The 56,990-nt window shown below is 66.2% G+C and carries 56 protein-coding genes (2 of these 56 cut by a window edge); 19 read left to right on the top strand and 37 right to left on the bottom strand.

Annotation, left to right across the window (positions count from 1 at the left end; all coding sequences use genetic code 11):
* Positions 1 to 444 carry the 5' end (the start) of a methyltransferase gene (locus HPY83_07700; GenBank protein NPV07828.1) on the bottom strand. It extends 756 nt beyond the left edge of the window, so 444 of the gene's 1,200 nt are visible here — the first part of the coding sequence; its start codon is at positions 442 to 444; its stop codon lies off the left edge, out of view.
* A gap of 266 nt (positions 445 to 710) precedes the next feature.
* Between HPY83_07700 and HPY83_07705 the strand changes: the two genes are divergently transcribed.
* The 4 genes from HPY83_07705 (at position 711) to HPY83_07720 (ending at position 4,742) form a co-directional block, all read left to right on the top strand.
* Positions 711 to 1,094 carry a hypothetical protein gene (locus HPY83_07705; GenBank protein NPV07829.1) on the top strand — a complete coding sequence of 128 codons (384 nt, stop codon included), beginning with the start codon at positions 711 to 713 and terminating at the stop codon, positions 1,092 to 1,094.
* A 174-nt stretch (positions 1,095 to 1,268) separates the two neighbouring features.
* Positions 1,269 to 1,895 (top strand): histidine phosphatase family protein, encoded by a 627-nt coding sequence (locus tag HPY83_07710; protein NPV07830.1) that lies wholly within the window; start codon positions 1,269 to 1,271, stop codon positions 1,893 to 1,895.
* A gap of 384 nt (positions 1,896 to 2,279) precedes the next feature.
* A complete protein-coding gene (dnaN, locus tag HPY83_07715; GenBank protein NPV07831.1) occupies positions 2,280 to 3,419 on the top strand; it encodes a DNA polymerase III subunit beta in 1,140 nt (379 codons plus the stop codon).
* 108 nt (positions 3,420 to 3,527) lie between these two features.
* Positions 3,528 to 4,742 (top strand): DNA replication/repair protein RecF, encoded by a 1,215-nt coding sequence (locus HPY83_07720; protein ID NPV07832.1) that lies wholly within the window; start codon positions 3,528 to 3,530, stop codon positions 4,740 to 4,742.
* Here HPY83_07720 and rsmG read toward each other — a convergent pair.
* A complete protein-coding gene (rsmG, locus tag HPY83_07725) occupies positions 4,678 to 5,415 on the bottom strand; it encodes a 16S rRNA (guanine(527)-N(7))-methyltransferase RsmG (GenBank protein ID NPV07833.1) in 738 nt (245 codons plus the stop codon). The two genes, HPY83_07720 and rsmG, sit on opposite strands and share 65 nt — an antisense overlap.
* A 45-nt stretch (positions 5,416 to 5,460) precedes the next feature.
* Complete coding sequence (locus HPY83_07730) at positions 5,461 to 6,348, bottom strand: DMT family transporter (protein NPV07834.1); 888 nt, start codon at positions 6,346 to 6,348, stop codon at positions 5,461 to 5,463.
* Positions 6,349 to 7,029: 681 nt separating this feature from the next.
* Here HPY83_07730 and HPY83_07735 point away from each other — a divergent pair.
* The 4 genes from HPY83_07735 to HPY83_07750 all read left to right on the top strand — a co-directional run bounded on the left by HPY83_07735 (position 7,030) and on the right by HPY83_07750 (position 11,314).
* A complete protein-coding gene (locus tag HPY83_07735) occupies positions 7,030 to 8,163 on the top strand; it encodes a DUF362 domain-containing protein (protein NPV07835.1) in 1,134 nt (377 codons plus the stop codon).
* Positions 8,160 to 8,867 (top strand): PHP domain-containing protein, encoded by a 708-nt coding sequence (locus HPY83_07740; GenBank protein ID NPV07836.1) that lies wholly within the window; start codon positions 8,160 to 8,162, stop codon positions 8,865 to 8,867. Before HPY83_07735 ends, HPY83_07740 begins: the two co-directional genes overlap by 4 nt.
* 109 nt (positions 8,868 to 8,976) lie before the next feature.
* Positions 8,977 to 10,056: a hypothetical protein gene (locus HPY83_07745; protein NPV07837.1), complete on the top strand. Its 1,080-nt coding sequence runs from the start codon at positions 8,977 to 8,979 to the stop codon at positions 10,054 to 10,056.
* A gap of 22 nt (positions 10,057 to 10,078) precedes the next feature.
* Positions 10,079 to 11,314, top strand: coding sequence for a hypothetical protein (locus HPY83_07750; protein ID NPV07838.1), 1,236 nt, complete (start codon positions 10,079 to 10,081; stop codon positions 11,312 to 11,314).
* An 11-nt stretch (positions 11,315 to 11,325) separates the two neighbouring features.
* On the opposite strand, the gene rsgA is transcribed toward HPY83_07750, so the two are convergent.
* From rsgA to HPY83_07765, 3 genes are all read right to left on the bottom strand, one after another.
* A complete protein-coding gene (rsgA, locus tag HPY83_07755; GenBank protein ID NPV07839.1) occupies positions 11,326 to 11,604 on the bottom strand; it encodes a GTPase RsgA in 279 nt (92 codons plus the stop codon).
* A 66-nt stretch (positions 11,605 to 11,670) separates the two neighbouring features.
* Entirely contained in the window at positions 11,671 to 12,501 is an 831-nt protein-coding gene (locus tag HPY83_07760; protein NPV07840.1) for an amidohydrolase, read from the bottom strand.
* Positions 12,498 to 13,373 carry a sugar phosphate isomerase/epimerase gene (locus HPY83_07765; GenBank protein ID NPV07841.1) on the bottom strand — a complete coding sequence of 292 codons (876 nt, stop codon included), beginning with the start codon at positions 13,371 to 13,373 and terminating at the stop codon, positions 12,498 to 12,500. Before HPY83_07765 ends, HPY83_07760 begins: the two co-directional genes overlap by 4 nt.
* Positions 13,374 to 13,627: 254 nt before the next feature.
* Between HPY83_07765 and HPY83_07770 the strand changes: the two genes are divergently transcribed.
* From HPY83_07770 to HPY83_07805, 8 genes are all read left to right on the top strand, one after another.
* Positions 13,628 to 14,467, top strand: a complete 840-nt coding sequence (locus tag HPY83_07770) for a sugar phosphate isomerase/epimerase (protein ID NPV07842.1) — start codon at positions 13,628 to 13,630, stop codon at positions 14,465 to 14,467.
* A gap of 34 nt (positions 14,468 to 14,501) precedes the next feature.
* Positions 14,502 to 15,182, top strand: a complete 681-nt coding sequence (locus tag HPY83_07775; GenBank protein NPV07843.1) for a DNA alkylation repair protein — start codon at positions 14,502 to 14,504, stop codon at positions 15,180 to 15,182.
* 65 nt (positions 15,183 to 15,247) lie between these two features.
* Entirely contained in the window at positions 15,248 to 15,700 is a 453-nt protein-coding gene (locus HPY83_07780) for a hypothetical protein (protein NPV07844.1), read from the top strand.
* 46 nt (positions 15,701 to 15,746) lie between these two features.
* On the top strand, positions 15,747 to 17,546 hold the full coding sequence (locus tag HPY83_07785; protein ID NPV07845.1) for a gamma-glutamyltransferase family protein: 1,800 nt from the start codon (positions 15,747 to 15,749) through the stop codon (positions 17,544 to 17,546).
* Between the two features lie 150 nt (positions 17,547 to 17,696).
* Positions 17,697 to 18,434, top strand: a complete 738-nt coding sequence (locus tag HPY83_07790; GenBank protein NPV07846.1) for a class I SAM-dependent methyltransferase — start codon at positions 17,697 to 17,699, stop codon at positions 18,432 to 18,434.
* Positions 18,435 to 18,535: 101 nt separating this feature from the next.
* Complete coding sequence (locus HPY83_07795; protein ID NPV07847.1) at positions 18,536 to 18,910, top strand: NUDIX domain-containing protein; 375 nt, start codon at positions 18,536 to 18,538, stop codon at positions 18,908 to 18,910.
* Positions 18,907 to 19,518 (top strand): GNAT family N-acetyltransferase, encoded by a 612-nt coding sequence (locus HPY83_07800; GenBank protein ID NPV07848.1) that lies wholly within the window; start codon positions 18,907 to 18,909, stop codon positions 19,516 to 19,518. Before HPY83_07795 ends, HPY83_07800 begins: the two co-directional genes overlap by 4 nt.
* Positions 19,515 to 20,276, top strand: coding sequence for a class I SAM-dependent methyltransferase (locus HPY83_07805; protein NPV07849.1), 762 nt, complete (start codon positions 19,515 to 19,517; stop codon positions 20,274 to 20,276). Before HPY83_07800 ends, HPY83_07805 begins: the two co-directional genes overlap by 4 nt.
* Positions 20,277 to 20,352: 76 nt before the next feature.
* On the opposite strand, the gene HPY83_07810 is transcribed toward HPY83_07805, so the two are convergent.
* Positions 20,353 to 21,555 (bottom strand): inositol-3-phosphate synthase, encoded by a 1,203-nt coding sequence (locus HPY83_07810; GenBank protein NPV07850.1) that lies wholly within the window; start codon positions 21,553 to 21,555, stop codon positions 20,353 to 20,355.
* 187 nt (positions 21,556 to 21,742) lie between these two features.
* On the opposite strand from HPY83_07810, the gene HPY83_07815 reads away from it, so the two are divergent.
* A complete protein-coding gene (locus HPY83_07815; protein NPV07851.1) occupies positions 21,743 to 22,162 on the top strand; it encodes a hypothetical protein in 420 nt (139 codons plus the stop codon).
* On the opposite strand, the gene HPY83_07820 is transcribed toward HPY83_07815, so the two are convergent.
* Genes HPY83_07820 through HPY83_07830 form a run of 3 tightly spaced genes read right to left on the bottom strand, consistent with a single transcriptional unit; the run spans position 22,159 to position 25,094 of the window.
* Complete coding sequence (locus HPY83_07820; protein NPV07852.1) at positions 22,159 to 22,806, bottom strand: helix-turn-helix transcriptional regulator; 648 nt, start codon at positions 22,804 to 22,806, stop codon at positions 22,159 to 22,161. The two genes, HPY83_07815 and HPY83_07820, sit on opposite strands and share 4 nt — an antisense overlap.
* A gap of 52 nt (positions 22,807 to 22,858) precedes the next feature.
* Positions 22,859 to 23,356 (bottom strand): metallophosphoesterase family protein, encoded by a 498-nt coding sequence (locus HPY83_07825; protein NPV07853.1) that lies wholly within the window; start codon positions 23,354 to 23,356, stop codon positions 22,859 to 22,861.
* A gap of 22 nt (positions 23,357 to 23,378) precedes the next feature.
* A complete protein-coding gene (locus HPY83_07830; GenBank protein ID NPV07854.1) occupies positions 23,379 to 25,094 on the bottom strand; it encodes a proline--tRNA ligase in 1,716 nt (571 codons plus the stop codon).
* A gap of 187 nt (positions 25,095 to 25,281) precedes the next feature.
* Between HPY83_07830 and HPY83_07835 the strand changes: the two genes are divergently transcribed.
* Positions 25,282 to 25,962 (top strand): MBL fold metallo-hydrolase, encoded by a 681-nt coding sequence (locus tag HPY83_07835; protein NPV07855.1) that lies wholly within the window; start codon positions 25,282 to 25,284, stop codon positions 25,960 to 25,962.
* Here HPY83_07835 and HPY83_07840 read toward each other — a convergent pair.
* The 19 genes from HPY83_07840 to HPY83_07930 all read right to left on the bottom strand — a co-directional run bounded on the left by HPY83_07840 (position 25,954) and on the right by HPY83_07930 (position 46,620).
* A complete protein-coding gene (locus HPY83_07840; GenBank protein NPV07856.1) occupies positions 25,954 to 26,760 on the bottom strand; it encodes a hypothetical protein in 807 nt (268 codons plus the stop codon). The genes HPY83_07835 and HPY83_07840 overlap by 9 nt on opposite strands.
* On the bottom strand, positions 26,760 to 27,569 hold the full coding sequence (locus HPY83_07845; GenBank protein ID NPV07857.1) for an undecaprenyl-diphosphate phosphatase: 810 nt from the start codon (positions 27,567 to 27,569) through the stop codon (positions 26,760 to 26,762). The genes HPY83_07840 and HPY83_07845 overlap by 1 nt, the downstream gene beginning before the upstream one ends.
* Positions 27,566 to 28,795 (bottom strand): tRNA guanosine(34) transglycosylase Tgt, encoded by a 1,230-nt coding sequence (gene tgt, locus HPY83_07850; protein NPV07858.1) that lies wholly within the window; start codon positions 28,793 to 28,795, stop codon positions 27,566 to 27,568. The genes HPY83_07845 and tgt overlap by 4 nt, the downstream gene beginning before the upstream one ends.
* Before the next feature lie 75 nt (positions 28,796 to 28,870).
* Positions 28,871 to 30,343, bottom strand: coding sequence for an NADH-quinone oxidoreductase subunit N (locus HPY83_07855; protein ID NPV07859.1), 1,473 nt, complete (start codon positions 30,341 to 30,343; stop codon positions 28,871 to 28,873).
* Positions 30,344 to 30,353: 10 nt separating this feature from the next.
* The gene (locus HPY83_07860; GenBank protein ID NPV07860.1) at positions 30,354 to 31,868 is read right to left on the bottom strand and encodes an NADH-quinone oxidoreductase subunit M; all 1,515 of its coding nucleotides are present in this window, start codon (positions 31,866 to 31,868) and stop codon (positions 30,354 to 30,356) included.
* Between the two features lie 51 nt (positions 31,869 to 31,919).
* Positions 31,920 to 33,959 (bottom strand): NADH-quinone oxidoreductase subunit L, encoded by a 2,040-nt coding sequence (nuoL, locus tag HPY83_07865; protein NPV07861.1) that lies wholly within the window; start codon positions 33,957 to 33,959, stop codon positions 31,920 to 31,922.
* Positions 33,960 to 33,991: 32 nt separating this feature from the next.
* Positions 33,992 to 34,318: an NADH-quinone oxidoreductase subunit NuoK gene (gene nuoK / locus HPY83_07870; GenBank protein ID NPV07862.1), complete on the bottom strand. Its 327-nt coding sequence runs from the start codon at positions 34,316 to 34,318 to the stop codon at positions 33,992 to 33,994.
* Between the two features lie 21 nt (positions 34,319 to 34,339).
* Positions 34,340 to 34,828 (bottom strand): NADH-quinone oxidoreductase subunit J, encoded by a 489-nt coding sequence (locus HPY83_07875; GenBank protein NPV07863.1) that lies wholly within the window; start codon positions 34,826 to 34,828, stop codon positions 34,340 to 34,342.
* A gap of 9 nt (positions 34,829 to 34,837) precedes the next feature.
* Positions 34,838 to 35,359 carry a 4Fe-4S binding protein gene (locus HPY83_07880; GenBank protein NPV07864.1) on the bottom strand — a complete coding sequence of 174 codons (522 nt, stop codon included), beginning with the start codon at positions 35,357 to 35,359 and terminating at the stop codon, positions 34,838 to 34,840.
* A gap of 1 nt (position 35,360) precedes the next feature.
* Positions 35,361 to 36,521, bottom strand: coding sequence for an NADH-quinone oxidoreductase subunit NuoH (gene nuoH, locus HPY83_07885; protein ID NPV07865.1), 1,161 nt, complete (start codon positions 36,519 to 36,521; stop codon positions 35,361 to 35,363).
* 12 nt (positions 36,522 to 36,533) lie between these two features.
* Positions 36,534 to 37,658, bottom strand: coding sequence for an NADH-quinone oxidoreductase subunit D (locus tag HPY83_07890; GenBank protein ID NPV07866.1), 1,125 nt, complete (start codon positions 37,656 to 37,658; stop codon positions 36,534 to 36,536).
* Between the two features lie 10 nt (positions 37,659 to 37,668).
* On the bottom strand, positions 37,669 to 38,136 hold the full coding sequence (locus HPY83_07895; protein ID NPV07867.1) for an NADH-quinone oxidoreductase subunit C: 468 nt from the start codon (positions 38,134 to 38,136) through the stop codon (positions 37,669 to 37,671).
* A 20-nt stretch (positions 38,137 to 38,156) separates the two neighbouring features.
* The gene (locus HPY83_07900) at positions 38,157 to 38,702 is read right to left on the bottom strand and encodes an NADH-quinone oxidoreductase subunit B (protein NPV07868.1); all 546 of its coding nucleotides are present in this window, start codon (positions 38,700 to 38,702) and stop codon (positions 38,157 to 38,159) included.
* Between the two features lie 17 nt (positions 38,703 to 38,719).
* A complete protein-coding gene (ndhC, locus tag HPY83_07905) occupies positions 38,720 to 39,079 on the bottom strand; it encodes an NAD(P)H-quinone oxidoreductase subunit 3 (GenBank protein NPV07869.1) in 360 nt (119 codons plus the stop codon).
* 583 nt (positions 39,080 to 39,662) lie between these two features.
* Positions 39,663 to 40,787 (bottom strand): hypothetical protein, encoded by a 1,125-nt coding sequence (locus HPY83_07910; GenBank protein NPV07870.1) that lies wholly within the window; start codon positions 40,785 to 40,787, stop codon positions 39,663 to 39,665.
* Positions 40,788 to 41,198: 411 nt separating this feature from the next.
* Positions 41,199 to 43,199 carry a hypothetical protein gene (locus HPY83_07915; GenBank protein ID NPV07871.1) on the bottom strand — a complete coding sequence of 667 codons (2,001 nt, stop codon included), beginning with the start codon at positions 43,197 to 43,199 and terminating at the stop codon, positions 41,199 to 41,201.
* 3 nt (positions 43,200 to 43,202) lie between these two features.
* Entirely contained in the window at positions 43,203 to 44,891 is a 1,689-nt protein-coding gene (locus tag HPY83_07920; protein NPV07872.1) for a signal peptidase I, read from the bottom strand.
* A gap of 111 nt (positions 44,892 to 45,002) precedes the next feature.
* Positions 45,003 to 45,467 carry a hypothetical protein gene (locus HPY83_07925; GenBank protein NPV07873.1) on the bottom strand — a complete coding sequence of 155 codons (465 nt, stop codon included), beginning with the start codon at positions 45,465 to 45,467 and terminating at the stop codon, positions 45,003 to 45,005.
* Positions 45,468 to 45,897: 430 nt separating this feature from the next.
* Positions 45,898 to 46,620 carry a response regulator transcription factor gene (locus HPY83_07930; GenBank protein ID NPV07874.1) on the bottom strand — a complete coding sequence of 241 codons (723 nt, stop codon included), beginning with the start codon at positions 46,618 to 46,620 and terminating at the stop codon, positions 45,898 to 45,900.
* 525 nt (positions 46,621 to 47,145) lie between these two features.
* Here HPY83_07930 and HPY83_07935 point away from each other — a divergent pair.
* Positions 47,146 to 48,231 (top strand): hypothetical protein, encoded by a 1,086-nt coding sequence (locus tag HPY83_07935; protein ID NPV07875.1) that lies wholly within the window; start codon positions 47,146 to 47,148, stop codon positions 48,229 to 48,231.
* A gap of 81 nt (positions 48,232 to 48,312) precedes the next feature.
* Here the strand turns inward: HPY83_07935 and HPY83_07940 are convergent, their stop codons facing one another.
* From HPY83_07940 to HPY83_07975, 8 genes are all read right to left on the bottom strand, one after another.
* A complete protein-coding gene (locus tag HPY83_07940) occupies positions 48,313 to 49,029 on the bottom strand; it encodes a hypothetical protein (protein NPV07876.1) in 717 nt (238 codons plus the stop codon).
* Positions 49,026 to 50,099 carry a Gfo/Idh/MocA family oxidoreductase gene (locus HPY83_07945; protein NPV07877.1) on the bottom strand — a complete coding sequence of 358 codons (1,074 nt, stop codon included), beginning with the start codon at positions 50,097 to 50,099 and terminating at the stop codon, positions 49,026 to 49,028. Before HPY83_07945 ends, HPY83_07940 begins: the two co-directional genes overlap by 4 nt.
* Positions 50,100 to 50,225: 126 nt before the next feature.
* Positions 50,226 to 51,089 (bottom strand): carbohydrate ABC transporter permease, encoded by an 864-nt coding sequence (locus tag HPY83_07950; protein NPV07878.1) that lies wholly within the window; start codon positions 51,087 to 51,089, stop codon positions 50,226 to 50,228.
* A 15-nt stretch (positions 51,090 to 51,104) separates the two neighbouring features.
* Positions 51,105 to 52,043 (bottom strand): sugar ABC transporter permease, encoded by a 939-nt coding sequence (locus HPY83_07955; GenBank protein ID NPV07879.1) that lies wholly within the window; start codon positions 52,041 to 52,043, stop codon positions 51,105 to 51,107.
* 95 nt (positions 52,044 to 52,138) lie between these two features.
* Positions 52,139 to 53,566 (bottom strand): extracellular solute-binding protein, encoded by a 1,428-nt coding sequence (locus tag HPY83_07960; protein ID NPV07880.1) that lies wholly within the window; start codon positions 53,564 to 53,566, stop codon positions 52,139 to 52,141.
* A gap of 695 nt (positions 53,567 to 54,261) precedes the next feature.
* The gene (locus tag HPY83_07965) at positions 54,262 to 54,984 is read right to left on the bottom strand and encodes an amidohydrolase (GenBank protein ID NPV07881.1); all 723 of its coding nucleotides are present in this window, start codon (positions 54,982 to 54,984) and stop codon (positions 54,262 to 54,264) included.
* Positions 54,974 to 55,759: an amidohydrolase family protein gene (locus tag HPY83_07970; protein ID NPV07882.1), complete on the bottom strand. Its 786-nt coding sequence runs from the start codon at positions 55,757 to 55,759 to the stop codon at positions 54,974 to 54,976. The genes HPY83_07965 and HPY83_07970 overlap by 11 nt, the downstream gene beginning before the upstream one ends.
* On the bottom strand, positions 55,756 to 56,990 hold the 3' portion of the coding sequence (locus HPY83_07975; protein NPV07883.1) for an aminotransferase class III-fold pyridoxal phosphate-dependent enzyme. Its footprint extends 13 nt past the window's final position; only the last 1,235 of its 1,248 coding nucleotides appear in the window; the start codon falls outside the window, past its right edge; the stop codon is at positions 55,756 to 55,758. The genes HPY83_07970 and HPY83_07975 overlap by 4 nt, the downstream gene beginning before the upstream one ends.

A 56,990-nucleotide genomic window follows, 5' to 3' on the forward strand; every position in this document is an offset into this window, starting at 1 on the left:
CTCGACGTCAGCTACGGACTGGGCCTCGGCTAGCGGGTGGTAGATGGTGTCGAAGTAGTAGCTGGCCGCTGGCTTGTGGGACACGCGACGCCCCCCGGAGACCTGATACCAGCCTCCCTCACCATCGGGCTCTAGGATGAAGTCGGCTACCAGCTGCGCCTGGGTGCCATCGGGCAACACCCACGGTTGCCACCCCTTCAGCGTACCTAGATCCAGAGGGACCACGTCAGCCCCATATCGCTCCAGAACAGGCTTCTCCACCAGGGCCAACTGCTGCCCCGGGTCATAGACATAGATGCCCCCCTCCGATATTCCTAGGTGTCTCTTCAGCGACGCATACGCCATGGCCATGATGCCCGTGGATCGCATACCCCCCAGGTCCACGGGCACACGATCGGCCTCGCGATGGTCAATTGCCGCCAGCACCCTCTCCCGCGAAGTCACCCGCGCCCTCCTCGAACCGACCAGCGCCGGCTCACCCAGTTGCATCCCGCCTTGAGATCGGAACCTTGATACGTTATGCCCGGTGTCCCTGTCAACGCGGCGGGGGACTGTCGAGTAGACCGCCGCCTTTCTAACCTCTTTCTAATATTTCGGTCACCGCGCTCTAATCTTTGGCTCCTATACTCGGGCCGTCGGCCGGCTGAGGCAATGGCTGACCGACACGGGCTAGACGGACAGTTCAGTGGAAGGGTGCAGGAAGATATGCCATGGAAGGGTACCGTATCTCCAGGGCTGCGAGCGCCGACTTCGCCCGGCGCTCTGCGCCCGATTACTCACAGGCCATGGTGGTCGCGCTGGGGTTCTACCTCTTCGGCCATCTGGCCGATCTACTGACGACCATAGGCTTCCTGCACGGAGGGATGCCTGAGTGTAACCCATTTCCTGCGCTGATCCTCGAAGCCGGCGGCATGCCGGGACTGATCGCCCTCAAGGTATTGGGGGCGCTGGCCACAGCCTGGGTGTTCTGGCGGTTGCGCGCTCGCCTCTTCACCGTGTTCTTCACCTCGGCTCTGGCGGTCCTCCTGATTTTCGTGGCTTCGGTCAACTCGCTGGACGTTATCGAGGCCCTGGCTATGGGGGCGATTCCCTAGACCATTCGCTTCGCCGCAGCCGTTCCATGCGTGAACCCAGGAGCGCTGCAATCCCCCAGAGCCGATGCTTACGCTTGGATAACGAGACTCCAGGGCGCGGAAGCCAGGCACCCTTGAGTTAGGCCGGGATCGGTACCAGCCGTTGGGGAGTTTCGTCAGTCACACGGGGGTGCAATGGCTACTACCATCCTCCTTGTTCGCCACGGTCAGACCGCCTGGAACACCGGCGAACGGTTTCGCGGCCGCGCCGATATCCCGCTTAACCCCACCGGCCGGGCGCAGGCCGAGGCACTGGCCCGCCGTCTGGCGAGCGAGCCGCCCGCAGCCGCCCTCTTCTCCAGCCCTCTGCAGCGGGCAGTAGACACGGGCAGGCCTGTCGCATCTGCGCTCGGGTTGGAGCTGCACACGTCCGAGGCTCTCGTTGACATTGACTACGGGCGCTTCTCCGGCCTCTCTCTCCCAGAGGCGCGGGAGCTGTACCCCGAGGTCTACCAGGCCTGGACCGATGCCCCCCACACTGTCAGGTTACCCGGAGGAGAGTCCCTGGCCCAGGTGCGCGCGCGTGCCGGGGAGTACGCCTGGTCGTTGGCCGATCGTTACGAAGGGGAGCGGATCATCCTGGTGACTCACCTGGCTGTCTGTCGGGCCCTCTTCTGCTACCTGCTGGGGCTGCCAGAGTCCTCCTTCTGGTGCTTCCACCTGGATACGGCCTCGATCAGCGAGTTTCGCCTCAGACGCGGGCAGGCAACCATGATCCGGGCGAACGACACGGCGCACCTGGCCGGGGGGCTCACGGGGTAACCACGCTGACAGGCAACGCCGACGGCGCCTGGGGTACAGCCGCCTGCCCGCTTGGCGGGCGAAGACGGCCTCCCCCTTGAGCGTCGGCCTGGCAGCAGTGACCGCGCTCCGTCGTGCGCCGCAGGAAGAGGTCGCTGGCGGAGCTCACCCGAGGCGATCTCGCGGTTGTCAAACGCCACTCTGGCTGCTAGTATGCAGCCCATTTAAGGCCTAGCGCCTGATGGACCCATACGGACCGTCAGGCGCGCTCTGTCCGAGCGGGGCTAGCGGGCCGGCAGCCAGTGAGTGGTGTCGGGCGCGAGCTGTAGCGCGTCGCCGGCCACCGCCCACCGTCCCGCTAGCCACAGCCCAATAACCCCACGCGAGCTGTCGCGGAGGATCACTATGAGAGTATCGTGCCTGCAAGAGAACCTGGCCCGTGGCCTTGGCATCGCCGGTCGAGCCGTGAGCTCACGCATGTCGCTGCCGATCCTCAGCAACGTGCTGGTGGCCACCGACGAGGGTCGCCTGCGCCTCAGCGCCACCAACCTCGAGATCGCCATCACCTGCTCCGTGGGCGCCAAGGTGGAAGCAGAGGGCGCCATCGCCGTCCCTGCGCGCACCTTCGCCGACTTCGTGGCCACCCTGCCCCCACTACCGCTTCTGCTAGAGGCCGACCCGGCCACCCAGACGTTGCACATCCAGTGCGGCCGCACCAAGGCCAACCTCAAAGGCAGCCCGGCAGAGGACTTCCCCGCCCGCGTCCAGGCCGGACCAGACGGGGTTATCGAGCTGGACTCGGACCTGCTGCGCAGCATGATCTCCCAGGTCACCTTCGCCGCCGCTCCCGACATGGAGCGGCCCATCCTGGCCGGCGTGCTGGCCGAGTTCGCGGGGCCCGTGCTTACTCTGGTGGCAGCCGACAGCTTCCGCCTCTCTCTCCGTCGGGCCGCCCTCAAGCATGAGGTACCAGAGTCCACACAGACCATCATCCCCGCTCGGGCGCTCAACGAAGTGGCCAGGATCGCGAGCGACACCGAGGGGCCAATCCGGATGCACCTTCTCAAGGAGAGATCGCAGGTGCTTTTCCGTATCGGCGACGTGGAACTGGTCTCCCAGTTGGTCGAGGGCTTGTTCCCCGACTACAAGCAGATCATCCCCAAGACCTATCTCACCCGCACCGTGGTGGACACCAAGGAACTGCAGGCAGCGGTCCGCCGCACCTCAATCATCGCCCGCGGTGCCAACAACATAATCCGGCTGCAGATCCACGCTGAGGAAGGCGACGAGCCCTCTCACCTCACCGTCTCCGCCGTAGCGGCCGAGCTGGGAGACAACGTGGTGGACCTCGACGCGCTGGTAGAGGGAGAGTCCACGCGGGTGGCCTTCAACGCCCGGTACCTCCTCGACCTGCTGGACGTAGTGACCACGGAGAACGTGGTGCTGGAGACCAGCAGCCCCTCTAGCCCGGGTGTCTTCCGTCCGGTGGGACCGGAGGCAGAGGACTTCACCCACATAGTCATGCCCATGTACGTGGCTGACTGAGCACTGAATGGTAGCGACTGGCTCATGGACAGCGAACCGCTGCCTCCTTCTGTAGGGTCTGCCATCCATCGCCCATCACCCAGCTAGGGCGGTGTGAGGCTCGCCCCGATGCGCGTAACCCGCCTCGTTCTGGCGCACTTTCGCAACTACGCCCGGGAAGAGGTACGACCCTCACCGGGCGCCAACCTCTTTCTGGGTGGCAACGCCCAGGGTAAGAGCAACCTGATCGAGGCAGTTGCCCTCCTGAGCACCACCCGTTCCTTCCGCACGGCCGTCGATCGACACCTCATCAATCGGGCCTTCCTGGATGAGCCGATCGTGCACGCCCGCCTCCTGGCAGAAGTCGAGGGGGGGCCGCACCGCACTATCGAGCTAGTGATCACTCAGGAGGCAGGGGACAGCATCGCCGGCCCTCCATCCACCCGCAAGCACCTCCGCCTAGACGGGGTCTCACACCGACTCCTGGACGCACTAGGAGTGCTGCCCACCGTGCTCTTCACCCCCGATGATGTCTCCCTGGTCGGTGGAGCCCCTTCGGGCCGACGGCGCTTCCTGGACGTGCTGCTGTGCCAGGCAAGCCGAGACTACTGCCGTGCCCTGTCCCTCTACAACCGTTGCCTCACCCAGCGCAACCACCTCCTCCGCCTCATCCGTCGCCGCCGTAGCGAACCCGATCAGCTCCTCTACTGGGACCGCCTGCTCGCGGAGAATGGAGTCCTCATCAGCCGGCAACGGGGCGATGCCATCGCCCGCATGTCGGTGGGGGCAGTCGATACCCACGAGGCCCTGGCCAGAGGCGAGCGCCTGACGCTCACCTACTTGCCCAGCACGCCCCTGGGCGAGACAACCGTCGATGGGCCCGATCCGGTGCAGCGGTGGGAGCAGGCATACCAGGCCATGCACGAGACGGACCTGGACCGGGGCGTCACCACGGCGGGGCCGCATCGCGATGACGTGGCAGTGGAGATAGACGGGATGGAGGCCGCCAGCTATGCCTCTCGGGGGCAGATGCGGACGGCAGCGCTCACTCTGCGGCTGGTGGAGGCGGACTATCTCCGTCAGGAACTGGGCCGTCGGCCCGTCCTGCTCTTTGATGACGTCATGTCAGAGCTGGATGCTGCCCGGCGCCGGGCTCTGGAGCAGGTCATGCTGGACTCAAGCCAGTCCCTCATCACCGGCCTGGATCAGGAGCCTTTCAGCTGTAGCTTCCTTCGCGCCGCCCGCGTATTCGCCATTTCGGCCGGACGAGTGGAGCTACTCAGACCGCCCGGAGAGGACGCCGGGACGGGACTCCCGGCCGACGGGGATACTCCGGAGGGGTAAGGCTCGTCTTGCGGAGCACTACCAGCGACCTAGGCAGAGCGGTCCCGGGCACCTCGACCCGCAGCACTCGCTCCACCCGTCCCCCGAGCACGGCCACGGCGTGCTCTGCTCGGACCACCTCTTCCTCCACCTCTTCTCCCTTCTGAGCCACTACCAGACCCTGGCGACGGGCCAAGGGCAGGCAGTACTCCGCCAGAACGGCCATCTCCGCCACCGCTCGTGCCAGCACCACGTCGTAGGACTCCCGGTGCAGGGGGTCCCGCCCCACCTCTTCGGCGCGGGCGTTCACCACCGTCACGTTCGTCAGCCCCAACTCGCGCGACACCTCCTCCAGGAAAGTGCACTTCTTGCCCACCGCCTCGATCAGGGTGAGGCGAGCCTGAGGCCACACAATCTTGACCGGTAACCCCGGGAAGCCCGCTCCAGTGCCTACGTCCGCCAGGCGGCAGGCAGCTCCGCGACGGACGGCCTCGAGGAGAGCAGGAGCCGCCAGCAGGCAGGTGAGCGAGTCGGCGAAGTGTCGTACTTGCACCTGCTCGTAGTCGGTGATGGCAGTGAGATTGAACCGCTGGTTCCACTCCACCAGCAGTTCGTAGTAACGCTGAAACACCGGGAGGTGCTCGGACCGTAGAGGCAGACCCAGGTCCCGAGCCGCCCTCAGCAGCTTGTCCATAGGCCAGATTCTAGCCGGCCGCCAACCCGGCTGCCAGGTGCCGGCTCAGTCCGCCCGGCGTTGCGTGGCGGAAGTGGTTGTCTTCCGCACGTTCACCAGCACCACCCCGACTAGGGCTAGCACCCCTCCTCCGAGGGACACCGGTGACGGCGCCTCCCCCAACCAGAGCCAGGCGATCAAGGTGGCTAACGGGGGAGATAGGAAGAGGAAGGCCGACGCCTGCGAGGCAGGCATCTGGGAGAGCACGTAGGTCCAGCTCACGTAGGCCACCGCCGCGGGGAAGACGCCCAGGTAGACGGCCGCCAGAGTGGCCGACATGGGAGCCTGGCGCACCGCTGCTGGAAGCGACAGGCCGAAGGGCAGCATCAGCACCGTTCCCACCCAGATAGCGTAAGTGGTGAGAGGCAAGGCGCGATAACGCTGCAGCAGTCTCTTCTGCAGGACGAAGTACAGACTGGTGGCGATGGCCGACACCAGGATAAGCAGAACTCCGGGTTCCAAGCGCATCTGCTCCCCCTCGCCCAGCGCGATGACGGTCACTCCCACGAAGCTTACTCCTATGCCGGCCCACCCCGGCGCCGACAACCGTTCTCCCAGCCAGAGCCACCCCAGAGCGGCGGTCACCACGGGAGCCGCATTGACGAGAAAGGCGGCCGGACCGGCGCCCACGGTAAGCTCGCCGTAGTTCAATGTCAGGTGGTAGACGGTGATTCCTAGGAGACCGGCCAAGGCTATCTGCGGAAGGTCTTCTGGCCGGGCCACACGCATGCGGGTGATGACCGCGTAAACAGCCAGTACGGTGGAAGCGATCACGAATCGAAACAGCGCCAGCTCCCCAGGGCCGTACCCGGCCAAGGCCGCCCGTATTCCCGCGAAGGCTGAGGCCCACAGCACTAGCGTCACCGAAGCCGCCGCCAGGGCCCCAAGGCTCAAGTTACGTCTGCTCATGGACTCCTTTCCCCCAAGCAACGCCGCCATATACTGCGGCAGTCCGGCGGGTACCGCAACAAAGCCGGCGGCATGAGCTCAGGGTCGGGGGAGGTGGCCCCGTCCACGCGCCCACCCCGTAGCGATGGGGAGCCACAGCAGGCCGAGCCTGCCTGAGCGAGCTGGCGGAGTCTCCCAGTCACCGGGAGCTGCTGAGCCAGGTGGATGGGCCGGCTGAGCCGCCTGTGCCGCCGCGGCCCGCTTACCCCCGAGCAGTTCGCGCGCCCACGCGCGAAAGGGTCCCAGCAGCACCCGTCCCAGTCCCAAGCGCCACCGCACCTGGGGTCCGATAGCCCCCGAGGAGTTCGCGCGCCCACGCGCGAAGGGGTCCCGGCGGCACCCGCGGCCGCCCTGGGCAGGCACGAAGCGTCACGGCGGAACCGTGGCTGGCGGTCCTGCGCCTGCGGCCGGTCGGCGTGGCATGCGTCGTGAGCAGCGCCAGCGAGGAGTCGCGCTGCACGCCGATGCTGGACACCGGGCGACGCGGTTCATATACTGAATAAAGGCGCTCTTAGCAGATACCCCCTGGAGGTTGCCTTGATAGACCCCGCCAGCTTCCCTGGCAGAGGCAAAGTGGCCGTGCTCCGCACCGCGCCGGAGACGGTTGTCGAGGACGTCGGCCGCCTCATGCACATGGCGGACTACCGGGCTGCCCTGCCTCAGGGCCGCCGCACCATTCTCAAGATCAACATCTCCTGGCAGCAGTGGTACCCAGCCTGCTCCACCACCCCCTGGCAGCTCGAAGGCGTGATAGTCCGGCTGCTAAAGGACGGCTACAGCGACCTCGTCGGCGCCCACAACCGCACCGTGGTGGTAGATGCCTACGTGGGCGAGGTTAACAACAAGCACAAGCTGGTCACCGACCGGCACGGGGTCCCCGTGGTGCACCTCTACGAGCCCGAGGTAGAGTGGATCACTTACGAGCCCAGGCAGCCGTTCCTGGTATTGGATCGTATCTTTCCTGACGGTGTCCGCATCCCCAAGATGTTTGTGGGGAGCAACATCATCCAGCTGCCCACGGTGAAGACACACGTCTTCACCACCATCACCGGCGCCATGAAAAACGCCTTTGGCGGCCTGCTCAGCGAACGGCGCCACTGGACCCACGCCTGCATCCATGAGACCTTGGTGGACCTACTCATGATCCAACAGGACATCCACAGCGGCCTCTTCGCCGTGATGGATGGCACCTTTGCCGGAGATGGACCCGGGCCCAGAGCCATGCGCGTACACGAGAAGGACATGATCCTGGCTTCTGCCGACCAGGTGGCCATCGACGCCATCTCGGCCAAGCTTCAGGGCTTCGACCCCCTGTCCATCCCCTTCATACGTCTGGCCCACGAGCGCGGCTTAGGCGTCGGCGATCCCAGACAGATCGAAGTCGTAGGCACCGACATCTCAGGGGTAGACTGGCACTTCCAGACGGCCGACACCTTCGCCTCATGGGGGCAGAAGCTCATCTACCACGGCCCCCTCAAGCCATTCGAGAAGCCGCTCCTGCAGTCTCCCATCGTGCCCTGGTCCTACTTGGCATCTCGCGCTTACTACGATGGCTTCTGGTATCCCTTCGTCGGCTATCCTCGCGTGAAAGAAGCCCTGCGCAGCAAGTGGGGTCGCCTGTTCGACGAGTACGGGGGAGTGCCAGCTCACATCGAGCCTCTCTATCGGCCCGAGGTGGGCCTGGGCGTGGCCACCGGAGCGGCAGCCGCCGGCCTGGGCGTGCTCGCTTCTCGACGGATGCGCTGCAGGCGCAGGAGGTGACCCGCCCTCTACCGGTGCCCGCCGACCGGCTGGCCGTGGATCTGCACGTGCACACGCTCTATTCCAAGGATTCGCTCAGCACCCTGGAAGATCTCATCGCCGCCGCTCAGGCCGTGCGCCTCAGCGGCCTGGCCATCACCGATCACAACCAGATCGAGGGAGCCTTGCGCCTGCGCGATGCCGCGCCCTTCGCCGTCATAGTGGGCGAAGAAGTCCAGACCGCGGAGGGCGAGATCATCGGGCTGTACCTAGAGCGCCGAATCCCGGCCGGCCTCTCGCCCGAGGAGACCGTCGCCGCCATCCGGGAGCAGGAGGGGCTCGTCTACCTGCCCCACCCGTGCGACCGCATCCGTCGCAGCACCCTGAGCCAGGCAGCCATCGAGCGTATCATCGGCCAGGTGGATGCCGTCGAGGTGATCAACGCCCGCGTCCTCTCCTCCCGGCAGAACGCCGAGGCCTGGGAGCTGGCCGAGCGGCACGGCATCGCCATGGGCGCGGGAAGCGATGCCCACACTCCGGGCGAGCTGGCGGGAGCTTACGTGCTTCTGCCCCTGTGTGACCTCACAGATGCTTCCTCGTTCGGTAATGCGCTGCGTCGGGCCCGGCCCATGGGAGGGCTGAACAGCCCTCTGGTTCACCTATCCAGCACTCTGGCCCGCCTGAGGAAGCGGCTCAAGGTGCCTTCGCGGTCGGTGCTGGGCTGAGCGCACGTGCCATGTGCCGGTAAGACGGGAAGGACCAACGCATCAGATACGGTCAAGCACATGGCCGGAGCCAGGGCAGCGCCTTCCGGCCGTCAGGGAGGGTAAGTGCATGCACTACAAGGAAGATTGGGCGGAGGCCCAAGCCCGGCTTCTCGCCTGGTGGGAAGGCGAAGTGCTCGACCGCCCCTGCCTGCAGGTGACCGCGCCCCAGTCCGGCCAGGCGGAGCAGTATCACACTGCCCTCTGTCGGCCCCCGTCGGTGGGGCTGGAGGAGTGGTGGACCGACGTGGAGCGGATCGTAGAGCGCACCGGGCGCCGAATCGCGGCCACCTTCTACGGCGGCGAGGCCTTTCCCCTCTTCAACCCCAACTTGGGTCCTGATCTCTTCGCCGCCTACCTGGGAGCCCCCCTCCGTTTCCTCGACACCCACACCAACTGGGTCGAGCACATCCTGGACGACTGGGCACTGGCGGACCTGGCCATCCGCGAGGATAACCGCTGGTGGCGCCTCCAGCTCCAGCTCCTGCAGGCGGCTCAGGAGGCTGGCCGCGATCGCTGGATCACCGGCATACCAGATACCCACGCCGGAGGCGACGCCCTCTCGGCCCTCCGGGGCAACGCCCGCCTGTGCACCGACCTCTACGACCAGCCCCATCAGGTGCGCCAGGCCCTCGCCAGCCTGGACCGGGCTGTGGCTCAGGCGTACGACCGGTATTTCGACGTCGTCGAGGTCGAGCGCTACGGCAGTAGCAGTGGCTGGCTCCCCTCCTGGTACCAGGGCCGCACGGACGCCGTGCAGTGCGACTTCATCGCCCTCATCTCGCCTGCCATGATGCAGGAGTTCATCCTTCCTTCCATTGCCTTCCAGGCCCGCCTCCTGGACCGGGCCATCTTCCACCTGGACGGACCCGACGCCATCAGGCACCTGGACGCGTTGATGGCCCTCCCCGAAATCCACGCCATTCAGTGGGTGCACGGAGCCGGCCGCGAGCCCATGACCCGCTGGGTGCCCCTGCTCCGCCGCATCCAGGCGGGGGGCAAGAGCCTGCACATCTCGGCCACCCCTGCAGAGGTTCCCGCCCTTCTGGAGGCGCTGCGCCCCGAGGGCCTGATGATCCACACTCATACCGACACAGAAGACGAAGCCCGTGCCCTCCTGCGCTCCGTGTCGCTCTACGCGCGGGCCTGAACCCGACCCAGGAGGACCAGCCGTGGCCCTTCCCCCTAGAGACGCCGTCGTGCTACGCACCCTGGCCTCCCGGATAGCCGAGGCTGCCACCCTGCCGGAGCAAGAGCAGCGCAAGAGCCTCTGGTATGCCACCAATGCCCTTCGCCCACGCCGCCCGATCGTCTTCTGCTCGCCCGAGGGAGCCTGGGAGGAACTCCTGCCCGAGAGCACACTGCAATGCACCGATCCTCTATCGCGCGACTGGGAGCGGCGTCTGAGAATGCGCCTGTACGCCTGGGAGCACTTCGACGACGACGTCGTGCTGGACGCGGCCTTTCCGCTCGGGCACGTGTACACCGACTCCGGCTGGGGGATGCAGCCCGAGAAGGTCTTTAGCGACCAACCACGCGGGGCCTACTACTGGTACGGCCCTCTGAAGCAGGAAGCCGACCTGGACAGGCTCACCTCACCTCGAGTGGAGGTGAACTGGCCGGAGACCGAAAGACGCCTGGCCCTGGCCCAGGAGCTGTTCGATGGCCTGCTGCAGGTGCAACTCAAGGGCCGCTTCTGGTGGTCTGTGGCCCTCATCGGCGAGTTTGCTCAGCTCCGAGGGCTGGAGCAGGTGCTGTTGGACATGTGCGAGCGACCGGCCTGGGTGCATCGTGTCATGCGCTTCCTCATGGAGGGGCGGCTGCACTGGCTGGAAGACCTGGAAGGGCAAGGATTGCTGGCCCTCAACAACGGCAACGACTATGTCGGCTCTGGCGGCTTCGGCTGGACGGACGAGCTCCCCGCTCCCGACTTCGACGGCAAGCGGGTCAGGACCCGCGACATGTGGGGCTTCGCCGAGGCTCAGGAGATCAGCGGCGTATCCCCTGCCATGCACGAGGAGTTCGTCCTAGAGTACCAGCTCCCCATCCTGGATCGCTTCGGCCTCAACTGCTACGGCTGCTGCGAGCCCCTGCACCACAAGCTCGACATGCTTCGCCGCGTGCCCCGCTTGCGCCGTATCTCCATCAGCCCCTGGTGCGAGCGTGGCCTGGCGGCCGAAGCCCTCGCGGACCGGTACGTCTACTCCTGGAAGCCCCACCCAGGATACTTGGCCGACGTCGTCTTCGACCCCGAGGCCGTGCGCGGCTACCTGCGGGAGACGCTGGACATCACCCGTGGGTGTGTGGTGGAAATGGTCCTCAAGGACACCCACACCTGCAACGGCCAGCCGGAGCGCTTCGACCTCTGGACCCGGATTGCCAAGGAGGAGGCCGAGCGCGCCGCCTAGCGGGGCGGCTCCTACAGCTCCCGGCTGACCAAGACCTTGCCACTGCTATCATAGTGCGCCGTCGAAATGCTTCCCCGGGGCCACCGCCTGCCGAACAGCACCCGGTAGCGGGCCATCTGCTGCGGATGCCTGTACCGGCCGCATTCCTGGACGTCCTCCGCCAGGTCCACCTTGTTGAGGTAGATCGGGAGCTGGGGACGGTTGCGGGCAGCCGTGAAGAGGTACCGTTCCACCAACCCGGACCAAACCGTGGGGTCACGCCAAGAGGTCACCACCAGCAGCTGATCCACGTTGGCGGCGATGACCTGGCTCAGGTGAGGATGGGACGCGTCCGGCCTGCCCGGGCGGTGCGACCTCTATGCCGCGTCGCCGCCGAAGGGCCAGAGCCGGAGTGCCGTGCGCCCCAGAACCCACTCCAACTCATCGGGCAACAGGAAGGTCATGTGATCCCTGACCACCGCCAGCGTCTGCCCGTAACTGGCCCGTTCCAGGCATACCGGCCAGTCGGTGGCCCACATGATGCGCTCGGGGCCGAAGGCATCCCGCACCCGAGCCACTAGACCGTGCGTGTCGGCCCAGGGATATCTCTGCCCGGACAGGGACCAGGTATGGCTGATCTTGATGAAGGCTCTGGGGAAGCGCGCCATCGCCAGGACGGCCCGCACCTGCTCGGGGTCGGACGGGTCGGCGTCCGCCATGTGGTCAATGCACACGTCCAGCTCCGGGTGCCGCTCCATCAGCCGGGCCAGGTCCGCCAGTCGCGGCGGCCGCGTCAGGATGAGTATAGGCACCTGCAGATGCTCCGCCCGGGCGAACAGCGGGTCCATGAGGGGGCCAGTGAACCAGTCTCCCGAGGCGTCCGCGGCAGGACTGAGGCGAACCCCGTGGAAATGGTCCTCTTCCACCAGGCGGCTGAGGTGATCGGGGGCCATCGGGTCCTCAGGGTTGACCCGGCACACCGCCATGAACCAACCGGGAAACCGCCGCAAGGCGTCGGCCACGTAGCGGTTGTCCCACCGGTACTGGATGGGCTGCACCAGCACCGTACGGTCCACACCGTGGGCCCGCATGAGCTCCAACAGCATCTCGGGGGTGTAGTCCTTCTCCGGCGGGTTCGCCGTCTCCCTCGCCCAGGGGAAGGCGGGGTCGTTCTTCCAGACGTGAACGTGCGAATCCACGACCATCAGCGTCCTGCCTCCTCATCCGAGGCCGCGACCCCTCGCTCCCGCCGGGTCCCGACCCGCCGCAGGCTACCCGCCACCGTGGCGCATCCGAGCTCGGGCCGATCGGCCCGCATCCACCGGAAGCACTCCACCGATATGTACCCGCGATAGCCGATCCGCACCAGCGCCTCCACGAAGCCATCCACATCCAGCTCGTCCCCTTCCTCGCCGGGCACCAGGAACTCCTGGTACGGGTACCGTCCCCGGACCCCCTTGAGGTGGCAGTGCACGATGTGCGGCCCCAACAGACGAACGGTATCGCCGATGTCGCTCCCCAGTATGTGGAAGTTAGTGATGTCGCACAGGACCTTGAGTCGGTCCGAGCCCACGTGATCCATCAAGACCAGGCACTTGCCCGGAGCGTCAATGATGTGCGCCTCGTGGTTGTGGATGGCCAGGTTGACGCCTAGCTTCTCCGCCATCTCGCACAGGCGCCGAAGCACCTCGATCAGAAGCTTCCAGGCGGCCGTGTCCCCCTCGGGTAGCCACCCGGGCAGGAAGTTCACGTTCCGGGAGCCCAACTCGTAGGCGATCTGCAGGAGGCTGCCCCAGAACCCGAGGGCGCCGTCGAGGTCGTCCCGGGCGTAGTTGACCAGAGCGGGGGCGGTGTAGGGATTGATGGCACTCACGGCCAGGCCGGTCTCTTCCAGCAGCCCCCGCGCCCGCTCGATCTGAGGCCCCAGTGGCTCCGCGGTGCGCAGATGCGCTTCCGGGCCACACACGATCTCTACCGCGTCGTAACCGGCCCGGGCCAGCCTTCTGATGACCTCATCGAAGGGGCTGTCCACCAGCCCGCCCGAATGGAACGACACCCCGATGCTGGCCTCTTGAGCCACCTGATCGTCTCCCGTGCGGCGAATTCGTGTGCGTTCCTAACACAGCTCCCGCTGCCGGTCAATCAGGCTTGCCGTTCCCTCCGCCTCTCGCGGGGCGGACAGGGTCGCCCCCCCTACGGGCGGCGCCCGGTAGGGGCAGGCCACCGTGCCTGTCCCGCGACCGGCCGCCAGATGGCGCTTGCCGAGCCGAGCCTCCGCTCCTACCATAGCCGCAGGCGCACCAGGGCCGTGCCAGGCGCTGTTGGAGGTGATGCGTGAGACTGGGTGGACCGGTGTTGACTGACTACGAGGGTCCCGACGCGTGGGTCGCCGCCCTGCGCCAGCGGGGTTACTCTGCCGCCTACTGCCCGGTGGAGGCCAGCGCCGACGATGCCACCGTGAGGGCGTACGAGAAGGCTGCCCGGGCCGCCGACATAGTCATCGCCGAGGTGGGCGCCTGGAGCAATCCCCTCAGCCCCGACCCAGAGACCCGCCGGGCCGCCCTGGCCAGGTGTAAAGAGCAGCTTCACCTGGCCGACCGCATCGGAGCCCGCTGCTGCGTCAACATCGCCGGCTCCCGCGGCCCGTCCTGGCACGGCCCCCATGCCGATGACCTGACCGAGGCCACGTTCGGCCTCATCGTGGAGACCGTACGCGAGATCATTGATGAGGTCGAGCCCTCGCGAACCTACTACACCCTCGAGACCATGCCCTGGCTCTACCCCGACTCCCCCGACAGCTACCTCAGCCTCCTGGAGGCGATAGACCGGGACCGCTTTGCCGTGCACTTGGATCCCGCCAATCTGGTCTGCAGCCCCCAGCGGTACTTCCACACTGGCCGCCTCCTGCGCGAGTGCTTCGATAAGCTGGGACCCTTCGTGCGCAGTTGTCACGCTAAGGACGTCGTTCTCGCCGATCGTTTCATGGTGCACCTGGACGAAGTACGTCCCGGCCTGGGTAACCTGGACTACGTCACCTTCCTGCGCGAGCTCTCCCGCCTACCCGCCGATACGCCTCTCATGCTGGAACACCTGGCCACTGAGGAGGAATACCGCGCCGCAGCCGACCACATCCGGTCCCTGGCCGCGGCCCACAACCTGGCCCTCCACCCGTAGCGCCACCCCGTACCCGGTGAGATCGAGGCAGTCGGTGACTTACGACGAGGTACTGAGCGAACTGGAGGCCAGGGCCGACCCGGACTCGTTGGCCGGCATGGCCCGCTTTGGGATCACACCTGCCCGAGCCCTGGGCGTGCGCCTGCCCGCCCTGCGCCGTCTGGCCCGACGCATCGGTACCGATCGGGCCCTCGCCGCCCATCTCTGGGAGGAGGGAGTACGCGAGACGCAGATTCTGGCCTCCATGGTGGACGACCCGGCTCAGGTCACCGAGGACCAGATGGAAAGCTGGGCGGCGGAGTTCTCCTACTGGGAGATCTGCGACCAGGTCTGCATGAACCTATTCGCCAGGACCCCCCTGGCGTGGGCCAAGGCCCTGGAGTGGTCTGCCAGGCCGCAGGAGTTCGTCAAGCGGGCCGGCTTCGTCCTCATGGCTTGCCTGGCGGTCAGCGACAAGAAGGCCGCCGATGGCGCCTTCGAGCCCTTCTTCCCCCTCATCGAGCGCCAGTCCGATGATGACCGGACCAACGTGCGCAAAGCGGTGAACTGGGCCCTGAGACAGATTGGCAAGCGCAATCCAAGTCTGTGGCGCCAGGCGGTGGCAGTCGCTAGGCGCCTTGCCTCCGGCGGCGACCGCACCTCACGATGGATCGGCAGGGACGCTCTCAAGGAGTTGACCAGCGAGGCGGTCCGGGAGCGCTTGCAGATCGAGTGAACGGCGGCTAGTCTTGAGCTCGCGCGGCGCGTCCGTCGCCGATGCCAGACTTGGAGGTCGGACCCATGCAGAAAGCCAACCTCTTCGGCGCGGAGGCCGAGACCGTCGGCCACATCTCTCGCGGCGCCGACGAGATCCTTCAGGCGGAGGAGGCCGTGATCGAGAGAAGCCTCTTGGCGGCTGTAGTTGCCCGAAACGACGCCAGCGTGTCCAAGAGCCTTACCCTTGCCACTGTGGCCGGCCATGACGTCCAGCTAAGCCAGTCCGGCGGCTCGGCCGTGGTTGCTGGCCACGACGTCAGCTTGAGCCAGGGGGGCGCCGGCCTCATTCTCACTGGCGGCGATGCCCACGTGGACGGAGGCTTCGTCGGTTTGGTGGCCTCCGGCAAGGTAGCCCTGACCGGAGGGTCGCGGGTGCTGCTGACCCTCCCCCTGGCTGTGGGCCTGGGGGTCGCCCTGGGCGTCACCTTCGCCCTCCTGCAGCTCCTGTTCCGGGGCAAGCCCGCCCGCACCAGCTAGCCGGCGCTCATCCGGCGCTACGCCAACCAAGTACACAGGAGAGACTATGCCAGCCTTTACCACCCGACCGGTGGTCATGGGGAAGCGCGGTGTGGTGACGTCGGGTCACTACCTGGCCACTGCCGCCGGCTTCCGCATCATGGAGCGGGGCGGCAACGCCGTGGACGCGGCTGCCGCCATGTGCTTCTGCCTCAACCTGCTGGAACCGCAGAGCAACGGCATTGGAGGCGAAGTGCCCACCCTGATCTACTCGGCGAGGGAGGAACGAGCCTATGCCGTCAGCGGCATGGGCTGGTCGCCGGAGGCCTTCACCATCGAGTGGTGCCAGCAGCATGGAATCGACCTCATCCCCGGAGACGGCTTTCTTCCCGCCTGCGTCCCCGCCGTGGTCGGCACCTGGGCCCTGGCGCTGGCTCGCTTCGGCACCATGAGTTTTGCCCAGGTGCTGCAGCCCGCCATCGAGCTGGCCGAGGACGGCTTCCCCATCTATCCTGGCCTGCGCCAGGCCCTCCAGGACGGACGGCAGAAGTACACCGAGCTCTACCCCACCACCGGAGCCCTCTACTGCCCGACTGGTCGCGTCCCCGAGGTGGGCGAGGTGTTCCGCAACCGCGAGTGGGCCGAGGTGCTGAAGGGCATGTGCCGGGCGGAGGCGCATGCCGCCGCCAGGGGGCGGGTTGCCGGGATCGAGGCTGCCTCCGATTTCTTCTACCGGGGCGAGGTCGCCGCCCGCATCGTGGACTACATCAGCTCCCACCCGGTCGAGGACGCCAGCGGCAGCGCCCACACCGGTCTGCTCTCCCTGGGAGACATGGCAGACTGGGAGCCTCGGCTGGAGAGCCCGGTCACCTACACCTACCGCGGCCTGGAGGTGCACAAATGCTCCTCCTGGACTCAGGGTCCGGTGTTCCTCCAACAGCTGGCCGTGCTCGAGGGCTACGATCTGGCTGCCATGGGTCACAACTCGGTGCAGTACCTGCATACCCTCATCGAATGTACCAAGCTCGCCTTCGCCGATCGGGAAGCCTACTACGGCGATCCCCTCTTCGACGACGTTCCCTTCGAGGCCCTGCTCTCGGCGGAGTACTGCGCTCGCCGCCGTGAGCTGGTGGGCGATCGGGCGTCGCCGGAGCTGCGGCCGGGAGACGTGGGGCGGGGCTTCCCCGACTACGTCACCCGCTCCGTCCTGGAAGACAACCGGCAGGCGCTGGAGGTCGAGGGCCGAGAAGTGCGCGACCTAGGGCTGGGCCACGCTCACGTGGGCGACACCACTCACCTGGACGCGGTGGATCGGGAGGGCAACATGGTGGCCGCCACTCCCAGCGGCGGCTGGCTGGGTTCCTCTCCCGTCATCCCCGGCCTCGGCTTCCCTCTGGGCACCCGGGGCCAGATGTTCTACCTGAACCCGCGCCGACCCAACGCCCTCCAGCCCCACAAGCGCCCCCGCGCCACCTTGACTCCCACCCTGGTCACCCGGGATGGCCGGCCCTACATGGTCTTCGGCACCCCGGGAGGCGACTGCCAGGATCAGTGGACTCTTCAGTTCTTCCTGAACTACGTGGACTTCGGCATGGACATGCAGGAGGCGCTGGACGCGCCCACCGTGCACAGCATGCACTTTCCGTCCTCCTTCTACCCCAGAGAGGGCTTTCCTGGCCGCATGGTGGTGGAGGGCCGCCTCTCCCCCGAGGTGATTCGCGGGCTCGAGAGCCGCGGTCACCAGGTGGAGGTCACCGGCGACTGGGTCAACGGCAAGACCATGGCCATTCGGCTGGACGGAGGGCGCGGAGTCATCATGGGGGGCGTCGCCCCCAAGGGGATCATCGGCTACGCTCTGGCTTGGTAGGTTGCCCTGGGGCCCGGAGCCGGGCGTTGGTTGCCCTGGGGAGCCCTGCCCTCTCCGCGCAATGGGTGTCGCGCCCGGCCGGGACGGCTGCCGTGCGCTCTCCTTGGCAAGCCGCACCGGGCGCCCAGTCCCACAGACATCGGAGGCGTCGTGAACTTCTTCGACCTGGTCAACATATCCGAGAGGTACATGGAGCTGGTCAACCCCGCCAGCCCCGAGAAGGTTCTGGAGGTCGGCCGGGTACTGGGCCTGAACGCCGACTCCCGCGTCATAGACTTCGGCTGCGGGTACGGCGAGCCCCTGGCCCTGTGGGCGGGGGCCTACGGCATCTCTGGCATAGGCATTGACGTTCGGGAGCACGCCTGCGCTCGGGCGCAGGAGAAGATGGCCGCCCGAGGGCTGGAGGGCCGCATACAGATCGTCTGTGGCGACGCGGCCCAGTACCGGTTCCAAGAGCACTCCTACGACGACGCCGTGTGCATAGGAGCCTCCTTCATCTGGAAGGGCTTTCAGCCTACCGTGGCCGCCATGGGAAGCGCTATCGTGCCCGGCGGTCGGCTCGTGGTTGGGGAGCCCTACTGGCTGTCCTCTACCGTACCCCCGGAATACGCTCAGTCTGGGGGGTTCCACACCGAGACGGAGTTACTGCGCATCGTTAGGGAGGAAGGCTACGATCTGGAGTACGTGGTGCGCTCCAGCCACGACGACTGGGACCGCTACGAGTCCGGCAACTGGTACGGGCTCATCCGCTGGCTGGAGGGCAACCCCGATCACCCGGAGCGACACGAGGTGGTGGAGCACCTGCACCGCAGACAGGACGAGTACTTTCGTTACGCGCGCGAGTACCTGGGCTGGGCAATGTACGTCCTCAGCCCGGCCCAGTCGTGACCGTGGCAACCATAGACGCTACCTGGTACCGCCGCCCGCCCGACGTTCCGGAGCGCACCTCCGCCGGAGGTGTGGTGGTGCGAAGGGAAGGCGATACCTTGATGGTGGCCCTGGTGAAGGAGGGCGACTTCCCCGGGTTCATCCTCCCCAAAGGACGCCTGGAGCCCGGCGAGGCTTGCGAGGAGGCCGCTCGCCGGGAGATCGCCGAGGAGTCGGGGCTGGAGGACCTGCGGCTGCTGGGCTACCTAGGCACTCGGGAGCGCCTCAGCTTCGACCGCCGCTGGTGGATCATCACCCGCTACTACCTCTACCTCACCTCCCAGACTGGCGGGGAACCCAGCGACGCTTCGCACGATTACGTGCTTCGCTGGTTCCCTCTGGACGACCTGCCGGACTTCACCTGGCCCGAACAGCACCAGTTGCTCCAGACCAGCCACGAGACCATACGCCGACTGGCGGAGAAGGGGCGACTATGACTTCTGAACGCCAGGCAGTGGACCTTTCCTGCTATCCCCTGACGCCCGGTCGCTGGGCCGATTTCCAGGCCTTGTTCGGCGAGCGCGGCGCCTGCGGCGGCTGCTGGTGCATGTGGTGGCGCCTTGCCCGGGCTCAGTTCGAGCGCGGCAAAGGTGAGGGCAATAGGGAGGCCATGCGGTGCCTCGTCCACTCGGGCGAGGTGCCGGGCATCCTGGCGCACGACGGTGGCCGAGCCGTGGGCTGGTGCTCTATCGGTCCCCGTGACGCGTTCCCGGCGCTGGACCGTACTCGCCTCCTCAAGAGGGTAGACGACCGGCCGGTCTGGTCAGTGGTGTGCTTCTTCGTAGCCCGTCCCTATCGTCGGCGCGGCGTGAGCAGAGCCCTGCTCTCGGCAGCGGTGGAGTATGCCCGCGAACGGGGGGCCGACGTGGTCGAGGGCTATCCGGTGATCCCCAAGAAGGAGCGCCTGCCCGATGCCTTCGCCTACACCGGGCTTCTCTCGACCTTCACCGCAGTCGGTTTCCGGGAGGTCCTGCGGCGCTCCGACAACCGGCCTATCGTGCGCCTGTACCTGAGCCCCGTGGCCAGCGAGGCCCCCTCCTCATGACGCATCGGCGGTCCGCACGCGACGTCTTCGGCAACCGGGCCAGCTACTACACCACCAGCCCCGTCCACGTGGACCCCGCCAACCTGGCTGATTTGGTGGGCCTGGCCCACCCAAAGCCACACTGGTATGTCCTGGACGTAGCCACTGGGACCGGTCACACCGCCTTCGCCTTCGCTCCCCTGGTCAAGCTGGTCGTGGGCTTGGATCTCACCCCCGAGATGCTGGCCGAGGCAATGGAGCTGCGCCGCAGGAAGGGGCTCACCAACGTGCAGTTTTGCCAGGGCGATGCCCACGCCCTCCCCTGCTCCTCCGGTTCCCTGGATCTGATCACCTGCCGCCGCGCCGCCCACCACTTCGCCGACTTGCCCCTGGCCCTATCCGAGGCCCACCGCGCGCTACGGCCCGGTGGCCTGCTTCTGGTTCACGACCGCAGCGTGCCCGAGGATGACTTCGTGGACGCCACTATGAACCGGCTGGATCGTCTTCACGACCCCTCGCACGTCCGGGAGTACCGCCCCTCGGAGTGGGCCGCGAGCCTTGAGGGGGCCGGGTTCTCTCTGGAGCACCTGTCGCTTTCCTCCCAGCACCGGCCCGTCTCCTCGCTCACCGACAACGCCGGCCCGGCTGAGGTAGCCGAGATCCTCTCCCTGCTACAGGGGTTGACGGAGCCCGAGCGGTGGGCCCTCAACCTCACCGGGGCAGGCCCGGAGATGCGCACCGACCACTGGTACGTCACCGCCCTGGCCCGCAGAGCCTGATAGGCGTCCTCCCACCGGCAACCGAAAACGGCCCACCGACACACGGTGGGCCATCGGATAGCCTATTGTCCCGGGCCTACTCGGCTTCCGAGCCCCCCGCGTCATCGTGGGCCGGCCGTGCCTTTCGCGACCCCTCGCGCGACTGCCCCCCGTTCGCGCCCGCGGTCGCCGTAGCTGTTGGCAGGACGATGGCTTCGTCCGGGGTCACCTGGTTGAGGATGTAGCGCTCCAACCTCTCGCGTGCCTCATCGTCTGTTAGCTGGGTGGGCGGGCTCTTCATGAAGTAGGCGCTCGGCGCCTCGAGAGCTCCGGCGATCCCCCGGTCCATCGCCAGCTTGCAGCAGCGCACCGCATCTATGACCACGCCTGCCGAGTTGGGGCTGTCCCAGACCTCGAGCTTGACCTCCATGTTGAGAGGAGCCCCGCCGAATGTGGTGCCCTCGATCCGGATGTAGCACCACTTGCGATCCTGCAGCCAGGGCACGTAGTCGCTCGGCCCCACGTGGATGTTCTCCGGGCCCAGGTCGTAGTCCAGCTGGCTGGTGACGGCGTTGGTCTTCGACTCCTTCTTGCTCTGCAGGCGTTCACGCTCCAGCATGTTGTAGAAATCGGTGTTGCCACCGAAGTTAAGCTGGTAGGTCCGCTCGATCTTGACCCCGCGCTCCCGAAACAGCCGGGTGAGCACTCGATGGGTTATGGTGGCTCCCACCTGGCTCTTGATGTCGTCGCCGATGACCGGGAGTCCGCGCTCATTGAAGCGCTTCTGCCAGTATCCCTCGCGGGCGATGAACACGGGAATACAGTTGACGAAGCCACAACCGGCGTCCAGGATCTGCTCGACGTACCACTTGGTGGCCATCTCACTGCCGACTGGCAGGTAGGAGACCACCACGTCAGTCCCTGTGTCCTTGAGAATCCCCACAATGTCAGAGGTGGCGCCGGGCGCCTTCTGGATCTTCTCCTTCAGGTAGCGGCCCAGCCCGTCGTGCGTCATCCCCCGAGATACGGGCACTCCCATCCGGGGGACGTCGGCGAACCGCAGGGTGTTGTTGGGCTCGACCCATATGGCTTCGGACAGGTCCTTGCCCACCTTGTTGGCGTCGATATCGAATGCGGCAGTGAACTCTATGTCCCTAACGTGATAGCCTCCCAGGTTTACATGCATCAACCCGGGCACGAAGTCATTCTCGGAAGCATCGCGGTAGTAATGCACGCCTTGTACGAAGGCCGAGGCGCAGTTTCCCACGCCGATGATCCCTACGCGGACCTTGTCTGCCACATTCCCTCCTTGACGATGGACGACCAGCCACGCCGGTCGGCCTCAGGCTGCAAAACGAGCGGCATGATATCCCCGTGCCACCAGAGAGTCAAACACCCCGCCGCAGTACAGGTTGCACCAGCAACTCGCATTGACACCGCTACCCCAGGCGCTACCATGGCGGCGATCCCATCTGCGGTGCTGACAGGTGGCAGAAGACCAACCGCTCATACTAATGGTTAGCCCTGAGGAAGAAGCCCTTCGACCGGTGCGGGCGGCGCTTGAGGACCGCGGCTACGCTATCCACCGCGTCCCGGACCTGCAGAGTGCCCTCAACGTGCTTGCGTCTGTCCCCGTCCGCGCCACGATGACACACATGGCCACAACCCACCCAGATGCTCCGGAGGCTGTGCGCATCCTGCGCCAGGCCTATCCCGACGTACCTCACCTGATCCTGGTGGACCCCGCTGCTGAGGCGGATGCCCTCTCCCGGGTGCGCCCGGGCGGCCCGCAGATCATTCGGGCCCTGCCAGACGACGAGGGGAAGTGGTTGGCGCCTCTAGAGGGCGCTCTGGCCGCCCGAGAGCGAGCGCGACGGCGCGACCGCCTGCGAGGTTCCATACCCTAGGCAGAGCCCCTCAGGAACAGCAGGGCATCCTCGAGGGCGGCCAGAGCCGGGGCCTCCAGCACGCTGAGCGCCATCGCCGCCCGCACGTACCGTTCTGCGTCTGGGCGGCGCAGAAACTCGGCCACGTCGGTGGCCAGGGCATTGGAGGGCAGTTCGGCCGGCGGTTGCGGCCGCTTGCGACCTTCGTCCGCCTTCTCCGTTCCCAGAACGGTCTCCGGACGGCACCTGTAGAGCCAGGCCAGGAGCTCCAGCTGCGCCAGGTCGAGTTCCGCCTGCCCCAACTCCACCCCTCGGAGCCATCCCTCCGATAGCCCGGCTTGCTCCGCCGCCTCTGCCCTCGACAAGCCTCGCTCCTGGCGTCGCTCCGCCAGGGCAGCACCCAGCAGCTTGCGCCGTATTCGCAGCATCGGCCCGTCCAGGGGGCGGCCGCCCGGCTCAGCCTGTATGGCGTAGGCATCGGCCGGCAGCACTCCGAGGTAGTGACAAAGCCGCCAGAGGTCGCCCACCTGGAGTGGCTCGGCCCCTAGCTCGCGGTCCAGCACCTCTTCGGCACTCAGGCCAAGAGCCTGTCCCGTTTCCTCCAGGCTCAGATCGAACCGCTCCCGCAAGGCCCGCAGGCGCAGCCCGGCCATTTTATGCCGCACCCTCATTGCCCTCCCGGCACCTCCCATACCACCCTCCGTCTGCGGCGCGTCCTCAGGGCCTCAGGTCGTGGATGCTTGCTTGCCCGCTCTCGGTGTCGTACAGCCCATAGGTGGACCGGCCCAGCCTCCCCATCACCTCCCCCGGGTTTAGCCCCACGCACTCGCCCCGGCGCACCAACTCCGATCGGTGAGAGTGTCCGTAGAACACCGCGGCGAAGGCCCCTGAAGCAGTCAGCCGCCTGCCGATGTCCTCGTAGTGAGTGACCGCCACCAGCCGTCCATCCAGGCTGAGCTCAGCATAGACGCCGTGCAGCGTCACGTGCTCGTGCCGGGCGGCCACGCGAGAGAGCAAGAACTGGTCTCCGTCGTTGTTGCCGAAGACCACGTGTACCGGCCCGCTGAACCCCTCGGCCATGGACTGCAGGCTGAAGGGGGCGCACAGGTCGCCGCACACCACCAGAGCCCGGGCCCCATCTTCGCGGATGTTGTCCAGCACCCCAGCCAACTTCCAGATGTTGTCGTGAACGTCCGAGATAACCGCCACCCTCATATCATGTCCTCCCGCGATGGCGCTATCGCGTCCCCGGCCAGGTCTGCAACGCCTCCTCGACGGCGGTCTCCAACTCCTGCAGAGGGACCACCTTCGCCTCGGTACCCCAGCGCGCCTTGATCTCCACCCCGCCGGCTCTCAGGCTCCGCGAGCTCACAGTGACCCGCACCGGAAAGCCGAGCAGGTCGGCGTCGTTGAACTTCACTCCGGCGCTGGGCTCGGTCCGATCGTCGAGCAGAGCATCCCATCGAGTCCTGACCCGGCGGTAGACGTCCTCAGCAGCCTCGGACACCTCCTCCCGGTCGAGGTTGAGCCCCACCACATGCACCTGACAGGGCGCGATGGATGGCGGCCAGATGATCCCTTTGTCGTCGTGGTGCTGTTCAATGGCAGCCGCCAATAGCCGCCCGATGCCAATGCCGTAGCACCCCATGACGATGGGCCTCTCTCGCCCCTCAGCATCCAAGTACGTGGCGCCCATGGCCTCGCTGTACTTGGTGCCCAGCTTGAAGATGTGTCCCAGCTCGATGCCTCTCTGATCGGCCAACAGGCTCCCGCAGGTGCTGCAGACGTCGCCGTGCCGCGCCAGGGCAATGTCGGCCACCAGGTCCGCCTGGAAGTCCCTGGGGTAGTTGACGTTGCGGAGGTGGTAGCCCTCCCGGTTGGCTCCCGCGACCAGGTTGGCTGCCTGCGCCACCGAGTCGTCCACCACTACCCGGACGCCATTCACGCCGATGGGAGAGGCGTAGCCGGGCACGATCCCGGCAGCTATGAGCTCCTCGTCGGTAGCGGGCCGCAGAGTCGTGGCTCGCAGCACGTTGGCCAGCTTCACCTCGTTGACGTCCAGGTCACCTCGGATCACGGCGAAGACGATCCTGCCGTCCTGATCCACGTAGAACACTGCCTTGGCCGTGCGGCTGGTGGGCACTCCCAGGAAGTCTGCCACTTGCTGGATGGTCTTCATGCCGGGAGTGGCCACCTCCTCCAGCGATTGTGCCTCCTCGCCATCGGAGGTGCCCTTATCGAAACGGGCGGCCTCGGCATTGGCGGCGTAGCCACAGTTCTCGCAGTGTATGAGAGTGTCCTCGCCCGCCTCGCTCAGGACCATGAACTCGTGCGAAGCAGTGCCACCCATCATACCCGGGTCCGCTTCCACCAACACCGCGTCCAGCCCGCAGCGTCGGAAAGCATTCTCATATGCCTGACGCACCTGGGGATAGTAGCGGTCCAGGTCTTCGAAGTCGGCATGGGCACTGTACCCGTCCTTCATGGTGAACTCGCGGACCCGCACCAGGCCACCCCGCGGCCTGGGCTCGTCACGGAATTTCACCTGAAACTGGTAGATCATCATGGGAAGCTGGCGATACGATGACACTTCCCGGCGCAGCAGGTCGGTCACCGGCTCCTCGTGGGTCATGGCCAGCACCATGTCCCGTCCGGCTCGATCCTCGAAGCGCACCAACTCCGGCCCCACGCTGTACCACCGCCCGCTCTCCTTCCACAGCTCGGCCGGGTGCACCACCGGCAGGAGCAGCTCTTGTCCTCCGATGGCGTTCATCTCCTGCCGTATGATCTCCTCGATCTTGCGCATGGCCCGATACGCCAGGGGAAGGTAGCAGTAGATGCCGGCGCTAATGGCACGGATGAGCCCCGCCCGCACCAGGAGCCGATGACTGACCAGCTCAGCGTCAGCAGGGTCCTGCCGCAGCGTGGTTCCGAACAGGTGACTCATTCTCATCGCGACACCCTACACTTTGGGAGTGGCTAGTGGATAGCCGACAGTGGACAGGAGCTCGCACTAGTGCAGGTGCCGTCTCGCTGGCCACGGTCCACTATCCACTGGCCACCATTCACCATCTCTCGTATAATCGGCGTCATCCAGGAGGCTGCCGCTGCAACCTCAGCCGGGAGGCCCCGCCCGTCCCATGATCGAAACCCTGTCACTGGGCCCGCTGGAGACCAACTGCTACGTCTACGGCTCCGAAGGGGAAGGCATGGTCGTTGACGCCGCCGGCGGGCCCGAGCCTATCCTGGAGGCCGCCCAGAGGCTGCACCTGAGGCTTCTCTACCTGGTCAACACTCACGGGCATTTCGACCACATCGGCGGGCTGGCATCCCTGGCCACAGCCACGGACGCCACCGTGCTCATCCACCCCGACGACCTGACCCTCCTCCTGGGAGGCGGCCTGGTGCCCGAAGGCACTCCCACTGACGAGCTGCCTCCTGACTTCCCCATCTGGATGGCCGAACCGATCCAGCTGCCCAGACCCCCAAAGACCATCGTCCACGGAGATCGCCTCCGGGTCGGGCGGACAACGTTCCGAGTCATCCACACGCCCGGCCATACCCCCGGCAGCATCTGCTTGTACGACCCCGAGGAGGAGATCCTCTTCAGCGGCGACACGCTCTTCCGGCTGGGCGTGGGGAGGGCCGACCTCCCGGGCGGCGACGGACGCACCCTCCTGCGCTCCATCAAGGAGCGCCTCTTCGTCCTGCCCGACACCACCCGCGTCTACCCTGGGCACGGCCCCGGCACCCTCATCGGACTGGAGAAGGCTCGCAATCCCTTCGTGAGACCGGAGGGCTGGGCGCCCGGCTTAGCGTAGCAGCTCCGGTGGCCCGTACCATCGCGCCAGCTCCTCGAGCCCGACCGAGCCGGTCAAGCAGCGCGCCAACTCCTCACCCGGACCACCAGCAGCGTAGGCGATCCACACGCCCACCATCAACGGGTAGTCGCCTTCCCGCACTCGCTGCGGCTCCGGCCGCCGCCCCTCCAACGTCAGAGCACGCACCCCCTCGCGGAGGTTGCTGGCCGGCACATAGCCGATGGCGCCGGGCGTAGAGGCCACGTAGTCTAGCACGGCGCCGTCGCTCGCCGCAACGACCGTGCTGCTGGAGAGGCCGCCGCCTTCCAGCACCACTTCCTCCAGAATCTGGCGCGCGCCCGATCCTTCCTCCCGGCTGATCAGGCGTACTGCTCCTAAGGACTGCCCCAAGCTCCACCAATCGGACACTTCGCCGCTGAAAAGTCGACGGATCGTCTCCTTGTCCAGCGGCCCAATCTGGTTGCTGGGGTGCACGATGAACGCTAACGCGTCCGCCCCGATCGCCACTACTATGGCCTCCCCCACAGTAGGGCGAGGCCCCCAGGTGAGAGCCGCCTGCACGTAACCCAGCTCCAGGCTCTCCAGTGCAGCATCATCCGAGTACAGTCCCGCCACTTCCTCGGCCGGCAGACACCAGGCCAGGTCGCCGATGGCACCTTCCATGTGCACCGATACCGCCACCCGGCCCTCTGCTGCCCGCGCCGCCTCGCCGGCCACACGTCCTGGGGCGGAGCATCCTCCGGCAGTGGCCGCCGTCAGCAGCAGCACCGCCGAGGCACCCAGTCGCAGCAGCCCCATCAGCCTCGGACGAGGACGATGGCCAGACATAGCCCACCGAAGGCCCAGCAGTAGCAGGCGAAGGCCAGCAGACTCCGCTGGCGCAAATACCGTATGAGCGCGCCGATGGCCACGAACCCGGTGGCGGCCGCCGTCAACCCCCCGACTAGCCCCAACAGAAGGCTGGGCAAGTCGCCGGCCAGGGTCACCTGTGCCACTTCCAGCAAGCCAGCCCCGGCGATGATGGGAGTGGCCAGCAGGAAGCTGAAACGGGCCGCCTCCGCCCGATTGATCCCCCGGCCCAAGCCGGCGGCGATGGTAGCGCCTGACCGGGAGATGCCGGGAGCTATGGCCAGAGCCTGCGCCAGCCCCACCATCACTGCGTCCGGCAGTGAAGCCTGTTCCGCCGCCTTGCGCTCGCGGCTCAGGCGTTCGGCCAGGGCCAGGAACCCGCCGGTTACCAGCAGCAATACCGACACCAGCAAGGGGCTGGAGAACATGGCCTCGAACCAGTCCTCCAGCAACACGCCGGCGAGGGCAGCGGGGATGGTGCCGGCGATGACCAGCCAGGCCAGCCTGCCGTACGGATCGGCTACTTGGCGATAACGCAGGGTCCTCACCCAGGCCCTAGCCATGACCCACAGGTCCTGGCGGAAGTACGCGAGAACCGCCGCCAGCGTACCCATGTGCACGGCGGCGCCGAAGAACAAGCTGTTGGCCTCCCACCCCAGCAACCATGGCACCAGAACCAGGTGCCCAGAACTGCTAATGGGAAGAAACTCGGTCGCCCCCTGGAGCGCCCCCAGAACTGCCGCCTGCCAGATGGTCATTCATTCATCTCCCTTCGGCGCGTCCCCCGGTTGCTCCTTCTCGCGTCCTGGTCCACCGTTCGGTAGCGGCCCAGAAACTCGGCTCTGGCTTCCCCAAAGCGTCTGCGGGCGATGGCGCTCCGGATGCGTTCCATGACCCGGACGAAGAACCGGAGGTTGTGGGCGGTCACCAGGTGCAGGCCAAGGATCTCATTCGCCTGGAACAGGTGCCTCAAATAGGCGCGGGAGAAGTGCTGGCAAGTGAGGCAGTCGCAGTCGTCCATGAGGGGCGAGGGGTCGCGAGCGTACTGAGCGTTGCGCAGGTTGATCCTGCCCTCCCAGGTGAACGCCGCCCCGTTGCGCGCCACGCGAGTGGGCAGGACGCAGTCGAACATGTCAATGCCGCGAGCTACCGACTCCCATAGATCCTCTGGCGACCCTACCCCCATAAGGTATCGTGGCCGGCCCTCAGGTAGCCGGGGTACCGTCACCTCCAGCATGCGGTGCATGTCCTCCTTGCTCTCCCCCACGCTCAGCCCGCCTATGGCGTAGCCGGGGAAATCGAGACCCACGAGGAAGTCGGCGCTGCGCTCCCGCAAGTCCGGGTATATGCCTCCCTGCACAATGCCAAACAGAGCCTGATCCGGACGGCGCTGAGCCTCTCGACAGCGTTCTGCCCATCGGTGAGTACGGTCTAGCGCCGCCTCCAGCCCCTGTCGGTCGTGAGGTGGCGCGCACTCATCTAGGCACATGATGATGTCCGCCCCCAACGCCTCCTGCACCTGTATCACCAGTTCGGGAGTGAAGTAGTGCTCGGAGCCGTCCAGGTGAGAGCGAAAGCGGACCCCGTCTTCGTCCACCTGCCGCAGGTGCTCTAGGCTGAACACCTGGAAGCCGCCGCTGTCGGTCAATATGGGCCCGTCCCATCCCATGAACCGGTGCAGGCCCCCCAGGTTGGCGATGACTTCCGCGCCCGGGCGCAAGTACAGGTGATAGGTGTTGGCGAGGACGATCTCGACCCCTGCCTGCCGCAGATCCCAGGGCGCCATCGCCTTCACCGTGGCCTGTGTCCCCACGGGCATGAAAGCAGGGGTGGCGAAAGTCCCGTGCGGTGTCCGCGCTATGCCCCGCCGAGGGCTTGCAGGTCCTGCCTCAGCCCAGAGCAGGTCAAAAGAGAACGCCAACTCGCGCTCCTTTCCCGGCCCGTCCGCGCCCTTGATCCGGCCAAGCGGCACTCGGTCCCGCATCCGGCGCCGAGCGCCTCACGAGAAAGGCGCAGGCCTCAGTGGCCTGCGCCCGGCCAGCTCCGTCTCCTCCGGCGATCAGCGCATCAGCCCCAGTATCAAGACCGACCGCGAGGCCAGGTCCACCAGAGGCTGAGGATACACGCCGATGGCCAAAGTGACTACGGCCGCCAGGACCATGCCTGTCCGCACGCTCCCGCTCACCACCACCTGCGTGCTGCCCTCCCCGCCGGGGAGGAAGAACATGTGGCGCACTACGTTCAGGTAGTAGAACGCTGCCACCACGCTGGTTGCCACCCCGACTGCCGCCAACAGGACTCCGAAGGGGCCCGCCTGGACGGCCGGAGCGAAGACGAAGAGCTTGGCGAACATGCCCCCGGTGAATGGAATGCCGGTGAGGGAGAAGAGGAAGTAGGCGAGCACGGCAGCCAGGAAGGGCGAGCGCCGCAGCAGACCGGCGTAGTCGGAGATGGCGGTCGAGTCAGTAGCGTCCTCGAAGGCAATGACGCCCAGAAAGAGGCCGACGTTGGTGAACAGGTACACCATGGCGTAGAGTAGCACGCCGTTGAGCCCGGTGAACCCAGACGGGTCGAGCGAGTAGGTGACAAACCCGACCATGATATAGCCGGCATGGGCGATGCTGGAGTAGGCCATCATGCGTTTGATGTCCCGCTGGTGGAGCGCCACCAGGTTACCCAGGACCATGCTCACGATGGCGAACGCCCCCAGCACGCGAGCCCACGTCGGCTGGAGATCGCCCATGGCTACCACCATGACCCGCATCAGCACGGCAAACCCGGTCATCTTGGAGGCCACCGACAGGTAGGCCGTCACCGGAGTGGGCGCCCCCTGGTAGGCATCCGGAGCCCATTGGTGAAAGGGAGCGATCGCGATCTTGAAGCTAAAGCCAGCTAGCAGGAGGATGCTCACGGGAATGGCCAGCCAGGCCAGCGACGGCCCGGATCCCCTGAGCGCCCCCGCGATCCCAGCCAGACTGGTGGTTCGGGCGGCCCCGTAGAGGAAGCTCATGCCATACAGCATCACCGCCGATGCCACCGCTCCATAGAGAAAGTACTTGACCCCGCCCTCTACCGAGAGGTCGCTGCCTCTGATGTAGCTAACCAGCACGTAGCTGGCCAGGCTAAGGAACTCGAAGGCCAAATAGAGGCTGATCAGGTCGGTAGCCGCCGTCGCCAGCATAGAAGCCAGCGTCGCCGAGAGCAGCAGCACGTAGAACTCGCCCGTGCGCAGCGCCCGCTCGGCGATGTGGCGCCGCGCGCCCAGGGTCACCAAAGCCGCTGAGCCCAAGGCTACCAGCTTGAAGAACAGGGCGAAGTCGTCCACCACCATCATGTCGCTGAAGAGAGAATCGTTCTGACCGAACAGCGCCAGGGCGGCCACGGCCGCGCTGACGACCACCGCCAGGGCCAGATATGGCAGTAACTCCCGCCTGTCATCTTTCCAGACGAGGTCGAGTGTTAGGATCACCAGTGCCCCCACGAGCACCAGCAGTTCCGGTGAGAGCAGCCCTAGTGTCGTCAGCGCGCCCATGTTGCTGCCCCTACAGGAGGTTCGCTAGAGCGGTGGTGGCCGTGTTGAACAGGTCCACGAGCGGAGTCGGGTACACCCCGAAGAAGAACATGAAGGCTAGCAGCGGCGCCAGCGACACCACTTCCCAGGCATACATGTCCGGCAACGATCGCCAGCGTTCGTCCAGGCTGCCGAAGAACAGATTCTGCATCACCTTCCACAGGATGTACGCCGCCGTGAAGACGATGCCCAACCCGCCGACGATGGCGAACACGGGCATGATAGCCAGGGCGCCGCGGAAGACGAACAGCTCGGCCCAGAAACCCGCCAGACCCGGCAGGCCCAGCGAAGCGAAGCCAGCCACCAGCATGAAGCCGAAGAAGTAGGGCAGGATGGCGCCCAGGCCCCCAAACGCCCTCAGGTCCCGTGTGTGCGCCCGCTCATAGATCACACCCACCAGAAGAAACAGCGCGCCGGTTATCACTCCGTGGTTGAACATCTGCATGGCCGCCCCGTTGAAGGCGATGGCCACGCTAGTCTCTCGCCCCTGCATGCCCAGCCCCGCGGCCCCGGCGGCTACTCCGAGCATGACGTAGCCCATGTGAGAGACGGACGAGTAGGCGATCAGGCGCTTCAGGTCCCACTGAGCGATACAGACCAGAGCCCCGTACACGATGCTGACCACGGCCAGGGCCGCCACTAGCGGAGCCCAATAGCGGAAGGCCGTGGGGAACACCGGCAGCAGAATGCGCAGAAACCCGTACCCGCCCAGCTTCAGGAGCACACCCGCCAGGATGACGCTTCCGGCGGTGGGAGCTTCGGTGTGAGCATCGGGCAGCCAGGTATGGAAGGGCCAGAGCGGAAGCTTGATGGCGAACGCCAGGAAGATGGCCCAGAACACCAGGCTCACGATCCCCCGGTTGGCCGAGAACGGGCGGACGCTCTCGAAGGTGGCGGCCACCTCCGGGATGCTGAACGTGCCGGTGGTGAAGTACAGGTACAGCAACCCGAGCAACATGGCCACGCTGCCGGCCAGGGTGTAGAGGAAGAACTTGATGGCGGCGTACTCCCGGCGCTCGCCTCCCCACAGGCCGATGAGGAAGTACATGGGCACCAGGCCCAGCTCCCAGAACACGTAGAACAGCACCAGGTCCAGAGCGCAGAACACGCCCAGCATGCCCGTCTCGAGCACCAGGAAGAGGAGGAAGAACTCCTTCACCCGCGTGTTGATGGTGTAGGCCGAGTAGAGCAGCGCCAAAGGCGTCAGTAGCGTAGTGAGGAAGATCAGTGGCACGCTCAACCCGTCAGCGCCCATGTGGTAATGGACGTCAATGCTGGGGATCCATTGCGCCATCTCCACGAACTGTAAGCCGCCGGCGGCCCGGTCATAGGCGCTCCAAACGATGGTGCCCAGGCCAAGGCCCACCACGGCCGTTCCCACCGAGATCTGCTTGATGGAGCGGGTGTTCTCCGCCGGCAGCAGTAGCACCATCAACGCGCCCAGCAGGGGCAGGAACGTCACCAGCGAGAGAATCGGGAACCCCATCTACGCTTCCTCCTTGCCTCACCTTGTCTGATAGCCGGTCGCCCGCTCATCCTAGAGGTACAGGAACACCGCGAGCAGAAGCAACAGCGTGGTGGCGATCACCAACAAGTAGTCCTGAACCTTGCCGGTCTGCACCTGGCGGAGAGAGCGACCGGCCGCTCTGATCACTCGCCCCGTCCCATCCACCGCGCCATCTACCACCCGGAAGTCGAAACCGGCCACGGCCTCCGACAACGCCGCCACCCCGCGGCCCACCGCGTTCACCAGCGGATCTATGGCCCAACGAGCGTCGAACGAAGCGCACAGGGCCGACAGCCGTATCACTCCCCGGACCAGGGTAGCGTGGTAGAGCTCATCTATGTAGTAGCGGTTCTCCAGAACCGGGTAGACAGGACCCAGGGCGCGACGGAGAGGGTCCGGCTGGCCCGCCTCCAGCGGCCGGAGGCCGTAGACCAGCCACCCCAGTACCAGCCCACCCACCCCTAGCGCCAGAGAGAGCCCCAGTACCGTCCAGTTCACGGGCAGGGCCTCGGCGTGCGTCCCGGTCAGCTCCAGCATGGCCCCCACGTAGTGATGGAAGGGGTTCTCGCCCAGCAGAGGCCCGAGCACGGGGAAGTCCGCCGGGACCCCCATGAGCCCGAGGAAGGTGACCGCCACTCCCAGAATGGCCAGAGGGCCCCACATGAATGGAGTGACCTCGTGCGCCTCCTCCGCCTGGTGGCCGCGCGGGTGCCCAAGGAAAGTCAGGCTGACCTGGCGGCCCATGTAGAACGCAGTGAGCAGGGCCGCGACAGTGAGGGTAAGGTACACCGCCCACCGGCCCCCGTGGAACGCCTCGGCCAGGATCTCGTCCTTGCTCCAAAAGCCGGCCCAAGGGAAGACTCCCGCCAGAGCCAGAGTGCCCGCCAGGAAGGTCCAGAAGGTGATGGGCATGCGCCGGCGCAGCCCGCCCAAGTTCATCATGTCCTGCTCGTGGTGCGCGCCCGCGATCACCGCGCCCGAGGCCAGGAACAGCAGGGCCTTGAAGAAGGCGTGAGTGATGAGGTGGAAGACCCCAGCCACGTAGGCGCCGATGCCGAGGGCGGCCATCATGTATCCCAGCTGGCTGATGGTGGAGAAGGCCAGCACACGCTTCACGTCGTTCTGGGCCACGGCGATGGTGGCGGCGAATAGGGCGGTGAAGGCGCCGATGAAGGCCACTACTCCCATCGCCGCGTTATCGGCTCCCGATGCCACGTAGAGGGGGAACATCCGCGCCACCAGGTACACGCCCGCCGACACCATGGTGGCGGCGTGGATCAATGCGCTGACCGGGGTGGGGCCCTCCATCGCATCGGGAAGCCACACGTGTAGGGGGAACTGGGCCGACTTACCTACCGCCCCGCCGAACGCTAGCAGGCTGATGACCGCAGCCACGGGGAGGGTCCCCAGTAGGGGCAGGGTCATGGTATCGGCCGCCAGGGCTCCCAGGGTCTCTTCCGTGAAGATGCGGGAGAAGTTCAGGGTGCCCGTACGGCTGTACAGCAGCAGCAGCCCGAACAGAAGCAGCGTGTCGCCCACCCGCGTGGTGAGGAAGGCCTTAAGCCCCGCCCGATAGACGCTCTCCCTCTCGAACCAGAAGCCGATCAGGAGGTACGAACAGAGGCCCATGACCTCCCAGAAGATAAACAGGAACAGGAGGTTGTCAGAGACGATCAGCCCCAGCATGCCGGTAGCAAATAGGGACACGTAAGCGAAGTACCGGCTGTACCGGGGGTCGCCATCCATGTAGCCGCGCGAGTAGACGAAGATGAGCAGGCACAGGAAGGGCACCATGAACAGCATGATGCCGGTGAGCGGGTCCACCATGAAGCCGAGTTCGAGGGCTTCAGTGCCGGTAGGGACGGAGTAGAGCACCACCCGATGGGGCTGCTCTGCTAGATGGGGCTCCCCCCAAGTGCCCACGAAGATAGCCCACGCGATCAGCCAGGACACGCCGATGGCTACCCAGGCGGCCCAGGTAGTGACCCGGCGGTCACGCCACAACCCCAACGAGATGGCGGCGAAGGCGGCCAGCGGCAACAGGGGGACGAGCCAGACCAGGTTGTGCATCAGGGTCTCTCCAGCCTCCTCGCGTGCACCGATCAGCCCTGAAGCAGATCAGCGTCGCTCAAGTCCACCGACCGTCGAGAGCGGTAGATGGCGATGATGAGCGCCAGGCCCACTGCGGCCTCGCACGCCGCTACCGTCATGACGATCAGGGCGAAGACCACGCCGTCGAACCGTTCCGGGCCGATGTGGCGCCAGAAAGCGATGAAGTTGAGGTTGGCCGCATTGAGGATGAGCTCCACCCCCATCAGGATGGTGACCGCGTTGCGTCTCGAGAGCACCCCGTACAGGCCGATGCAGAAGAGCGCTGCTGCCACCACCAGGTACCACGTCAGGGGTACTTCGCCTACGATGTCTTGCATGGACCCACCTCGGCGACCAGTCTAGGGCTCCCGGGCTATGTACACCGCGCCGACGAGCGAGATCAGCAGCACCACGGACGCCACCTCGAAAGGCAGCAGGTAGCGCTCCACCAGGGCCTCGCCCAGCCGGGCCACCATGTCCATTGGCGGTGCCGCTGCCACCACCGGCCACGCCGTACTGAGGGCGACACTCACCAGGAGGACAAACAGCACGGCCGACACCAGCGCCGTCAGCCCCCGCTGGGGCAGGAAGGCTTCCGCGGGGCTCTGTTGCATGGGCCGCTCGCTCACCATGATGGCCAGAATGATGAGAACCGACACCGCCCCCACGTAGATCAAAACCTGCACCACGGCCACGTACCCGGCGCCCAACAGGGCATACAGCCCGGCGATGCCCAGGAGGGCCAGCACCAACCCCAGCGCCGCGTGAAAGACGTTGGGCAAGCTCACGACCGCCAGAGCGGCCAACACGGTGATCGTGCTCACCACCAAGAAGATGACCTTGGCCATGGACCCCCCTTAACCCCAAGCCTCTCCGGTGTGCCGAATGCCGCTCCTGTCGCCCAACTCCAGGAGATCCTTCAGGTCCAGTGTCTGGTCTTTGGTGGTGCTGGTGAACTCGTATATCTGGCTCATCTCGATAGCGTCGAACCGGCACGCCTCCACGCAGAGCCGACAGAAGATGCACCGCCCTAGCTCGTACGTGTAGGCCTTGGGCTTGCGCTCCCGGCCCCTACCCTCGGCCACAATGCTGATCACCCCGTGGGGACAGGCCCGCTCGCACGCCATGCAGGCGGTGCAGCGGGGCTGCCCGGTCTCGGGGTCCCGCAGTTGCACCAGCACCCCCCGGAAACGAGGCCACATCTTGTACCGCTCGAAAGGGTACTGCAGGGTCAGCATGCCCTGAGTGTCAGGGTCCGGCCGGTCCAGCTCGCTTTGGCGCAGGTACCGCTGGGGGAACCGGCGCGGTCCCTTGGTGTAGGAAGAGATCATGTGCTGGAGGGTCACCCACAGGCCCTTCAGCATTCCGCGTCCCAGCATGTCAGACCTCCCCCAGGACCAGCGCTCTGATGCGCCGCGATGAGCTCTGGCGCGCTCGCCACACCAGCGAGGCGGCCACGACCGCCAGCAGAACCACGTTCCCCGCCAGCGTCAGCAGAGAAGCCACCACCCCCCCGCCGGCGATCTTGTACATGAGCGCTACCAGCATGAGATGGGCCAGGCTGATGGGGATGAGCAGCTTCCAGGCGAAATCCAACAGCTGGTCGATGCGCATGCGGGGCCAGGTGGCCCTGATCCACAGGACCACGAACACCACGGCGAAGCTCTTTACGAAGAACCAGATGTACCCCGGAAGGATGGGACCGCGGTAGCCTCCCAGGAACAGCGTGGCCGTTAGTGCTCCCACGATGAATATGTGGGCGTACTCGCCGATGTAGAACATGGCGAAGCGCATGCCGGAGTACTCCAGGTTGAAGCCGGCCACGATCTCGGACTCGCCCATCAGCAAGTCGAAGGGCGAACGGTTCGCCTCTGCCAGCGCCGCCAGGAAGTAGATGGCGGCCGCCACCGGCATCACTATGGCATAGGGGATGGTCTGGGACTCCACGATGGTCACAGTGCTCAGGCCCCCGCTGGCCAGGACCACCGCGAGGATGGAGAAGGCCATGGGGATCTCATAACTGATAAGCTGAGCCACCGACCGGAAAGTGGCTATCAGGGAGTACTTGTTGCCGGAGGACCAGGTGGCCGCCAGCACGGCGATGATGTTGATGGAAGCCACCGCCACGGCGAAGAGGATGCCCACGTTGAGGTCCGCCGCCACCAGGCCGCGCCCCACCGGTATGATGGTGAACACCAGAAGCGTGGGGATGATGACCACCGCCGGCGCCAGCTTGAACACGCGGCGATCGGCAGCGGCCGGCGTCACGTCCTCCTTGGTGAGGATCTTGATGGCGTCGGCAAAGGCCACGATCAGCCCATAGGGGCCAGCCACATTGGGCCCAAAGCGGTCCTGGCTGCGGGCCAATACCTTGCGCTCCATCCAGGTGAGCACAATGACCGGCATGATGGCCAGCACCAGCACCAGCACCACCTTGAGCAACGCCACCACCAGCTCCACCCCCCACAAAGGGAGGAACTGACTCAGAGTCGTCCGCAGCCACTCCATGATCGTTATCGGGAGCGTATCCAGGAAGCCCATGCAGACTCCTCGCTAGCGGTCTATGTCGGCGACGGTGGGGTTGAGGCTGCCGAAGATGATCACCAGGTCCTGCAAGGTATGGCCAATGACCATGTGCCTCAGCGCCGTCAAGTTGATCTGGGCGGTGCTCCGCACCCGGCAGCGGTAGGGCTCCGCCCCACCCTCGCTCACGATGAAGAAGCCTAGGTCCCCCTTGGGAGACTCGATGCGACCGTAGGCCTCTCCCGCGGGCGGACGGAGGCGGCGCGCCTTGTCATCCATCACCGGGCCTTCGGGGAGGCCGGCCAGCGCCTGCCGCACTATGGAAAGGCTCTGCTGCATCTCGGCCTGGTACTGGCGATAGCGGTCGTAGGTATCCCCGTGCGGCTGCGTCGGCACTTCCCACTCGAAGCGATCGTAGATGCTGTAGGGTTCCACCCGACGCACGTCGTAAGGCACTCCGCTGGCCCTCAGCACCGGTCCGGTGACGCTGCAGTTGACAGCCACGTCCGGGGGCAGTACCCCCACATCCACGGTGCGGGCCAGGAAGATCTCGTTCTCCGCCGTAAGGGTGCTGAACTCGTCCAGGAACCGAGACAGCGAGTCCACCGTCTTCGCTGCGCGTTCCGTCCAACCGCTGGGCAGATCGGCCACCACCCCGCCCGGCCGGATGTAGTTATGGAACATCCGGGCGCCGGAGGCCATCTCGAACAGGTCCTGGAGGAACTCCCGCTGACGGTACGCGTAGATCATGGGGGTAAAGGTGGCGCCCAGCTCGTTCCAGAGGAAGCCCACCGCCATCATGTGGCTCATGATCCGCGTCAGCTCGGCCATCATGACTCGAATGTACTCGGCCCGCTCCGGGACCTCGAGCTGGGCCAGCTTCTCTATGGCCACACAGAAGGCTTGCTCGTTGGTCATCGGGCACACGTAGTCGAGCCGGTCCACGAGGGGCATGGACTGGATGTAGGTGCGCTCCTCCATCAGCTTCTCGATGCCCCGGTGGAGGTAGCCCATCTTGGGCTCCAGGTCCACTACCGTCTCACCGTCCAGCGTCACCAGCATGCGGAAGATGCCGTGAGTGCTAGGGTGGTGCGGCCCGATGTTAATGGTTACGGTCTCGGTATCTAGGCGCCTCGGTTCGGCTATGGCAGCCATGACACGCTCCTCACCGCTGCTCCTCTGGTGGAAGGGTGAGCCGCATCTCCTCGAAGGAGTAAGTGCGGTTCACGAAGTCCTTGCGGAGCGGGTGACCGGGGAAGCCCTCCCAGAGCAGGATCCGCTCCAACTTGGGATGCCCCTCAAACACGACGCCGAACAGGTCGTAGACCTCCCGCTCCTGGAAGTTGGCGCCCTCCCACACCCCCGTCACCGAGGGCAGACGCGGATCTGCCTTGTCCTCCAATCGCACCTTGAGGGCCAGAGGGGGCCCGGGATCGGCGGTGGAGTAGAGATGGTAGACGACTTCGAAGCACTCGGGCCGGTCCACCGCCGTCAGGTTGGACAACAGATCGTACCCCCGCTCGTCGCGCAGGAACCGGGCCACCTCCACCAGGTGGCCCCGGTCCAGAATCAGGGTGAAATCAATGCCCTCCGGGTGCTCCAGCACTCCCTCAGGGAAGCGCTCGCGGAGCATGTCGAGCGTCTGCTCGTGGTTCAAGCCTGCTCCTCCTTCCGGTACCAAGACACCGTCCTGACCGACTGCTGCCCCACCATCTCGTGGAGCTTGGTGAAGGCGTAGATCAGCGCCTCCGGCCGAGGGGGGCAGCCCGGAAGGTAGATGTCCACCGGGATGAGGTCGCTGGCGCCCTGCACCACGGCGTACGACTTGAAGGTGCCTCCAGCCACGGTGCAGGTGCCCATGGCGATAGCGTACTTGGGCTCCGGCATCTGATTCCAGATGCGCAGCACCTGAGGCGCCATCTTGTGGGTGATGGTGCCGCTCAGTATCAGCAGGTCCGCCTGCCTGGGGGAAGCGAAGGGAATGTCCATTCCCAACCGCCCGTAGTCGTAGCGCGACGCTCCCGCGGCAATCATCTCGAGGGCGCAGCAAGCGAGGCCGAACGTGAGCGGCCACATGGAACGGCGGCGAGCCCAATTGTAGGCCGCGTCCACAGTAGTCAGCAGCACGTTGCGTCGCCAGTCCTCGGGGACCAGCGTCTCCGGAACCGTCAGGGTGTGATGCAGCTCCCGATCCGACATGGCTGTGCCCTTTCCCGTTACACCCACCGCAAGTCGCCCTTGGCCCAGGCATAGGCCAGGCCGAAGGCCAGTATGCCGACGAAGACGAACCCCTCCAGGAGAGCGAAAAGCCCCAGGCGGTTGTAGGCCACTGCCCACGGATAGAGGAACATCGTCTCCACATCGAAGAGAACGAAGAGGAAAGCGTAGATGTAGTACTGCGCCCGGAAGCGAACCCAAGCCTGCCCCCGAGGTGTCATGCCACTCTCGTAGGTGGTGGCCTTCTCCCTAGTGGGACGCTTCGGCCTGAGGAAGTAAGCTACACTGAAGGCAAGAAAGGGAAACAAGATGGCCACCAACACGAAGACGACGAGAAAGGCGGTATTGGGGGTCACCATTGCCCTCCTTCGTTTCTCTTGGCGGGGAAGACCTCACAGATTGTATCACAGAATCACAAGCCCGCAACTGCGTCTCGCCCTACGTTTGGGGCTTTCGCAAAGTCCTGTGGCAGGCCACCGGGGATGGCTATCGGAGAATACTGCGGGCGAACACGAGGTTCGCCCCTACGGCCAGGGCGCTGTCGAAGTCCTGGGGGAGGCCACCAGAGGTGACTGTCGGAGCCAGGCTGGGCGCTGTCGGACGCTGCATCGCCTCTGTTCCCTGCCTGCTGGCTGGCCGGTGGTGGTTCCTGGCCCGCGCCAGATGGCAGCTCGCCCAACGCTGGCACGACTTTGAGAAGGCCCTAGCCCCACGTTAGGACCCCAGGAGTCCCGGGCCTGCAGACGCCTGGCGTCCCGCGCCGAGCCGGCCTCGTTGCTGCCCGGGTCCGCCCCGCCATCCGACGCCTCATGCACCCTGCCGGCGCCCCCTCTGGGGCAGGATTAGGCCTACACTGCCATTGCAGGCAGGTAGCCGGCACAAGTGTGCGAGCAGTGTGCCAGTACCTCCTTGGGAAGGGGTTAGGTCCCGCCAGGCCCCGCTCTAGGCTCGGCCGCGACGGCCTCGGGGCAGCACTATCAGCAGGCCGAACCCGGCGATCAGCACTCCCACCACGGCCACGATGAACCACATGGACCCGAAGAAGCCCGATTCGGCGGGGCTGGCGCCCGCATCAACACGCGCCGGCGCACCCGTCGACGCGGGCGTGCCCTCCGCCGCCAGCGCCTGCTTCACCGGGGTGTGGGTTGCCGTGGCTCCATCTGCGCTTCCTCGGATGGTCTCGGGTACGGGGGTAGCCGTGAGGGGGGTGGCCCTAGCGGGCATGAGCGTAGGCGTGCCGATGGGCGAGTCCGACATGGCGACGACGCCGGCCTCCCGGGTCGGCGGGGATAGGGGAGACTGAGACCAGGTGCCGCTCTCTGAAGGCTGGCCCTCTGGGGTGACGGTGTCTTCCTGGGAGGCTGCGCTCTCGGTGCCCACGTCGAGGGTAGCCGTCGGCTCGGGTGGTGGGGTGGCAGTAGCCGGCTCGGTGGGCACCTCGGTGGGAGTCGGTTCGAGAGTGGCGGTGGGCGTGGGCTCGGCGAGCTCAGTCGTGGGGGTAGCCGAGGCCTCCGGCGGCGCCGGCACATCGCCCACGTACACCGTCGCCATTCGGGTGCGGGCGGGAGCACGGGCCAGCTCGGCGTCGAACAGGATGACCGAGCTCACCTTGACCGGTACCTCGCCCTCTGCCTTCCCCCTGACCCTGAAGGTGGCCAGCACCCCTTCTCCGCTGGCCCCCTCCCGAGGTGCCTCCTGGGTGAAAGCCAGAGCTACGAACCCCCGTTCGTTGTCCGCTTCGTTGTTCAGGACGATGTCGGGCTCCAGGAAGCCACCCACGAAAGTGGCTTGCACTCCTTCTTGGGCGGGGTCATCGTCCAGGACCTCCAGCAGTCTGGCATCGAACTCAGCCTGCATCTCCAGAGCATACAGGTTGGTGGCCCCACGCACTACCACCTGTAGGGTGACCTCCTCGCCCACTCCGATGCGGATCTGAGCCGGCTCCAGGCTGATGGTGGCCACCTCCTGTGCCGCGGCCGACACCGGCCCCATCAGCGCTAGCGCCCAGAAGAGCGCCACCCACACCAACCACCTAACGATCGCGCTCACTCCACCACTGCGCCTCATCACCACACACTCCCGCGCGCCAGAATGGATCCCGTGTCCCCGTGGCCCTGCCTGCGGTCACCCAACCCAAGGTTACACGTACTCCGCCGGCGGCGCTAGCGAGCGCTGGCATATCCGCCGACTGGAGCAACCGGGCGGATCGGCGTCGTGCCGGGGACCGAGGGGCGTGTCGGGACCCATCCGGTGCCGAAGGGTGGGGACGTGCGAAGGACGCGTGAAAGAAAGAAAGCATACCGGAGGGTGAACCCTCCGGCTACCTAGGCCAAGCCCGCCCTCCGGCGGGCTCACGAGTCAGCCAGCGAAGGCCGGCTTCGCAGGATCTAGCACGCGGGCCTACCCCGTGCGGTGCCCGCGCGGCGCCCGTGCGAGGAACCGCCACCCGCATCCGTATCACACGCGCTCGCCCACGGATCAGCCCTGATCGCCATCGTCTCCAGTGACCGGGTCGGCGGTCGGGGTCGGTGGCTCGGGCGTCGGAGTGAGAGGCACGGGCGTATCTGTCGGCGGCACCGGAGTAGGCGTCGGCGGCTCGGGTGTGGGTGTGGGCGGCACCGGAGTAGGCGTCGGCGGCTCGGGTGTGGGTGTGGGCGGCTCGGGCGTAGGCGTCGGTGGGGCCGGCGTCTCGGTCGGGGGTACCGGCGTGGGCGTCGGAGGCACCGGCGTCTCAGTGGGTGGCACCGGTGTATCAGAGGGTGGAACCAGGGTAGGCGTGGGCGGCACAGGGGTGTCCGTCGACGGGACCGCAGTGGGCGTGGGGGTCCCGGTGGGCGTGGGCGAGGCCGCTTGGGTGGGCATCGGCGTGGAGGTCGGCGTCGCGGAAGGCGGCTCGGGCGCCGGAGTGGCCGTCGGGACGGGCGTGGCCGTGGCCTCGGGCGTCGCCGTCGGCTCCACCGTGGGCACCGGCTCCGGCGTGGGCGAGGGCACCGTCGTGGCGGTCGGAGTAGGCAGGGGCGGCGCCTCCCCGGGAGTGGGTGTGGGCGTCTCCCAATCGGCAACCGGTGTCTGGGTCGCCGTCGCCGTCTCGGCGGAGGTCGGCTCGGTCACGGGCGTGTCCGTTGCCAGCACTGGCTCGGTAGGCGTCGGCTCGAGCGTCGCCGTAGCCGTCGGCTCCTCGGTGGGAACCTCCGCCGGCTCGGTGGCCGTGGGAGCGGGCAGCGTCTCGGTCGCGGTAGGCGCGACCGTGGCTGTGGGCGGAGACTGGGCGCCGGCGGGAAGGGGCAGGAGTTCGAACGTCAGCGGACCGAGCAGGTTATTGCCCCGGCTGACCTCCTCTATCTCCTCCACTTCGAGCCACGGGGCGTTGACCAGCACCCAGATCGTGTGACTCCCGGGCGCCAGCAGCACTTGCCCCCCATCCTCCGGTAGGAGCGCAGTGGCCCCGGCGTCGGAGTCGCCGTGCAGTACCAGCCGGGCCCGCGCACCGGCCTCCAGCCCAGGCACCAGCCAGTAGGCCGAGGGCGCGTCCGAGGGCGCGGGGGGCTGGGCCAGGTCGAAGTACACCGCCACCCCGAATCCGACGGCAGCGCCTGGACCGCCGTTGGCGATCGTCAGCTCCAGGTCCACCTCCCACCCTTCAGCCTGCGCCTCCAGAGGGCGGACGAAGGCCCGGGAGGGCCTCAGGTCGGGCAGGGGCGCCGGCACGGTGGGCTCGACCTCCTGCGGCGTCGGCACGGCGGTGTCAGTGATGCCGACCGTCGGGGAGGCCGGGGCAGGCTCGGCAGTCCCTTCGGGCGCCGCCGTCTCGGTGGCCTCACGCGTGGGCGTGGGGGTGGCGGTGGGCACCGGCGTCGGCGTGGGTGTGGCTGCGACCGTGGCAGTGGGGGCGGTGTCGAGCTCCGGCGCTGCGCCGGCCTCGGGATCGACGAGCCTGACCGTGTCCCTGCCGGCGAAGGGCCGGCCGTCCACCAGCCCCGAGACGGTGAAGACGACGTCCGCCGGAGGTTGGATGTCCGCCACCAGGCCGATCACCGCCGCCCGGTCGAAGGTGACCTTGAGGTCGGGGATGCCGTCCTTGTCGGCGTCGCCCACCTTAGGCTTGCCCCCGCCGGGAAGACCGTCGGGAGGCACACATCCGCCAGCGAAGGGCTCCTGGAGGCAGAGAAGGAGGGTGGTCACGTCTATCTGGGCCACGTCGTGCTCTGGCGGGAGCTCGATGAAGGCGGTGACGGGGGAGCCCTGGCTCTTCTTCTCCAGCGACTCGGGCTTGAGGTCGAGGTCGGCGGCGATGGCGGTGGGTTCGGGTGTGGCGGTGGGAGTGCATGCAGGAGTGGATGTCGCGGTAGGCAGCTGTACCGTCACATCAATGACGAACGCCTGGATGCAGCCGCCATTCACCGCAAGCGAGGCGGCCGATGCCGTGACTGCGGTCATGGCCATCACGAACAGCAGGACGGCCGCCAGACGCCGGAGCACAGCCTAGCTCCTCTGCGACACGCGAGGCACCTCGTACGTGTACACTACCTGGCCGTAGTGCACGAAGAAGAGATCACGCCCCGCCTCCACCAACTCGCACATGACCTGTCCGTCCCTCTCGGCAAGACGAGCGAGGTCCGCGATGCTGGCCATCCGGATGTGGCGGGCCCCACCGAAATCGGCCGACGACGCCTCGACGAGCAAGGAGCGATACCGGGCGCGGGCTCTGTCTGCCTCCGACAGCCCTAAGCCTCCGTACACAATCGCTGCCAACAGAGCGGAGAGCGCCCCCGTCACCCCCGCCCCCAGCTGAGAGAGACGGCGGAGATCGCCCACCGGGGCCGAGAACCCGACGGCGCGCACCTCGGCCTCGCGTACCACCTGCTCGGCCTCGGTCTGCGCCTCCGAACGTTCTAGCCCAGGGTCAAGGGTGATCTTGGTATCGGTCAGCTGCATGGTGAATGGGGGAGAGAACACCGTCTCAAATCGTCGCTCGCCTGCAATTCCCTCCACGCGCACAGTAGGGACGATGCGGATTTGGTGGCTGCCCACACGAACGCCCGTCTCCGCTTCGACGGTCTGGATGAAAGAGATGATATCTGGGAAACTCACAGACAGATGAGCGTCAGCCGTGGTCCCGCCAAAAGGTTGGGGTGGCATCAGCTCGAACGTCTTGGTCCATGCCTCGCCCGACGCGATTTCCATGACAGCACCGATCTCACCTGACGCTTCTGTGTCACCGGTTGACCGGAGTTGATAGGAGAAGCGTAGATCGAGGATCTGGGCCAAGCGTGTTAGGACGGTATTCCCGGCCGCTCTCGTGTCAGGCGGGCTGTCCGGCCCCACTGGCCCAATGAGACCAGACGGGTACAGAGAGGACGAAGCCGTGCGGATGCTGTACGTGAAGGTACCCGTGTTCTCGTAGCGCAGTAGCACGACGTTGTCCGTTCTAGTGAGCGGCTGGCGGTAGCTGTACACGCATAGGGAAGCCAAGCCCAGGGTGAGCAGACCGGCGCACACGAGCAACACCCGCGCTGTACGAAGGGCCACATGTGAGCGACGAGGGCCACGCTCTCTGGAGGTGAGCGTCGCGCTGTACCCCGCAGCTACGGAATGCCTCGACGGCGCTCCCCGCGATTCGCCCTCGGTTCCTGCATCGAGCTCTGTCACTTCGGCGTGCCCCCTCACTCTCTCGTCCGACCCGCCCGCGCCGTCCCCGGCGCGGCGTGCCAGCCACCGGCGACCCCGTGCCCTGCGGCGCGTGCCTTCCTCGGTGACAGCGATGCCGACCAGCAGCGCGAACAGCCCGGCGTTGAGGGGCTTGCCGAGAAAGGCGAGAACGCGACCTGCCCGTGGAATGCGCAGCCACATGGCCCCAGAGATGTTCTCCGGCTTGGGTCGCCACGGGTCCGGGCTCTCCTTGTTGTCTCCCTGAGTGATATACCCTTCGTCCGCCGAGCCACCGACTATCCGGTGGATGACCTGGCCGCCCTGAACGGCAAAGCCGATCACGTCACCGTGTTCGTACGTCGCGTGTCGGTGCAGGACGGCCAGGTCGCCAGAGTGCAGCGCGGGCTCCATGCTGATCCCGGACACTATGACATAGCTCGTTGACCCGCCGAGTGCCGCCGGTCTCATCCAGACTACACAGACGGCGCCCAGAGCCACCGTAAGGGCACATAGTAGTCGCACGGGACGACTCTGATGCCGCATTCCCCTCACTGCCACGCGTTCGCCCTGGGCCTCTCGCACCAGGTGCGCGGTGTCAGAGGCCCAGGGGCTACTGCACTCGTCAGCTCGAGCTCAGTGTTCACCCTCGATGTATAGCTCGATGCCGTAGATCGCCTGTGCGGGTACGCCGTGACCGCCAGAGACGTTGACCCCATTTGCGTCTGTCGGAGCAAGCTCTAGCTTGACCGTGCCCCCGCCGTCGGGGATGACGTATGCAGCCGGCACCACAGGAGCACCGCCATTCGTAAGGTTACCATTGGTACCGATCATCTGGCCGGTATCGCCCTCAATGCGGGCGACCATCCGGTTGCCGGCACACGCCGCATCGACGCCGTACACCTGGATTGAGGTAACAATGCCGTCATAGTTGACATTCCAGCTGACTGTCACCCCGTCATGATCGCAGACGAGCGCTGTGTCAGCCCCTGCCTGCACGGAACCACCTCCAACGCCCAGGTTGGCCGCTGAGGCGAAGGTGGCGCCCACTAGGACGGCCACAACCACGACTAGAGATACAAGCCTGATAAGCCTAGACATCGTTCCCTCCACTCGTCCTTTCGTACTGGTTGCCCTGAGACAGGCGCGACATCTGTGCCGCAATAGTGTCGCTCGCCAGGCGACATCTGGCCTTCCCCACCTCCTCACCCAGGGTCGCCGGGGTAAGGCCGGGCAGACAACGCGAGGACGCGCGCCTGACCTGCCTCGCCGCGGCCGCCAGGGCCGCACCGCTCACGGCGGCACGACCACCCGGACTTGGCCGGTCCCGCCGGGCAGCCGCGGGGCAGGAGCACGAGGAGGGATCCACCGAGGGCGCCACTTGCGAACTGGACTGCAAGGGTTCACAATGGAGGCGCACAGGGAGGCCCACAAACCCACCCCGTGCACCGGCCTCGCGTGGCTGCCACCATGCGGGGCCGTCTTTCACTCAAGCTTGATACTACTGTATCACCTGAACGTCTTCAATACCTTACGAGCCCCAATGCATTAGAGAATCCTTAGAAAACCCCCCAGTTGGGCCGGCCTGGAATACGTATCCCCACTTCTTGCGCGTAAGTATGTACCGGGGGTGTGTCGGGTCCGGTTCCACCTTGTGCCGCAGATAGTGAACGTAGAGGTGCAGCCTACCGGCCAACTTCCTGTCCGCCGTGCCCCAAGTGGCCCGAAGCAGCTCGTCCGACAACACGATCTCTCCCGCACGCTGCATCAGCGCCCCCAGCAGGCGCGTCTCGGTGGCCGTTAGCGCGCTGATCCTGCCGTTCACCGCTACCCTCCGCGCCGGCAGGTCCACCGTCACCACCCCGTCCGCGTATCGCGTCCTCCAGGGGTGGCCCCCCTTCACCCGGCGAACCAGGGCCTCCACGTGAGCGCGCAGGAGAGCGGGGCCGAACGGCCACACCAGCTGCTGGTCTGCCGCAGGCGATGGCCCCGAGCCGTGACCCTGTTCGGAACTCCGGCGCAGCAGCACCAGGAGAGGAACGTCACTGCCCTGGCGGATGCGGTCGCAGAGGCGCGAAGCATCCACCCCACCGTCGAGGAGATCTAGGATGACCACGTCGGGCTCGGCTCCGGCGAGATGCCGGCCGAGCTCCTCTAGAGAGCGGAATTCTACTTCATGCGGACACTGAACCAGCCAACTACCGAGCACGTGCGCCCGGGCCTGATCGGCCCCGGCCAAGACAATCCCCGCCATGCCAGGCTCCTCTACTTCAGCAGACGCGCCACAGGTGCACGCATGAGCGCACTCGCGAGAGAGCGCGGGCTTCCGCCGCTCCCTGCGACTGATGGGCCGCGCCAGCAACGACGAAGAGGCTTCGTGCGAGGGGTAGACCGTCGGTGTCCGGCCAGCGATCAGGAGCGCCGGATCCTGCTGAAGGCGCCCCCAGACCCGCCTTCGTCCCCAGCTTCCCGAAAGCCAAGTGTACTCCAAGCTTACTCGAATGCAAGCACCTCAGGGCCACGAAAGTGTTAGAACTTCGTTAGAATCGCCCGACAACTGGGCTACGGCCCACCGCGCCCAGGCCAGACGACGCCGGACCCCCCACCTAGGCGCCCAATCGGGATCCAGCCAGCGGCCTGCCGAGGCATGCCCTAAGGCCGCCCCGCGCCATCTGCGGCTGGGCGCGCAACTTCACCAGCCGCGCCGCCGCCCGCGCGCTTGCGTCCCTACCCCCTATCCCCTATAACCTGTAACCTGTTCCCTACCAAGGAGCTCAGCATGCGTGTGCCGCTGGCAAGGCCCCGACCCGATGTGGAACGATTCCTCCGCTTCCTCTCCGGCGACGAGATCGCCGGCCGGCCTCCCCTCATCGAGTACCTGGTGGATCACCAGGTCATGCGGCCTATCGTGGTCGAGGGCCTGGGTCGTACGTGGGCCGAGCCCACCCCCGGCGACCGGGAGGCGCACGAGGCCTACCTGAGCAACTTCATCGCCTTCTGGCATCACCTAGGCTACGACTTCGTCCGCCTGGAGATGGGGCTGCCTTTCCAACGCCACCGTCTGGCTGCGCCCGATCCCGCTCCCGGCTCGGAGGCCACCCGCAACTGGGCCGATCAGCACCGGGGCGAGATAGCGTCATGGGAAGACTTCGAGCGCTATCCCTGGCCCCGGGTGCGCGACTTCGACTTCCACCCCTTCGAGTACGTCAACAATCACCTGCCCGACGGCATGGGCCTGATCGTGTCCCACGGTGGTGGCGTCTACGAGCACCTGTCCGACCTCTTCTCCTACGAGGGCCTGTGCCTGGCCCTCCACGATCAGCCCGACCTGGTGCATGCCGTGGCTCAGCGTCTCGGCACCCTCATGCTAGAGTTCTACCGCTACCTGGTGGACCTGGACGGGCTCATCGCCCTCTTCCCCGGGGACGACATGGGGTTCCGCAGCGCCACCCTGATATCGCCGGGCGACCTGCGGCGCTTCGTGCTGCCCTGGCACGCCCGCTTCGCTGCCCTGGCCCACGAGCGCCGGCGCCAGTACTACTTGCATTCCTGCGGCAACATCGCCGCCGTCCTGCCCGACCTCATGGACGACGTGGGCATAGACGGCAAGCACTCCTTCGAGGACGCCATCATGCCGGCGGAGCGCTTCCACTTCCGCTATGGCGGCCGGGTGGCCACCCTGGGCGGGGTGGATGTGGACATTCTGGCCCGGGGCACCGAGGAGGAGGTGCGAAACCGTACCCGGCAACTGGTAGACGCCTGCGCTCCCCTGGGCCGCTTTGCCATCGGCTCGGGCAACTCCATCCCCAGCTACGTCCCAGTGCGCAACTACCTAGCCATGCTCGACGAGGCGCTAACGGCATAGAACGCCGATACTACGCTGGTCTACATTGATCTCCGGATATTGCCATGTTCTGATCAGCGGGGATCGGCTTAGTATCAGCGTCTATCGGCGTGCCATTCTTAGCCAGTCGGGCCAGTTGATGGTCATGCCATCTACGCCTGCCTCGAGGGCCTGCCACATGTCCCGCTCAGACTTCACTCCCCAGGCCCGGACCTCCAGCCCTAGGCGGTGCGCCTCCCGGACCACCTCGGCGGTGACGCCTGACGCCCGCGGGCATGCCTGGCGGATGCCCTCTGCAGCAAGCGCCGTCAACTCTCCGGGGGTGAACGTGCGAGTCAGGTAGCCCGTGCGCACCTCGGGCGCCAGGGCCAGCAGACGCAGCAGTCGCTCTCGCTCGAAGGAAGTGGCCGTGGCCGTCTCCAGCAGCGAGCGCTCCCTGATCTGCGCCACCACTGCCGGCTCCAGCCCGTCCACCTTGAGCTCCAGGGCCAGATGGGTCCGCCCGCCGAACTCATCCAGGAACTCGGCCAGCGTCAGTATCCGTTCGCCCGCGAACTCGGGGGAGAACCACGAGCCGGCATCCAGCGCCCTGACTTCCGCCAGCGAGAGCTCCGCCACCGGCCCGTGACCGTCAGTCGTACGGTCTACCCGCTCGTCGTGCAGGAGAACCACCTCCCCGTCCCGGGTGAACCGCAGGTCAGTCTCCAGCCCGTCAGCGCCCAGCCGCAAGCCCAGATGGAAAGAAGCCCGGGTGTTCTCCGGAGCGTAGGCCGAGGCGCCTCGGTGGGCGATGTTCATCACTGCCCGGCAAGCGCTCACACGGCCCCCCGCCGACGCAGGTGCTCGCGATATATCTCCTCGAACAACCGCACGTCCGTGCGGGCATCCTCGCCTGGAGAGCGAAACGGTTCCCCCCTGAGGACGGCCCGGACGAAGTGCTCCGCCTCGCGCTTGTAGGACCACGACCACGCCGGCGAGGGAATGGGCCGGCTGAACTCCTGAGTGCCTCCTGCCCGGTACACCTCCACCTCCGCCGGCGCGTTGCGCAGCAGCAGCGGCGGCGCCCACGTCTTCACCCAGCCGTGCTCGAAGTAGACCTGAGTGTGCTCGTCCCAACGGTAGTGCGATACCCGGCCGCTCTCTAGCACCGCTCGATGGCCGTCTACGTCCAGTACCACTATCCCCGTGTATCCGTCGTCGTCCAGGTCTACCAGCCGCACGCTCGTCCTGTCTCCGGCATCCAACAGCCAGCGCACTAGGTTGACGTTGTGGGTGTATTGTTGCAGGTAACCCAGATAGGCAGACAGGTGCTCCGGGGGAAGCCACGCCGGAGCGAGGGCGCCCTCTGCCTGCGGCTTGGGTTCGTCGGTGACGTCCATGGGCGCGTCCAGCCCGGCTACCCAGTCGCCGCAGAAGCCGTGATTGCGCACATAGGTGATGGCACCCAGCTCGCCCGAACGGCGAAAGCGGTCCACGTAGCTCTTGGCCAGCTCGTTGCCGGCATCGTAGCGCTTCATATATGCCACCATCAGCCGGGCTCCCGCCGCCTCCCCCGCCTGCAGCAGGCGGTCGGCCTGGTCTAGAGAGACGGCCATAGGCTTCTCCATGAAGACGTCCTTGCCCGCCAGCAACGCCTCCCGGGCGATCTCCCCCTGCACGGCGTAGTCAGCCGACACGGCCACCGCCTCCACCCGGTCATCGTCGATCAGCTCCCGGTGCGAGGGGTACAGGCGGGGGATGCCGAAGCGGCGCTGGACCTTCCGCCCCAGCTCGGGCCGGACCTCGGCCAGCGCCACCAGTTCGCACTCCTCGATGGAGCTGAAGCTCGGGAGGTGCACCTTCTGGGCCATGAAGCCCGCCCCGACGTAGCCGACCCGCAACCGCCTCATGGCATCCTCCCCGGAATGGAACGCTGACCGGCGCTGATGCAACGCCGATCTCCGCTGATCAGAAAAAGAAAGAATATCGAACGATCAGCGTGAATCAGGGTCGCATCAGCGCCGATCAGCGTCTCGTTATCCCTTCACCCCGCTTAGGGTGATGCCCTGAACGACGTAGCGCTGCATGAAGAGGAAGATCAGGAAGGTGGGCGTGAAGGTGAGGGTAGCGCCCGCCATCTGCACCCCGGCGCCTCCTTCCTGCACCACCATGGTGGCCAGGCCCACAGTCAGTATGCGCATGCTGGACTTGGTGGTGACGATCAGGGGGTAGAGGAAGGCGTTCCACTGGCCCAGGAAGGTCAGGGTGGCCAGCGTGGCCAGGGCCGGCTTGGCCAGGGGCAGGATCACCATCCGGTAGATCTGGAACAAGCTGGCCCCATCAATCAGAGCCGCCTGGTCATAGTCGGTGGGAATGGTTAGGAAGAACTGCCGCAGGAGGAAGGTGCCGAATATGGATGTCGCCGCGGGTATGATCAGGGCGGCGTAGGTATCCACCCACTTCAGCCTAGAGAGGATGAGGAAGAGGGGCACTATGGTGACCGTCGAGGGCACCATGAGTGTGCCCATGAAGATCCAGAAGATCACGTCTCGGCCGGGGAAGCTGCCTCGAGCGAAGGCGTAACCGGCCAGCGAGCAAGTGACGAGCTCCAGCACCGTTACCGTGGAGGCCACGAAGACGCTATTGAAGATCCAGCGTCCGATGGCGGTCTGACTGAACAGACGAATGTAGTTGTCTATGCCCGGGTTCTCCGGGATCAGGCTGATGGGGAAGGTCATGTAGCTGAAGTTGGGGCGAAGCGACGCCGAGACCATGACCAGGAAGGGCCCCACCGTGGCTGCCGCGATGATAAGGAGGAGGACGTAGATCAGCACCGTCCGCACGGCGGTGCGCACCATAATGCCTGTATCGCGCTTCTTCACCCTGGCTGCCGCTGTCACAATCGCTCCCTCAACTCAGAAGATCGACTCGGACCAACGCATGTACTTACGCTGCACCAACGAGGCAATCAGGATAATGACGAACAGGAGCAGGGACACGCCGCTGGCGTAGCCCATGCGGTAGCGATTGAAAGCCTGCTGCCAGATGTAATACACCATGGTGGTGGTGGCATGCACCGGTCCCCCGCCGGTGAGCATGTAGGGCGGCCCGAACATCTGGAAGGCCCCAATCCCGGCGATGAGAGTGATGAAGATGGTAGTGGGCTTCAGCATGGGCACGGTGACGTAGCGGAACATCTGCCACCGCCCGGCGCCGTCTATCCTGGCTGCCTCGTACATCTCCTCCGGTATGCCCTGCAGGCCCGCCAGCCAGAGCACCATGTAGTACCCCATCGTGCTCCAGATCTGCATCACCGTGATGGAGGGCAGAGCCAGCCGGATGTCGAGCAGCCACTCCTTGTAGGGAATGCCCACCAGCCCGAGGAGATAGTTGGCGATGCCGTCCGGTCGAGGAACCAGAATGAACTTCCAGATGATGGCCAGGACGGCGATGGACGTCACCACCGGCAGATAGTAGAGGGCCCGAAACAGGTACATGCCCCGCAGCCGCTGGTTAACCAGGCTGGCCAACCCCAATGACACCGCCGACACCGGCACCACGAACATGATGGCGTACTGAATGGTGTTGATCAGGGCCTTGTGTAGGATGCGGTCGTTCAGCATCCGCGAGTAGTTCTCCAGGCCCACGTACTCTCTCGCCCCGAGCAAGTTCCAGTTATGGAAACTCAAGAAGATGAGGAAGATCCAGGAGAAGAGCGTGAAAGCGAGGAAGGTAAGGACGTTCGGAGCGATGAAAAGGTACCAGGGCCAGGCTTTCCGTAGCCGAGCGCCCAGAGAGCTCTTCTCTGCCCTGGCGACAACCACCCGGCCAGCAATCGCGGTCTGCTCACTCACCGTGGCTACCAGCTCCTCTCTACCGATAGATCGTCGGCATCAACCGGTAACCTGGCCCTGCCAGGCCAGGTTACCGGCACGCCCGACGTATCGGGTCAGCTGCGGCTCGCGTTCCACTCGTCCACAATCGCGTGCAGTTCGGCTTGGGCACCCGCCAGCGCTTCCTCCACCGACTGGTATCCCAGCACAGCCGCCTGGAAGTACGGAGCACAAGTGACTTTGCCTTCCTGCCAGAAGTAGGACGAGTCCTGGTTCATCTCTAGCAAGTCCACCCGCATGGCGACAAACTGCTTCGGTAGCGGTTCCGCGGCCCAGTAGTCCCACGCCGACCGTCGCGGAGGAGCGAACTTAGTCACCGAGCCGTAGAAACCCTGCTGCTCCGGCTCGATCAGCCAATTGAGCCAGGCCGCCGTCGCCTCTGGGGCCTTGCTTCCCTTGAAGACACCCCAGCACCCGGCACCGCCCAGGCAGACCTGACGCTTGTTCTTCCATACCGGGTTCAGGCCGAAGTCTATCTCCGGAGCCTGAGCGCGGGTGTTGGTGGTGATGTCAGGGTTGCCGAAGCCACTGAGAGACGAGCGCCCCTCGATCCAGTAGTTGATGGCGCTTATGGCGGCCGCCTCGGCCTCGGAACCTACCGCCCCTTCCTTGGGCACCCATCCATTCTGGAACATCTCGGTGGCGAAGCTCAGAGTCTCGAAAGCTTCGTCGCTATCCAGCAGCACTCTGGTCAGATCCTCGCTGTAGACGTTGCCGCCGGCCTGCCAGAGCACGGTTACCCAGCAGTTACCCCAGTCCGTAGTGCTCCAGGTAGTGAGGAAGTAGTTGTGGGCCACCGAAGCAGCACCTACCTCGCGGATCTCGTCCCAGGTCACCGGAGGCTGCTCGGGGTCAAGCCCCATCTCGGAGAAGAGGCCCTTGTTGTACAGGTGGCCAGTCCCGATCAGGAGTGCCGGGTACATCAGCCGCCTGCCCTCCCAGGTAAGGCCCGGCTGCAGGTTGCCGTAGAGGTCGTCCCAGGCCTCCTGGGGAACCACGTCATCCAGAGGCGTGAGCACGTCGTTGGTGCCGAAGAGGGAAAGGGTGTCGGTGTTTACGTAGGCCACGTCGGGGGCTTCGCCCGCCGCAAACGCCGTCAACATCTTCTCCCGCCGGCCGCCCCACGGCAGAAGCTCAATGTTGAGGTTGATGTTGGGATACTGCTGACGGAAGCGCCCGACGAGCGGGGTCCACAGGGTGTCCATGTCGTTCTCACCCATGGGGAAGACCCAGACTTTCAACTCGCCGGCCAGGGCAGACGGCGCTGCGGTCACCTCGACCTCGACCGTCCGCTCTACCACCTTCTCCACCTCGACCGTCCGCTCGACGACCTTCTCCACCTCCTGGGTGACCACAACCGTCTCTCTGATCACCTGAGGCGTCGGGGTGGCAGCGCACGCCGCCAACACGCCTGCTCCGCCCAGCGCCAGTCCGGCACCCAGCAGATGCCTCCGACTCACGCCACGCCCAGTGTGCTCTTGCATGATCTGATCTCCTCCATCGCGTGTGTGTACTGCCGGCTCTGAGGTCCCCAGCGTCCGGCTTCACGCCAGTGCCACAGCTACAATTGGCTCAGCGGCCCGGCCGGGGAAGGACGATTGGCGCGCTCATTCTAGCGCAGCGGTCCGGTTCGCGCCAGCGCGAGCAGGGCGCACCGGCCATGTCCCACCGTGCGGGCAAGTGGCAGGAACCATGTGAGCCCCTCACGCGTCAGGTCTGGCGGAGCGTCTACTTGCGGGGTGAAGCATCCCAGCTCGCCAACGCGGAGATTCCTCGCTGTCGCTCGGAATGACAGAAGGGGACAGTCGTGACTTGCCGCTGACGCTGCTCATGACGCCGGGAGGCGCCGAACGAAGAGACCGGCGAGCGCCGAGGCTGCCCCCCTGCAGTGTCATGCCGAACCAAGTGAGGCATCTCCGGGTCGCGGGTGGCATCCTTCGTATCTTCGTGAAGGGAGCTATGGATGCGGGGAGAGGGAGCCGGAGAGACCCTGGAGCCAGCGAGCTCGTGACGGAAACGAGGTCCCTCTCCCACCTGGCTGACTCGCTGGATGCCGAACGGCATCTGCGCTGGCGTTCAGAGCCCGCCCTGAGCCCCCCGAAGGCATGACCGCCCTACGCCCTGACTTCCCCGGCCCTCAGACTTGCCCCCAACTTGGAGTGCAGCTGGGCCTGGACGTCTAGACTCCAAAGAGGCGCCTGGCATTACCCGAGAGGATGAGCTCGCGCTCGTCCTCGGATAGACGGGCCGCCCGGATCTTGCCCAGGCAGTAATGCAGGTTGGCGTTGTCGGTCCCGAACAGTACCCGCTCCACCCCCACGCTCTCAACCAGCACGTCTACCATGTCTGCCTCGGCCAGGCTCCCGCTCGTGTCCACCCACAGGTTCGGGCAGTCGCGGGCCACCTTGGCCCCGTCCTCCCACTCGCCCCCAAAATGGGCCAGCATGAACCGCGCCTTCGGGAACCGCCGAGCCAGATTGGCCACGTGCTTTGGCCGGCTCTCGAAAGGCAGCTGCCCCACCGTCTTGACCCAGGCGTGGGCCAGGACCACAGCTCCCTTCTCCTGCGCTACCTCGATCAACGGGTCCACCCGGGGGTCATCCGCCAGGACGGAGATCCAGAGCTTCACTCCCTTCATGCCTGAATCGAGGCACCGCTGCAACTCGCGCACGCCCTCCTCGCCCAGACGCGGATTGACGTAGGCGAAGCCTATCACCCGGTCAGGATACTCCTCCATCCAGCGGAGAACGTGATCGTTGGACGCCTGCAGGTGCTTCAGCGAAGGGAAGGCTCCGCCCTGAAGAGAGCTGATGGCCACTACGTCCACCAGCCGTCGGTCGAGCATCTTCCGCACCACGTCGTTTGGACCCAGATCCAGGTGCAGGTGCGCATCAATGATCATCTCCGCCTCCCAGCCCGAACAGACGCCGCGCGTTCCCGCTCAGAATGGCCTCCCGAGCCTCTTCGGCGATGGGTGCCTCCTGCACTGGCAGGAGCAGGCTCTCCGGGTACTGCAACACCGCACCCGACCCGTACAGCATGCGCCCACCATGGCCCTCTTCCACCACCCTCTCCACGAGGAAAGCCGGGGGCTTGTAGGACATCTCCCAGGCGCCGTCAGCCACCAGCGCCAGGTCCGGCAGCAACGCCGATACCTCGGCGAAGGTGGCCTGGCTCAACAGGTATCTGCCCTCGGGTAGCTCCCGCAGCAGGAACCGCACGTCGTCCACCGAGACGGGAGGCACGTGCATGCACCAGTGATGCGAGCGCTCGTCCTGCATCCTGACGGTCACCACCACCGGCAGCCCGGCGGCCTGAGCCCGCCGGACCAGCTCCAGGGCGACATCGTCGTATAGCCGATATCCGTGGTAGTTAGGGATCAGGCGCAGGGCCACGCACCCCATCTCCCCCACCATAGTCTCGAAGTCTGCTTCCCAGCCGGGGAACGCCGGGTTCACCACCGCCATCGGCTTCATGCGCGCCGGGTCCCAGCCCTGCTCCTCCAGCATGCCCCGCATGGCGCTCAAGCAGTCCCGGTAGAAAGCACCCTCCATAGGGCTGACCAGGGCCAGATCGGTCCCGGTGCGCGACATGAGCTGGCCCAGGCCCGAGGCGCCGCTGTAGTGCAGCCGGCGGAAGGGCCATCGCCCGGCCCAGGCATTGGCGTCAATGATCATCTCTCCCTCGCTTCCGCGGCCTCCGCCACCCGCTCCAGAGAGACCCGAAGCGCGGCCGCCGTCTCCTGCATTACTTCCATGTCGTGGGAGTAGGATATGTACCAGATAGGGAAGTAGGGGAACACCCCATGGAGCAGAAGCTCCCTCTGCAGCGTCACCCCCATCTCGGCAGTGCCCTGCCCGAAGACGATGTTGGGCAGGGCGTCGAACCCGAGCGCCCTGACCTCCAGCCCTACCTCCTCTCCCATGCGAACCGCCCGAGCCTTGAGCCAGGCGCCCCGCTCGGCGATGGCACCAGTGGTGTCCTTCTCCCGCGCCTCGCTGATAGCGGCGATGGAGGCCGCGATGGAGGCCGTCTCTCCCCCGAAGGTGGAGGAGATGGTGGTGTCGTTCCAGGCAGTCATCACCTCCCGCCTTCCCACCACCGCCGCGATGGGAAACCCGTTGGCCATCCCCTTGGAGAACACGGCCAGGTCGGGCGTCACCCCTATCAGCTCCTGCAGGCCCCCCAACGAGACCCGGAAGCCGGTCACGATCTCGTCGAAGATGAGGACAGCCCCGTGGCGGTCCACCAGCTCCCGCACGTGCCTGAGGTACTCGCGTATGCTGTCCGGCTCTTCGTGGTAGGGGGCGGCGAACACGAAGGCGGCTACCTGGTCGCCCCGCGTGGCGAACAGGTCCGCCAGCTTCTCTCGGTCGCCGTAGGGCACGTCCACGGTAAGCGCCTTCACACACTCAGGGATCCCCTTCAGCCTGGCGTGCTTGGCCATGCTCCAGTCATGCCAGCCGTGGTAACCGCAGGACAACACCAGGTCGCGGCCAGTGTAGGTCCGGGCCACCCGGACGGCTGCTGACGTGCCCTCGGCCCCGGACTTGAGGAACCGCGCCATCTCGGCGCAGGGGATCACCTCAGTCAGCAGCTCCGCCAGCTCGACCTCCAGGGGATGGGCACTGCCGTACACCAGCCCCTCCCCCATCTGCCGGGCCGCCGCCTCGATCACCCGGGGGTAGGCGTGGCCCAGCGTCACCGGCCCGCAGCCCAGCTTATGGTCTATGTAGCGGTTGCCGTCCAGGTCCCAGACGTAGGCGCCCTGGCCCCGCAGGATGTAGGGAGGATAGGCACCCTTGAGGTTCGGCGGCGGCATCTTGGAATTGGTCTGCCCGCCGCCGGGGATGACCCTCAGGGCCCGCTCGTAGAGGGCCTCCCCCTTAGCAAGACGACTTCGATTCG

Source organism: Anaerolineae bacterium, from assembly GCA_013178015.1.
Classification (GTDB): domain Bacteria; phylum Chloroflexota; class Anaerolineae; order DRVO01; family DRVO01; genus Ch71.

Bases quoted from the DNA above. Each gene is read 5' to 3' on its own strand.
- HPY83_07705 (NPV07829.1), top strand. From the start codon at position 711: ATGGAAGGGTACCGTATCTCCAGGGCTGCGAGCGCCGACTTCGCCCGG.
- HPY83_07710 (NPV07830.1), top strand. From the start codon at position 1,269: ATGGCTACTACCATCCTCCTTGTTCGCCACGGTCAGACCGCCTGGAAC.
- dnaN (NPV07831.1), top strand. From the start codon at position 2,280: ATGAGAGTATCGTGCCTGCAAGAGAACCTGGCCCGTGGCCTTGGCATC.
- HPY83_07720 (NPV07832.1), top strand. From the start codon at position 3,528: ATGCGCGTAACCCGCCTCGTTCTGGCGCACTTTCGCAACTACGCCCGG.
- rsmG (NPV07833.1), bottom strand. From the start codon at position 5,415: ATGGACAAGCTGCTGAGGGCGGCTCGGGACCTGGGTCTGCCTCTACGG.
- HPY83_07735 (NPV07835.1), top strand. From the start codon at position 7,030: ATGCACATGGCGGACTACCGGGCTGCCCTGCCTCAGGGCCGCCGCACC.
- HPY83_07745 (NPV07837.1), top strand. From the start codon at position 8,977: ATGCACTACAAGGAAGATTGGGCGGAGGCCCAAGCCCGGCTTCTCGCC.
- HPY83_07780 (NPV07844.1), top strand. From the start codon at position 15,248: ATGCAGAAAGCCAACCTCTTCGGCGCGGAGGCCGAGACCGTCGGCCAC.
- HPY83_07785 (NPV07845.1), top strand. From the start codon at position 15,747: ATGCCAGCCTTTACCACCCGACCGGTGGTCATGGGGAAGCGCGGTGTG.
- HPY83_07795 (NPV07847.1), top strand. From the start codon at position 18,536: ATGGTGGCCCTGGTGAAGGAGGGCGACTTCCCCGGGTTCATCCTCCCC.
- HPY83_07800 (NPV07848.1), top strand. From the start codon at position 18,907: ATGACTTCTGAACGCCAGGCAGTGGACCTTTCCTGCTATCCCCTGACG.
- HPY83_07805 (NPV07849.1), top strand. From the start codon at position 19,515: ATGACGCATCGGCGGTCCGCACGCGACGTCTTCGGCAACCGGGCCAGC.
- HPY83_07825 (NPV07853.1), bottom strand. From the start codon at position 23,356: ATGAGGGTGGCGGTTATCTCGGACGTTCACGACAACATCTGGAAGTTG.
- HPY83_07830 (NPV07854.1), bottom strand. From the start codon at position 25,094: ATGAGAATGAGTCACCTGTTCGGAACCACGCTGCGGCAGGACCCTGCT.
- HPY83_07835 (NPV07855.1), top strand. From the start codon at position 25,282: ATGATCGAAACCCTGTCACTGGGCCCGCTGGAGACCAACTGCTACGTC.
- HPY83_07840 (NPV07856.1), bottom strand. From the start codon at position 26,760: ATGGGGCTGCTGCGACTGGGTGCCTCGGCGGTGCTGCTGCTGACGGCG.
- HPY83_07845 (NPV07857.1), bottom strand. From the start codon at position 27,569: ATGACCATCTGGCAGGCGGCAGTTCTGGGGGCGCTCCAGGGGGCGACC.
- tgt (NPV07858.1), bottom strand. From the start codon at position 28,795: ATGCGGGACCGAGTGCCGCTTGGCCGGATCAAGGGCGCGGACGGGCCG.
- HPY83_07855 (NPV07859.1), bottom strand. From the start codon at position 30,343: ATGGGCGCGCTGACGACACTAGGGCTGCTCTCACCGGAACTGCTGGTG.
- HPY83_07860 (NPV07860.1), bottom strand. From the start codon at position 31,868: ATGGGGTTCCCGATTCTCTCGCTGGTGACGTTCCTGCCCCTGCTGGGC.
- nuoL (NPV07861.1), bottom strand. From the start codon at position 33,959: ATGCACAACCTGGTCTGGCTCGTCCCCCTGTTGCCGCTGGCCGCCTTC.
- nuoK (NPV07862.1), bottom strand. From the start codon at position 34,318: ATGCAAGACATCGTAGGCGAAGTACCCCTGACGTGGTACCTGGTGGTG.
- HPY83_07875 (NPV07863.1), bottom strand. From the start codon at position 34,828: ATGGCCAAGGTCATCTTCTTGGTGGTGAGCACGATCACCGTGTTGGCC.
- HPY83_07880 (NPV07864.1), bottom strand. From the start codon at position 35,359: ATGCTGGGACGCGGAATGCTGAAGGGCCTGTGGGTGACCCTCCAGCAC.
- nuoH (NPV07865.1), bottom strand. From the start codon at position 36,521: ATGGGCTTCCTGGATACGCTCCCGATAACGATCATGGAGTGGCTGCGG.
- HPY83_07890 (NPV07866.1), bottom strand. From the start codon at position 37,658: ATGGCTGCCATAGCCGAACCGAGGCGCCTAGATACCGAGACCGTAACC.
- HPY83_07895 (NPV07867.1), bottom strand. From the start codon at position 38,136: ATGCTCCGCGAGCGCTTCCCTGAGGGAGTGCTGGAGCACCCGGAGGGC.
- HPY83_07900 (NPV07868.1), bottom strand. From the start codon at position 38,702: ATGTCGGATCGGGAGCTGCATCACACCCTGACGGTTCCGGAGACGCTG.
- ndhC (NPV07869.1), bottom strand. From the start codon at position 39,079: ATGGTGACCCCCAATACCGCCTTTCTCGTCGTCTTCGTGTTGGTGGCC.
- HPY83_07910 (NPV07870.1), bottom strand. From the start codon at position 40,787: ATGAGGCGCAGTGGTGGAGTGAGCGCGATCGTTAGGTGGTTGGTGTGG.
- HPY83_07925 (NPV07873.1), bottom strand. From the start codon at position 45,467: ATGTCTAGGCTTATCAGGCTTGTATCTCTAGTCGTGGTTGTGGCCGTC.
- HPY83_07930 (NPV07874.1), bottom strand. From the start codon at position 46,620: ATGGCGGGGATTGTCTTGGCCGGGGCCGATCAGGCCCGGGCGCACGTG.
- HPY83_07935 (NPV07875.1), top strand. From the start codon at position 47,146: ATGCGTGTGCCGCTGGCAAGGCCCCGACCCGATGTGGAACGATTCCTC.
- HPY83_07945 (NPV07877.1), bottom strand. From the start codon at position 50,099: ATGAGGCGGTTGCGGGTCGGCTACGTCGGGGCGGGCTTCATGGCCCAG.
- HPY83_07960 (NPV07880.1), bottom strand. From the start codon at position 53,566: ATGCAAGAGCACACTGGGCGTGGCGTGAGTCGGAGGCATCTGCTGGGT.
- HPY83_07965 (NPV07881.1), bottom strand. From the start codon at position 54,984: ATGATCATTGATGCGCACCTGCACCTGGATCTGGGTCCAAACGACGTG.
- HPY83_07970 (NPV07882.1), bottom strand. From the start codon at position 55,759: ATGATCATTGACGCCAATGCCTGGGCCGGGCGATGGCCCTTCCGCCGG.